General features: G+C 49.9%; 51 protein-coding genes, 2 tRNA genes and 3 other RNA genes (2 of these 56 running past the window's edge). 28 read left to right on the forward strand and 28 right to left on the reverse strand.

Annotated features, from left to right (window positions below; all coding sequences use genetic code 11):
- The 3 genes from oppA to SGBXF1_RS13610 all read right to left on the reverse strand — a co-directional run.
- Window positions 1-370, reverse strand: partial view of an oligopeptide ABC transporter substrate-binding protein OppA gene (gene oppA, locus SGBXF1_RS13600; protein ID WP_037425717.1) — the 5' portion only. 1268 nt of this gene lie to the left of the window's left edge; 370 of the gene's 1638 nt are visible here — the first part of the coding sequence; it begins with the start codon at window positions 368-370; the stop codon falls past the left edge of the window.
- Between the two features lie 150 nt (window positions 371-520).
- A complete protein-coding gene (locus SGBXF1_RS13605) occupies window positions 521-2158 on the reverse strand; it encodes an ABC transporter substrate-binding protein (protein ID WP_130380972.1) in 1638 nt (545 codons plus the stop codon).
- 691 nt (window positions 2159-2849) lie between these two features.
- A complete protein-coding gene (locus tag SGBXF1_RS13610; RefSeq protein ID WP_037425714.1) occupies window positions 2850-3494 on the reverse strand; it encodes a YchE family NAAT transporter in 645 nt (214 codons plus the stop codon).
- 524 nt (window positions 3495-4018) lie between these two features.
- Here SGBXF1_RS13610 and adhE point away from each other — a divergent pair.
- Complete coding sequence (gene adhE / locus SGBXF1_RS13615) at window positions 4019-6691, forward strand: bifunctional acetaldehyde-CoA/alcohol dehydrogenase (protein ID WP_186426993.1); 2673 nt, start codon at window positions 4019-4021, stop codon at window positions 6689-6691.
- Between the two features lie 126 nt (window positions 6692-6817).
- Here adhE and SGBXF1_RS13620 read toward each other — a convergent pair whose 3' ends face one another.
- Entirely contained in the window at window positions 6818-7402 is a 585-nt protein-coding gene (locus SGBXF1_RS13620) for a thymidine kinase (protein WP_061806405.1), read from the reverse strand.
- Window positions 7403-8102: 700 nt separating this feature from the next.
- On the opposite strand from SGBXF1_RS13620, the gene hns reads away from it, so the two are divergent.
- A complete protein-coding gene (hns, locus tag SGBXF1_RS13625; protein WP_006321188.1) occupies window positions 8103-8510 on the forward strand; it encodes a histone-like nucleoid-structuring protein H-NS in 408 nt (135 codons plus the stop codon).
- Window positions 8511-8716: 206 nt separating this feature from the next.
- Here the strand turns inward: hns and SGBXF1_RS13630 are convergent, their stop codons facing one another.
- The 5 genes from SGBXF1_RS13630 to rssA all read right to left on the reverse strand — a co-directional run bounded on the left by SGBXF1_RS13630 (window position 8717) and on the right by rssA (window position 14265).
- Entirely contained in the window at window positions 8717-9727 is a 1011-nt protein-coding gene (locus SGBXF1_RS13630) for an NAD-dependent epimerase (RefSeq protein WP_186426994.1), read from the reverse strand.
- A 9-nt stretch (window positions 9728-9736) separates the two neighbouring features.
- Window positions 9737-11080, reverse strand: coding sequence for a UDP-glucose dehydrogenase family protein (locus tag SGBXF1_RS13635; protein WP_037425699.1), 1344 nt, complete (start codon window positions 11078-11080; stop codon window positions 9737-9739).
- 43 nt (window positions 11081-11123) lie between these two features.
- Window positions 11124-12041 carry a UTP--glucose-1-phosphate uridylyltransferase GalU gene (gene galU, locus SGBXF1_RS13640; protein WP_186426995.1) on the reverse strand — a complete coding sequence of 306 codons (918 nt, stop codon included), beginning with the start codon at window positions 12039-12041 and terminating at the stop codon, window positions 11124-11126.
- Window positions 12042-12240: 199 nt separating this feature from the next.
- Window positions 12241-13254: a two-component system response regulator RssB gene (gene rssB, locus SGBXF1_RS13645; protein ID WP_186426996.1), complete on the reverse strand. Its 1014-nt coding sequence runs from the start codon at window positions 13252-13254 to the stop codon at window positions 12241-12243.
- 105 nt (window positions 13255-13359) lie between these two features.
- Entirely contained in the window at window positions 13360-14265 is a 906-nt protein-coding gene (rssA, locus tag SGBXF1_RS13650; protein ID WP_084797499.1) for a patatin-like phospholipase RssA, read from the reverse strand.
- Between the two features lie 141 nt (window positions 14266-14406).
- Between rssA and SGBXF1_RS13655 the strand changes: the two genes are divergently transcribed.
- From SGBXF1_RS13655 to SGBXF1_RS13700, 10 genes are all read left to right on the forward strand, one after another.
- Window positions 14407-14871 (forward strand): YchJ family protein, encoded by a 465-nt coding sequence (locus tag SGBXF1_RS13655; RefSeq protein ID WP_186426997.1) that lies wholly within the window; start codon window positions 14407-14409, stop codon window positions 14869-14871.
- Between the two features lie 125 nt (window positions 14872-14996).
- Entirely contained in the window at window positions 14997-15845 is an 849-nt protein-coding gene (gene purU / locus SGBXF1_RS13660) for a formyltetrahydrofolate deformylase (protein WP_037425687.1), read from the forward strand.
- A 158-nt stretch (window positions 15846-16003) separates the two neighbouring features.
- A tRNA-Tyr gene (locus SGBXF1_RS13665) sits at window positions 16004-16088 on the forward strand.
- A 96-nt stretch (window positions 16089-16184) separates the two neighbouring features.
- Window positions 16185-16269, forward strand: a tRNA-Tyr gene (locus SGBXF1_RS13670).
- A 47-nt stretch (window positions 16270-16316) separates the two neighbouring features.
- A non-coding RNA gene (locus SGBXF1_RS13675) (RtT sRNA) lies at window positions 16317-16443 on the forward strand.
- A gap of 46 nt (window positions 16444-16489) precedes the next feature.
- A non-coding RNA gene (locus SGBXF1_RS13680) (RtT sRNA) lies at window positions 16490-16618 on the forward strand.
- A 47-nt stretch (window positions 16619-16665) separates the two neighbouring features.
- A non-coding RNA gene (locus SGBXF1_RS13685) (RtT sRNA) lies at window positions 16666-16792 on the forward strand.
- 223 nt (window positions 16793-17015) lie between these two features.
- Complete coding sequence (locus SGBXF1_RS13690) at window positions 17016-17588, forward strand: LOG family protein (RefSeq protein WP_037427044.1); 573 nt, start codon at window positions 17016-17018, stop codon at window positions 17586-17588.
- Window positions 17589-17690: 102 nt separating this feature from the next.
- Complete coding sequence (gene xthA, locus SGBXF1_RS13695) at window positions 17691-18497, forward strand: exodeoxyribonuclease III (RefSeq protein ID WP_186426998.1); 807 nt, start codon at window positions 17691-17693, stop codon at window positions 18495-18497.
- A 45-nt stretch (window positions 18498-18542) separates the two neighbouring features.
- Window positions 18543-18944: a pyrimidine (deoxy)nucleoside triphosphate diphosphatase gene (locus SGBXF1_RS13700; protein ID WP_186426999.1), complete on the forward strand. Its 402-nt coding sequence runs from the start codon at window positions 18543-18545 to the stop codon at window positions 18942-18944.
- Window positions 18945-18961: 17 nt separating this feature from the next.
- Here the strand turns inward: SGBXF1_RS13700 and SGBXF1_RS13705 are convergent, their stop codons facing one another.
- From SGBXF1_RS13705 to SGBXF1_RS13725, 5 genes are all read right to left on the reverse strand, one after another.
- Window positions 18962-19255 (reverse strand): YnjH family protein, encoded by a 294-nt coding sequence (locus SGBXF1_RS13705; RefSeq protein ID WP_061806420.1) that lies wholly within the window; start codon window positions 19253-19255, stop codon window positions 18962-18964.
- Window positions 19252-21177, reverse strand: a complete 1926-nt coding sequence (locus tag SGBXF1_RS13710; RefSeq protein ID WP_186427000.1) for a DNA topoisomerase III — start codon at window positions 21175-21177, stop codon at window positions 19252-19254. Before SGBXF1_RS13710 ends, SGBXF1_RS13705 begins: the two co-directional genes overlap by 4 nt.
- Window positions 21177-22295, reverse strand: coding sequence for a tRNA 2-selenouridine(34) synthase MnmH (gene mnmH, locus SGBXF1_RS13715; RefSeq protein WP_186427001.1), 1119 nt, complete (start codon window positions 22293-22295; stop codon window positions 21177-21179). The genes SGBXF1_RS13710 and mnmH overlap by 1 nt, the downstream gene beginning before the upstream one ends.
- Complete coding sequence (gene selD / locus SGBXF1_RS13720) at window positions 22295-23338, reverse strand: selenide, water dikinase SelD (protein ID WP_037419680.1); 1044 nt, start codon at window positions 23336-23338, stop codon at window positions 22295-22297. The genes mnmH and selD overlap by 1 nt, the downstream gene beginning before the upstream one ends.
- A 156-nt stretch (window positions 23339-23494) precedes the next feature.
- A complete protein-coding gene (locus SGBXF1_RS13725) occupies window positions 23495-24046 on the reverse strand; it encodes an NAD(P)H nitroreductase (protein WP_037419683.1) in 552 nt (183 codons plus the stop codon).
- A gap of 160 nt (window positions 24047-24206) precedes the next feature.
- Here SGBXF1_RS13725 and sppA point away from each other — a divergent pair, with 160 nt between their 5' ends.
- From sppA to chiD, 4 genes are all read left to right on the forward strand, one after another.
- Window positions 24207-26063 (forward strand): signal peptide peptidase SppA, encoded by a 1857-nt coding sequence (gene sppA / locus SGBXF1_RS13730; protein ID WP_037419686.1) that lies wholly within the window; start codon window positions 24207-24209, stop codon window positions 26061-26063.
- Window positions 26064-26156: 93 nt separating this feature from the next.
- Window positions 26157-27173, forward strand: a complete 1017-nt coding sequence (gene ansA / locus SGBXF1_RS13735; protein ID WP_037419689.1) for an asparaginase — start codon at window positions 26157-26159, stop codon at window positions 27171-27173.
- Between the two features lie 23 nt (window positions 27174-27196).
- Window positions 27197-27829, forward strand: coding sequence for a bifunctional nicotinamidase/pyrazinamidase (gene pncA, locus SGBXF1_RS13740; RefSeq protein WP_186427002.1), 633 nt, complete (start codon window positions 27197-27199; stop codon window positions 27827-27829).
- 228 nt (window positions 27830-28057) lie between these two features.
- On the forward strand, window positions 28058-29338 hold the full coding sequence (gene chiD, locus SGBXF1_RS13745; RefSeq protein WP_186427003.1) for a chitinase ChiD: 1281 nt from the start codon (window positions 28058-28060) through the stop codon (window positions 29336-29338).
- A 38-nt stretch (window positions 29339-29376) separates the two neighbouring features.
- On the opposite strand, the gene SGBXF1_RS13750 is transcribed toward chiD, so the two are convergent.
- Window positions 29377-29649: a YeaC family protein gene (locus SGBXF1_RS13750; RefSeq protein WP_186427004.1), complete on the reverse strand. Its 273-nt coding sequence runs from the start codon at window positions 29647-29649 to the stop codon at window positions 29377-29379.
- 63 nt (window positions 29650-29712) lie between these two features.
- Window positions 29713-30126, reverse strand: a complete 414-nt coding sequence (msrB, locus tag SGBXF1_RS13755) for a peptide-methionine (R)-S-oxide reductase MsrB (RefSeq protein WP_037419703.1) — start codon at window positions 30124-30126, stop codon at window positions 29713-29715.
- 348 nt (window positions 30127-30474) lie between these two features.
- On the opposite strand from msrB, the gene gapA reads away from it, so the two are divergent.
- Both gapA and SGBXF1_RS13765 read left to right on the forward strand, forming a co-directional pair.
- The gene (gene gapA, locus SGBXF1_RS13760; RefSeq protein WP_012145453.1) at window positions 30475-31470 is read left to right on the forward strand and encodes a glyceraldehyde-3-phosphate dehydrogenase; all 996 of its coding nucleotides are present in this window, start codon (window positions 30475-30477) and stop codon (window positions 31468-31470) included.
- Between the two features lie 78 nt (window positions 31471-31548).
- A complete protein-coding gene (locus tag SGBXF1_RS13765; RefSeq protein ID WP_186427005.1) occupies window positions 31549-32424 on the forward strand; it encodes a D-hexose-6-phosphate mutarotase in 876 nt (291 codons plus the stop codon).
- 115 nt (window positions 32425-32539) lie between these two features.
- On the opposite strand, the gene SGBXF1_RS13770 is transcribed toward SGBXF1_RS13765, so the two are convergent.
- Entirely contained in the window at window positions 32540-33304 is a 765-nt protein-coding gene (locus SGBXF1_RS13770) for a MipA/OmpV family protein (protein ID WP_272947653.1), read from the reverse strand.
- A 428-nt stretch (window positions 33305-33732) separates the two neighbouring features.
- Between SGBXF1_RS13770 and yeaG the strand changes: the two genes are divergently transcribed.
- The 3 genes from yeaG (at window position 33733) to SGBXF1_RS13785 (ending at window position 38522) form a co-directional block, all read left to right on the forward strand.
- The gene (gene yeaG / locus SGBXF1_RS13775; protein ID WP_186427006.1) at window positions 33733-35667 is read left to right on the forward strand and encodes a protein kinase YeaG; all 1935 of its coding nucleotides are present in this window, start codon (window positions 33733-33735) and stop codon (window positions 35665-35667) included.
- Between the two features lie 179 nt (window positions 35668-35846).
- The gene (locus SGBXF1_RS13780; RefSeq protein WP_037419712.1) at window positions 35847-37115 is read left to right on the forward strand and encodes a YeaH/YhbH family protein; all 1269 of its coding nucleotides are present in this window, start codon (window positions 35847-35849) and stop codon (window positions 37113-37115) included.
- An 831-nt stretch (window positions 37116-37946) separates the two neighbouring features.
- Window positions 37947-38522 carry a type 1 glutamine amidotransferase family protein gene (locus SGBXF1_RS13785; RefSeq protein WP_186427007.1) on the forward strand — a complete coding sequence of 192 codons (576 nt, stop codon included), beginning with the start codon at window positions 37947-37949 and terminating at the stop codon, window positions 38520-38522.
- A gap of 39 nt (window positions 38523-38561) precedes the next feature.
- Here SGBXF1_RS13785 and SGBXF1_RS13790 read toward each other — a convergent pair whose 3' ends face one another.
- The 6 genes from SGBXF1_RS13790 to SGBXF1_RS13815 all read right to left on the reverse strand — a co-directional run bounded on the left by SGBXF1_RS13790 (window position 38562) and on the right by SGBXF1_RS13815 (window position 42466).
- Window positions 38562-39224 carry an anti-sigma factor gene (locus tag SGBXF1_RS13790; protein WP_186427008.1) on the reverse strand — a complete coding sequence of 221 codons (663 nt, stop codon included), beginning with the start codon at window positions 39222-39224 and terminating at the stop codon, window positions 38562-38564.
- On the reverse strand, window positions 39221-39775 hold the full coding sequence (locus SGBXF1_RS13795) for an RNA polymerase sigma factor (protein WP_186427009.1): 555 nt from the start codon (window positions 39773-39775) through the stop codon (window positions 39221-39223). The genes SGBXF1_RS13790 and SGBXF1_RS13795 overlap by 4 nt, the downstream gene beginning before the upstream one ends.
- Window positions 39776-39839: 64 nt before the next feature.
- The gene (locus tag SGBXF1_RS13800) at window positions 39840-40400 is read right to left on the reverse strand and encodes a fasciclin domain-containing protein (RefSeq protein WP_061806432.1); all 561 of its coding nucleotides are present in this window, start codon (window positions 40398-40400) and stop codon (window positions 39840-39842) included.
- Window positions 40401-40558: 158 nt separating this feature from the next.
- A complete protein-coding gene (locus SGBXF1_RS13805; protein WP_186427010.1) occupies window positions 40559-41248 on the reverse strand; it encodes an alpha/beta hydrolase in 690 nt (229 codons plus the stop codon).
- A gap of 157 nt (window positions 41249-41405) precedes the next feature.
- Complete coding sequence (locus SGBXF1_RS13810) at window positions 41406-41957, reverse strand: GNAT family N-acetyltransferase (protein ID WP_186427011.1); 552 nt, start codon at window positions 41955-41957, stop codon at window positions 41406-41408.
- A gap of 350 nt (window positions 41958-42307) precedes the next feature.
- Entirely contained in the window at window positions 42308-42466 is a 159-nt protein-coding gene (locus tag SGBXF1_RS13815; RefSeq protein WP_037419737.1) for a YqaE/Pmp3 family membrane protein, read from the reverse strand.
- A 222-nt stretch (window positions 42467-42688) separates the two neighbouring features.
- On the opposite strand from SGBXF1_RS13815, the gene SGBXF1_RS13820 reads away from it, so the two are divergent.
- Window positions 42689-42865 (forward strand): GhoT/OrtT family toxin, encoded by a 177-nt coding sequence (locus SGBXF1_RS13820; protein ID WP_037419739.1) that lies wholly within the window; start codon window positions 42689-42691, stop codon window positions 42863-42865.
- A 52-nt stretch (window positions 42866-42917) separates the two neighbouring features.
- On the opposite strand, the gene SGBXF1_RS13825 is transcribed toward SGBXF1_RS13820, so the two are convergent.
- Window positions 42918-45035, reverse strand: coding sequence for a TonB-dependent siderophore receptor (locus SGBXF1_RS13825; protein ID WP_186427012.1), 2118 nt, complete (start codon window positions 45033-45035; stop codon window positions 42918-42920).
- 882 nt (window positions 45036-45917) lie between these two features.
- Here SGBXF1_RS13825 and SGBXF1_RS13830 point away from each other — a divergent pair.
- From SGBXF1_RS13830 to SGBXF1_RS13840, 3 genes are all read left to right on the forward strand, one after another.
- Window positions 45918-46400 carry a hypothetical protein gene (locus SGBXF1_RS13830; protein ID WP_186427013.1) on the forward strand — a complete coding sequence of 161 codons (483 nt, stop codon included), beginning with the start codon at window positions 45918-45920 and terminating at the stop codon, window positions 46398-46400.
- A 459-nt stretch (window positions 46401-46859) separates the two neighbouring features.
- Entirely contained in the window at window positions 46860-47420 is a 561-nt protein-coding gene (locus tag SGBXF1_RS13835) for a 3'-5' exonuclease (RefSeq protein WP_037419742.1), read from the forward strand.
- Between the two features lie 108 nt (window positions 47421-47528).
- Window positions 47529-48722 carry a multidrug effflux MFS transporter gene (locus SGBXF1_RS13840; RefSeq protein ID WP_130381004.1) on the forward strand — a complete coding sequence of 398 codons (1194 nt, stop codon included), beginning with the start codon at window positions 47529-47531 and terminating at the stop codon, window positions 48720-48722.
- Between the two features lie 5 nt (window positions 48723-48727).
- On the opposite strand, the gene dadX is transcribed toward SGBXF1_RS13840, so the two are convergent.
- The gene (gene dadX / locus SGBXF1_RS13845; protein ID WP_186427014.1) at window positions 48728-49801 is read right to left on the reverse strand and encodes a catabolic alanine racemase DadX; all 1074 of its coding nucleotides are present in this window, start codon (window positions 49799-49801) and stop codon (window positions 48728-48730) included.
- Window positions 49802-49873: 72 nt separating this feature from the next.
- Window positions 49874-51178 (reverse strand): D-amino acid dehydrogenase, encoded by a 1305-nt coding sequence (locus SGBXF1_RS13850; RefSeq protein WP_186427015.1) that lies wholly within the window; start codon window positions 51176-51178, stop codon window positions 49874-49876.
- A 538-nt stretch (window positions 51179-51716) separates the two neighbouring features.
- On the opposite strand from SGBXF1_RS13850, the gene SGBXF1_RS13855 reads away from it, so the two are divergent.
- Entirely contained in the window at window positions 51717-53252 is a 1536-nt protein-coding gene (locus SGBXF1_RS13855) for a SpoVR family protein (RefSeq protein ID WP_037419977.1), read from the forward strand.
- 61 nt (window positions 53253-53313) lie between these two features.
- Here the strand turns inward: SGBXF1_RS13855 and fadR are convergent, their stop codons facing one another.
- Entirely contained in the window at window positions 53314-54033 is a 720-nt protein-coding gene (fadR, locus tag SGBXF1_RS13860) for a fatty acid metabolism transcriptional regulator FadR (RefSeq protein ID WP_037419750.1), read from the reverse strand.
- A 243-nt stretch (window positions 54034-54276) separates the two neighbouring features.
- Here fadR and nhaB point away from each other — a divergent pair, with 243 nt between their 5' ends.
- Complete coding sequence (nhaB, locus tag SGBXF1_RS13865; protein WP_061806440.1) at window positions 54277-55848, forward strand: sodium/proton antiporter NhaB; 1572 nt, start codon at window positions 54277-54279, stop codon at window positions 55846-55848.
- Between the two features lie 122 nt (window positions 55849-55970).
- Window positions 55971-56501 carry a disulfide bond formation protein DsbB gene (gene dsbB, locus SGBXF1_RS13870; protein WP_037419753.1) on the forward strand — a complete coding sequence of 177 codons (531 nt, stop codon included), beginning with the start codon at window positions 55971-55973 and terminating at the stop codon, window positions 56499-56501.
- 759 nt (window positions 56502-57260) lie between these two features.
- Here the strand turns inward: dsbB and SGBXF1_RS13875 are convergent.
- Window positions 57261-57671 carry the 3' portion of a GNAT family N-acetyltransferase gene (locus tag SGBXF1_RS13875; protein ID WP_186427016.1) on the reverse strand. It continues 105 nt past the right edge of the window, so 411 of the gene's 516 nt are visible here — the last part of the coding sequence; its start codon lies off the right edge, out of view; its stop codon occupies window positions 57261-57263.

Raw genomic sequence — 57671 nt, forward strand, 5'->3', positions numbered from 1 at the left:
TATACACGAAATCTTGTGCCGTTACCGGCTTGCCATTCGACCATTTTGCGTCTTTACGCAGATGGAAGGTCCACACTTTAAAATCTTTGTTATCCCAGCTTTCCGCTACACCAGGAACGATAGAACCATCTGGACCGTTGTTGGCCAAACCTTCCATCAGGTCACGCGTTACGTTGTTTTCTGGTACGCCTTCAATTTTGTGCGGATCCAGGGACTGTACTTCCGAGCCATTGTTTTTAACGATTTCTTGCTTGTCCGCCAGTTGCACGCCCGCTGGCACGACGGCCGCAAAAGCACTTCCGGTTGCTGTGATGCCCAGAGCGGCAATGATGCCGACTGCAAGGATGGTTTTTTTCGTGATGTTGGTCATGTGTATACTCCAGTTTTTATTATCACAGGCTCGTCGTGGAGCCTGCGTTGCCCGTGAGCGGACCTTGTTAAACCGACTGCCGAGGAACGAATACGGCAGTTGGCCTTCCCTGTATTACTCACCCTTGTTAGCGTGACGTAATACCCCTCGTTACTGCTTGATGATGTACAGGTTTTTCACATCGGTGTAATCCAATGGGTCTTTACCGGTAAAGCCTCCCACCGACGGTCTGATCAGGCGCGCACTGACGCGGTAATACACCGGGATCAGCGCCGAGTCTTTATCCAACTGAGCCTCCGCCTGCTGATACAAGGCTGCACGCGCAGCCTCATCCGGCGCTTTTAGCGTGCTGGCCATGATGGCGTCAAACGCTGGGCTCTTGTAGAAAATAGTGTTGATGCTGCTGTTGGAGAGCACCAGATTAAGGAAAGCGCTTGGCTCGTTATAATCACCGCACCAAGTGGCCCGCGCCACGTCATATTGCCCCTGATGGCGGCTTTCAAGAGAAGTTTTCCACTCCTGATTACGCAGCGTGACATCTGCACCTAGGTTTTTCTTCCACATTGACGCCGCAGCGATCGCCTGCTGTTTATTTTGGTCAGAGGTGTTGTACAGCAAGGTGAATTTCAACGGATTTGCCGCGTTGAAGCCTGCCTCGGCTAACAGTTTTTTCGCCTCTGTATTGCGCTGTTCCTGGCTCCAACCTGCCCATTCTGGCGCAGTGAATTTGGCGCCCTCCGTAAAGGTTGGCGTAAAGCTGTAGGCCGGAATCTGACCCTGCCCCATGATTTTGTTAGCGATGATGTCGCGATCCAGCGTCAGTTTCACTGCAGCACGCACCCGCGGATCGGTAAAGGGTGCACGCTGGTTGTTGATCTCGTAATAAAAGGTGCACAGATAAGGGTTAACGTGCAGTTGCTCAGGGATCTCTTTCTTCATCTTCGCGAACAGATTCGGTGGGATGGCGCTGTTGGTGATATCAATTTCACCGCTGCGGAAGCGGTTGACATCACTGACCTCTGAAGTAATTGGCAAGAACGTTGCCTTATCGATGATTGTTTTCTTGTTGTTCCAGTAGCTCGGGCTGCGTTCAAGCACAATTCGCTCATTCACCACCCACTCGTTCAAACGGTAAGCGCCATTACCGACATAGTTCGTAGGCAGCGTCCATTTGTCGCCAAACTTCTCGACGACCGAACGTTTTACTGGTTTCAGCGAAGTATGGCTCAGCATACTAATAAAGTAAGGCACCGGCTCACTCAGGGATACCTGCAACGTTTTATCATCGATAGCTTTAATACCGAGAGTCTGCGGACTTTTTTTCCCGGTCAGGATATCGTCGATATTTTCAATCTTGGCGTACTGCAGATAGCTGGCGTAGGGCGAGCCAGTTTTCGGATCGGCCAGGCGCTGCCAGCTATAGACAAAGTCCTGCGCGGTAACTGGCGAACCATCACTCCATACCGCGTCGGGACGCAGGTGGAAAGTCCAGGTTTTGAAATCCTGGTTTTCCCACTGGGCCGCCGCCGCCGGCACCACGTGCCCATTAGCATCGGTGCTGACCAGCCCTTCCAACAGGTTAAGAATAATATTACTTTCTGGTATTCCCTCGACCTTATGCGGATCCAATGAAGCCACTTCCGTGCCGTTGTTAATTACAATGCTCTGCTGCTCTGCCAATTGCACTCCAGCCGGAACATCGACCGCCTGAGCAGAATAAACGGCGCTGACACTCAGCAAACCGGCAATGAACATAGCCAATGGAGTACGCTTTCGGGTTTGCTGCATGGTCGAGGCTCCTTTTCACCAACAAGCATTGCTTATCGATATTCGTGAAGTATTTATAAGAATTCTAAATAACAGGCACCAGCAAAAATCATTCCCACTTTGACGACGCGATACGGTTAATTACGCGTAGAAAGTTGCTCGGAAATTAGCAGAAGGCAAATTCCATAGCCAATAATTTTTACAGAAATGTTAAGCAATTCTCTTTTATTGCATCAGGCACGATCTTCCCCCCTGACGAGCAAGAGATGAGGCCAAGCAATAACAACATGATTTTTATCACAAAAAATAAGAACAAAACAGTAAAAGCCATGCACAGCAAACCAACGCGCCAAGCAAAGAAACATTCAGTTAACAAAGTCGAACTTCAAAGAACAAACATCTGCTTATGTGCGGTTAATCACTAATAACACCTGGATGAAAGCGAGACAAGCCCTACAGAATGATGTGATTAAATTAACAGCAGATTTTATATTCAGAAGGCAAAAAAGGGCAATAACGGCGGGAGATAAAGGCTGAAAACAGCGCTTAGGGGTTTTATTGAACAACAAATTGAGATTTATGCCACATTGTGGTGCACACTGAATAGAATTCATTCATATTGCGCACTATATTAATGCGAACCAATAATTGATTTTAATTTTTAAAAATAATTTGAGCCACGAATAATACTGTTCGTGGCTCAGCGAGCAGATTACAGCAGTCCAGGGAAAATGGCCTTGATTCCGGTAACGATAAACTCAATCCCCAATGCCATCAGCAGCAACCCCATGATTCGGGTGATCACGTTAATGCCGGTTTGCCCCAATAAACGCACCAATAATGGAGCGGCACGGAACAACAACCAACAACAGAAAGCGAACAACGCAATAGCCAGAGTAAACCCCAACAGGTTTTGCCAGCTGTGGTAGCGAGAACTCCAGACGATCGTAGAGCTGATAGCACCCGGCCCCGCCATCAGTGGCAACGCCAGCGGTACGACACCAATACTTTCACGGATCGCGCTCTCTGACTTCTCTTGTTTATTCTGTTTGTCCTCACCCAGCTTCCCACTGATCATCGACATCGCAATGGTCACCACCAGGATACCGCCGGCAATTCGGAACGAATCAATAGAGATACCGAACATGCGCAAAATCCCTTCCCCCAAAAAGAGAGAGGTCCACAGGATAATGGCGACCGACAAGTTAGCCGTCAGGTTTGTTTTATTGCGCCCTGCCGCCGCTTGGTAGCTGGTCATGCTAATAAACACCGGCAAAATTCCCACCGGGTTCACCAGCGCAAACAGGCCGACAAAAAATTTAATGAAGCCGGAAAAATCCAACAGAGATTGGCCCACAAATGACTCCGCTTTAATAGCTCTAAAAAGTGACACTGCCTACGCGCGCTAATGTAATGGAATTACCACGGGTAATCCATTGGTCGTGAGCGGGATTTTTATCTATTCATATCCGCACTGATAAAATAATTCGCCATTGTTAAAGCAATGTACGGTTTATGATTTTTTATGTTGAAAAAGTGCCTGTCATCGCAGTTATCAAGAATAATTCTCAAAAACCACAGCTGAATGGTGTCAGCTTGCGTTTTTTATGATTTAAATCACAAAATCACTAACCAAGAGTAGTTAAGCTCTTAGTCGTAGTCAGGGAGTAGAACAGGTTAAGGAAAAAGTGGCATCTCTGTTCGGCCCGCTGTCTTCTCCTGCTGAAGCATCGGGTAAAGCTCTTTAAGCAAATCAGCAGCATGCGACACAAAAAGGTGGAAAGCCTTTGTTTTTAAAACAGCATTTTCCATCATTCTGTCTATACTAGTGGCTCGCACGGCTGATTTACTGAAAGAGTTTAACATTATCAGGAGAGCATTATGGCTGTAACAAATGTCGCTGAACTGAACGAGCTAGTTGCACGAGTCAAAAAAGCCCAGCGCGAATATGCCAACTTCACTCAAGAGCAAGTTGATAAGATTTTCCGCGCTGCTGCCCTCGCCGCTGCCGATGCCCGTATTCCTTTGGCCAAATTGGCCGTCGAAGAATCCGGTATGGGTATCGTTGAAGATAAAGTGATCAAGAACCACTTCGCATCAGAATTTATCTACAACGCCTATAAAGATGAAAAAACCTGCGGCATTCTGGCCGAAGACCATACTTTCGGTACCATCACCATTGCAGAGCCTATTGGCCTGATTTGCGGTATCGTGCCAACCACCAACCCAACTTCTACGGCCATTTTCAAAGCGTTAATCAGCCTGAAAACCCGTAACGGCATTATCTTCTCCCCACACCCACGTGCGAAAAACGCGACCAATAAGGCCGCAGATATCGTGCTGCAGGCAGCGATTGCTGCCGGGGCGCCAAAAGACATCGTAGGCTGGATCGACCAACCTACCGTTGAACTGTCCAATCAATTGATGCACCACCCTGACATCAACCTGATCCTCGCAACCGGTGGTCCAGGCATGGTGAAAGCCGCCTACAGCTCCGGCAAACCGGCAATCGGCGTTGGTGCAGGTAACACCCCTGTAGTGGTTGACGAAACTGCAGATATTAAGCGTGTCGTTGCCTCAATTCTGATGTCTAAAACCTTCGACAGCGGTGTTATTTGCGCCTCTGAGCAATCTGTCATTGTGGTTGATTCAATCTATGATGCAGTGCGCGAACGTTTCGCTACCCACGGTGGCTACATGCTACAGGGTAAAGAGCTGAAAGCCGTACAAGACATCATCCTGAAAAACGGTGGCCTGAACGCAGCTATCGTTGGTCAGTCAGCGCCGAAGATCGCTGAGATGGCTGGCATTAAAGTGCCGGCAAGTACCAAGGTTCTGATCGGTGAAGTGAAACTTGTTGATGAAACAGAACCTTTCGCTCACGAAAAACTGTCCCCTACACTGGCCATGTATCGCGCTAAAGACTTTGCTGACGCCGTCAGCAAAGCAGAGAAACTGGTTGCCATGGGCGGTATCGGCCACACCTCTTGTCTGTACACCGACCAGGATAACCAGCCGGAACGCGTTGCCTTCTTCGGCGACAAGATGAAAACCGCGCGAATCCTGATCAACACCCCGGCATCTCAGGGTGGTATCGGTGACCTGTACAACTTTAAACTCGCTCCGTCTCTGACGCTGGGCTGCGGTTCCTGGGGCGGTAACTCCATCTCTGAAAACGTCGGTCCAAAACACCTGATCAACAAGAAAACTGTAGCGAAGCGAGCAGAAAACATGTTGTGGCATAAACTTCCGAAATCAATCTACTTCCGCCGTGGCTCATTGCCTATCGCGCTGGAAGAAGTAGCGACCGACGGGGCAAAACGCGCCTTCATTGTGACCGACCGCTACCTGTTCAATAATGGCTATGCTGACCAGATCACCTCTGTTCTTAAGTCACACGGCATTGAAACAGAAGTGTTCTTTGAAGTTGAAGCAGATCCAACACTGTCCATCGTGCGCAAAGGCGCTGAACAGATGAACTCCTTCAAACCTGATGTGATCATCGCGTTAGGCGGCGGTTCACCGATGGATGCGGCGAAGATCATGTGGGTACTGTACGAACATCCTGAAACCCATTTCGAAGACCTGGCGCTGCGCTTTATGGACATCCGTAAACGTATCTACAAGTTCCCGAAAATGGGCGTCAAAGCGAAAATGATCGCCGTGACCACCACCTCAGGTACCGGTTCAGAAGTAACGCCATTTGCAGTAGTGACCGACGACGTTACTGGCCAGAAATACCCACTGGCTGACTATGCACTGACACCAGACATGGCCATCGTTGACGCTAACCTGGTTATGAATATGCCGAAATCCCTGTGCGCCTTTGGCGGCCTGGATGCGGTGACCCACGCACTGGAAGCGTATGTTTCAGTACTGGCGAACGAATACTCTGATGGCCAAGCGCTGCAAGCGTTGAAATTGCTGAAAGAATACCTGCCAGCCAGCTACAAAGAAGGTGCCAAGAATCCAGTCGCCCGTGAGCGTGTGCACAATGCTGCAACCATTGCCGGCATCGCATTCGCCAACGCCTTCCTCGGGGTTTGCCACTCAATGGCCCACAAACTGGGCTCTGAGTTCCATATCCCACATGGTCTGGCTAACGCCATGCTGATCTCCAACGTTATTCGCTACAACGCGAACGACAATCCAACCAAGCAAACGGCTTTCAGCCAGTACGACCGCCCTCAGGCACGTCGTCGCTACGCAGAAATCGCCGACCATCTCGGCTTGAGTGCACCGGGTGACCGTACCGCACAGAAAATCGAGAAGCTGCTGACCTGGCTGGACGAGATCAAAGCTGAACTGGGTATCCCGGCATCAATCCGCGAAGCCGGTGTGACAGAAGCTGACTTCCTTGCTAAGGTCGACAAACTGTCTGAAGACGCCTTTGACGACCAATGTACCGGTGCCAACCCACGTTACCCGCTGATTGCCGAACTGAAGCAAATCATGCTGGATACCTTCTACGGACGTAAGTTCAGTGAAGCGGTTGATGAAGAAGTTTTGGCGGCACCCGTTGCGGCTAAAGCAGAAAAGAAGACCAAAAAATAACGGTTAATTAAACCAGCAAAAAAACCGCCGAAAGGCGGTTTTTTTTCTCTTACGCTGTACTTCAAACTACCTGGCAATACCGTCGCACTAAAGTGCTGCCAGAAGGCGCTCTACAGCATCCAGATGTTACTCTAATGCCTGTAGCGCTTCCTTGTAATGCTTACGGCAAACGGAGACGTAGCTCTCGTTACCGCCTATCACGACCTGCTCACCGGTATGCATCGCCTGCCCACTTTCATCCAGCCGCAGTACCATGTTCGCCTTACGCCCACAGTGGCAGATGGTTTTCAATTCCACTAGTTTATCCGCCCAGGCCAGCAAGTATTGACTGCCGATGAACAACTCACCCAAAAAGTCGGTACGCAAGCCATAACACAGAACCGGAATATCCAGTTGGTCCACAACATCGCACAGTTGCTCGACCTGTTCCTTCGTCAAGAACTGGCTTTCATCCAACAAGACGCAGTGTACGGGCTGCTGTTGATGTTCCTGCGCGATCATCGCATACAGCATCGACTCATTATTATAGAGCTGTGCCTGCGATGACAGACCGATCCGCGAGCTAACCTTGCCGACACCGAAACGGTGGTCTATTTCGGCAGTAAACACCAGTGTACGCATACCACGTTCTTGATAATTATATGAAGATTGTAACAACGCAGTAGATTTCCCTGCGTTCATAGCAGAGTAATAAAAATAAAGTTGAGCCATGGGCCCGCGACTCCAATGGTATAAGAAATATTCAGACACTGATTCAGCAGCCAAGTGTACCATAACCTGCCACCCTGCTCACCCCTTCGGTTTAATCAATATCCCAGTCAAACGAATACCAAACTTTCAAATGAAACATTCCATTCTGCACCACTGCGCTTTTACATCTATTTACAGGACGATCCCTGTCTGTCATCACATTTAATTACTGCTAATGATTAGCATCAGGCATTAATCGTCAATCAGAAAAGAGAAACCACCAGCATGACTCCTGGTTGGTAAAGGATTAAATCTATTAACGCCTGCTGACAGTACCCCAGCGTATTTAATGGCATAAAAAAGCTAACAACACAGTTCTTGACGTTATCTTTACTCGTATACCCCCATTGTTTACAGTGTTTGCATACTAAAGCGCGTGATTTAACCCACAAAACTCATCGTAATATTGATATAAAACACAATTATAACTTAGCCATGAATGCCCTTCTGGCGCGGTAATCATACCGGCACTGTTGAAAATTTGACTTAAAAATTGAGCTTGTAATACTTATGTCTCCTCCTTATATTTGCCAGAGAGTTCTGATTACACCTTTTTAAAAGATGAATTTGAGCGTTCCTTTCAATTTGTCTATTGCAGAAAAGAAAAGAGCACTCTATTATTATCCAGACGCCCCCACCAATATAATTTGAGACTAGGACAATGAGCGAAGCATTAAAGATTTTGAACAACATCCGTACTCTACGCGCACAGGCAAGAGAATGCAGCCTGGAAACGCTGGAAGAGATGCTTGAAAAACTGGAAGTTGTTGTGAACGAACGTCGCGAAGAAGACAGCCAGGCTCAAGCAGAAGTTGAAGAACGCACCCGCAAACTGCAGCAATATCGTGAAATGCTGATTGCTGACGGTATTGATCCAAATGAACTGCTGCAAACTATGGCTGCAACTAAAGCAGCAGGTAAAGCTAAACGTGCAGCACGTCCGGCCAAATACCAATATAAAGACGAAAACGGTGAACTGAAAACCTGGACCGGCCAGGGCCGTACCCCAGCAGTGATTAAGAAAGCTATCGAAGAGCAAGGTAAATCCCTGGACGATTTCCTGCTGTAATAGCATTTCGCTGCATGTTAAAAAGGCTCCTCAGGGAGCCTTTTTGTTATGTCTAATTCCCGGAAAGCTAGATTATACAAACTCGGTTTTACACAATAATCTGAAGTAGACCGTCTCTTTCATTCACTTCCCAGACTGCCACCCTGCCTTTCCTGAAGCATAAAAAAGGGGCCAAAGCCCCTTATAGCATTTTACGCACAGCTCAATTACTGAGCGTTATAAAATGACTTATACCATTCAACAAAGCGTTTCACGCCTTCTTCAACACTGGTTTCCGGCTTAAACCCTATCACACGATAGAGCTCCGCAGTATCAGCACTGGTATCTAGCACATCGCCAGGTTGCATTGGCAACATATTCTTGCGTGCTTCGATCCCTAATGCCTGCTCCAGTGCCTTGATATATTCCATCAGCTTCACGGGCGTGCTATTGCCGATATTATAGACATGATACGGCGCGGAACTGGTTGCCGGTGAGCCCTGTTCAACTGTCCAGGCTGGATTTGGCTGAGGAATAACAGCCTGCAACCGAACAATAGCCTCTGAGATATCGTCGATGTAGGTAAAGTCACGGTGCATCTCCCCGTGGTTATATACATCGATACTTTCACCAGCCAATATGGCTTTAGTAAATTTAAACAGCGCCATATCTGGGCGCCCCCACGGACCATATACGGTAAAGAAACGCAAGCCAGTGGTAGGCAGACCATATAAGTGGGAGTAGCTGTGTGACATCAGCTCATTGGCTTTTTTAGTTGCCGCGTACAATGAGATCGGATGATCGACAGAATCTTCGGTTGCAAATGGTAGCTTACGATTGAGGCCATATACCGAACTGGAAGAAGCATATAACAAATGCTCGACTTTATTGTGGCGACACCCTTCCAACACATTTACATGCCCGATAAGATTCGCGTCCGCGTACGCCAACGGATTTTCCAGCGAATAACGCACCCCGGCTTGCGCACCCAGATGAATCACTCGCTGAAATTTATGCTCGGCAAACAACTTTGCCATACCTTCACGATCGGCCAAATCCAGTTTAATAAACTGAAAAGCAGGCTTATTCGCAAGCAGGTCAAGGCGGGCCATTTTCAGACCCACATCGTAATAATCATTCAGGTTGTCGATGCCGACAACCTGATGCCCAGCGGCCAACAGACGCTCAGCAGCGTGATAACCAATAAATCCTGCCGCACCTGTAACCAGGAATTTCATATATATACCTTAAATAACCGGCTGAATGGATGCACCGCGACCGATCGCATAATAAGTAAAGCCACGGTTTTCCAAACGCTCTGGATCAAACAGATTGCGACCATCAAAGATCACCGGTTGCTTTAGCGCGCTTTTAATTATGTCGAAATCAGGTGCACGGAAGTTTTGCCATTCAGTGCAAATAACCAGCGCGTCAGCACCATGTAGCGCCGCTTCTTTGGTGCCTACCAGCTTCAGGTCATCACGCTGACCATAAATGCGCTGCACTTCGTTCATCGCTTCAGGATCGTAGGCCTGGACGGTGGCACCGGCTTCCCACAGTTGCTCCATCAGAACACGGCTGGAGGCTTCACGCATATCGTCAGTATTTGGCTTGAATGCCAAACCCCATAGTGCAAAAGTTTTGCCTTTTAAGTCTTCACCAAAGTGATGCTTAATAAACTTGGTCAGCTTATATTTCTGTTGGTAGTTAACCTGCTCAACAGCCTGCAACAGTTTTGGTTGGTAACCGATATGCTCCGCAGTGCGGATCAGTGCCTGGACGTCTTTCGGGAAGCAAGAACCGCCGTAGCCGCATCCTGGGTAGATAAAGTGGTAGCCAATGCGGGAATCAGAACCGATACCCTGGCGCACTTTCTCAATATCCGCACCCAACATTTCGGCCAGGTTAGACATTTCGTTCATAAAGCTGATTTTGGTTGCCAACATGCAGTTGGCCGCGTACTTGGTCAGCTCAGCACTGCGAATATCCATCATAATCATGCGATCATGATTACGGTTAAACGGCTCATACAGCTCACGAATAGGTTCGATCACATCCATGTTATCGGTACCAATAACGATACGTTCCGGACGCATGCAGTCCGCGACTGCCGCACCTTCTTTCAAAAACTCCGGATTGGAAACCACGTCGAAAGGTACAGAGCTACCGCGTTTCTGCAACGTTTCTTGCATAACCTGGCGGACTTTATCTGCAGTACCTACCGGCACGGTAGATTTGTCGATCACCACTTTGTGCTCGGTCATGTGTTCCGCAATGGTACGTGCTACAGCCGTCACATATTTCAAATCGGCAGAACCGTCTTCGTCCGGTGGCGTACCTACAGCAATGAACTGAATGCTACCATGCGCAACACCTGCTTTCGCATCGGTGGTGAACTGCAGACGGCCAGCTTCATAGTTTTGTTGCACCAACGGCGTCAGGCCGGGTTCAAAAATAGGGATGTTCCCTTTCTTCAGGTTTTCGACTTTACGTTCGTCAATATCAATACACATAACGTCATGGCCAACCTCAGCCAGCACCGCTGCCTGTACCAGACCAACATAGCCAATACCAAAAACTGTTACTTTCATGGGAAAATCCTAGTTTTTCAAATTAAGATGAAAGATAAATAAATTATTTCTTATCAGCGGCCAACAATTGGCTCAACCACTGCGAAAACTCTTGTCCCAGCCCGGCATGGCGCATGCCATATTCGACAAATGCCTTCATATAATCCAGCTTGTTACCACAATCATGGCTAATCCCTTTTAGGTGATAAGCCTCTACCGTTTCTTGCTGCATCAGCATTTCAATACTGTCGGTCAGCTGGATTTCACCGCCAGCGCCCGGAGGTGTTTTTGACAGTAACGGCCAAATACCTGCAGAAAGCACATAGCGACCAACGATGGCTAAGTTAGATGGGGCTTCATCCGGCGAGGGTTTTTCGACTACGCTGACCATCGGGGTGCTTTCACCTGGCTGCAGTTCATACCCTTTACAATCAGCTACGCCGTAATTACCCACATCTTTATGAGGTACGGGTTCGACCATAATTTGGCTGACACCGGTTTTTTCAAACCGCTCTAACATTTCGTGCAAATTATCTTTTTTCAGATCGGCGCTGTACTCATCGAGGATCACATCCGGCAAAATCACGGCTACCGGCTCGTCACCAACCAGTGGATAAGCGCACATAATAGCGTGCCCCAGCCCTTTGGCTACCCCTTGACGTACCTGCATAACAGTTACACCTTTCGGGCAAATAGACTGCACTTCGTCCAGCAGCTGACGTTTAACGCGTTTTTCCAGCATCGCTTCAAGTTCGAAACTGGTGTCAAAATGGTTTTCGATCGAATTCTTGGAGGAATGGGTAACCAACACAATCTCGTTAATCCCAGCCGCAATACATTCATTGACAACGTATTGGATCAAGGGTTTGTCAACCAGCGGCAGCATTTCTTTTGGAATGGCTTTTGTCGCTGGCAACATCCGTGTTCCCAAGCCTGCAACCGGGATCACAGCCTTTCTGACTTTACGATTTACAGCAGGCATTATTTCCTCTCTTAATATTGCTCATTTTGTGAGCTTTTTCGCCATATGAAAAACCTTCGGAGTATACCAGCTTATGAGTGTCTGGCATTAACCGCAGCACAAATAGAAAAAATTTAAGACAATTACCCAACCAATGGCCTGAGGAAGAAATAAGCACATCGAATATTTGTATTTCAAATAATGTTTTTAGAGGATCACGTTATTCGGTACTGAGCATCAACCGCAGTCTGCCTCCAGATCCCCAAACCTGACACTGCCAGGCTGCACAATGCTGGCTGATTTGATTCATGTAGGTCGCACCCAGCGTGCCAAGCGGCACCCCATTGTTCAGTTGAATTTGGCTATCACCGGTATTAACACTGGCATGAAGACCCGCTGAGACTAAAATCAGGTTTTTATATTCGGTGTGATAATAACCGACCAACAATGGGAATTGTCCTTCCAGTTTGCCTTGACGTAATAATTGATTAACTTGCTTTAACAATGCGGTCATTTGCGGCAACCGATGACGCTGATTAGCTAAATGATCCTGTAACAAGCCATTAAATAAAGCGCGTAACAGCAACGCCGCCAATACACCGTTATCTCCTGCGCGAGTTACATCCAAACAATAGAACGCCAGATCCTTATCCGACAGCGCTGCAATATCCAACACCAATCCAGGGTTCTCGCCCGTCGTTAATTGTCGATAATTAATGCGGCAATGAGCAATGGTCTGTTGTACCGGAGGCTGTAACTGCTTGAGCAACTTTACGGCTTCAGAAGGATTTTTACTCAATGCATCCCAATCCTGAAGCAGCTCTGCTTCCTCAATCGCCTGGGAGGTAAACATATTGGGGTAGAGACAACCTAACACAGCTTCACGCAGGCGGTTAAGATCGGTAACGGGCTTTAACAATACATCCTGTACACCCAAACGCAGTACCTTGGCGATATCCGCCATTTTATCGGTGGCTGATATCACCAGCACCGGAATTTGCACACCTTGTAGACGAAGATGCTCAACAAACTCTATCCCGTCCATTTCCGGCATCGCCAGATCGCACAAGATTAAGTCGGGCTTCACGTCGTCCACAGCACTCAGCGCTTGCAAACCATTGGTCGCCTCACTGGTTTCCGCACCCAACGATTTCAAATAGCCAACAAGCACAGAACGAAAAACCAGTTCGTCCTCAACGATCAAAATGCGCTTGTGAGTCAATGGTAATGCCATCAGCCGAGCCTCTTCCCTTTCAATAGTGTAATAGTGGCTCAAAAAGGCCATTTCTGCTTGTCGGAAATGGGCCTTATCTCAGGCCACCTCCGCAACATCTGATAATTATTTGTTTTTTATCAACGGTAAAAGCATATCAATCTGTTTTTCAACGGCCAGTTTACCCGCTGCAATCGCTTCATCGGCACGGTGGAAATCCAACGTCGAAATTTGCGGACAATAGGGTTGGAGCAAGACATCTGGCGGGTCACCTGCCATACGATTACGTTTCAGTCTATTTTCCAATACCTGGATCGACGTTCCCATAATTTCCATCGCTGTTGGCGTAAAATTAGGCTTTCTGTTCGTCATTTTGCTGATACGGTCTCTTAACCGTCCTCGCCAATTATCCGTGGGGATATCGCCTGAAGTTTCTGAGTCATGCTGGCGTACAGAGAACAAATCCTGCTGCATCAAATGCGCATCATGTTGCAAGTCAACGGCAATAACGAGATCGGCTCCCAATGCACGAGTTAACGAAATGGGGACAGGGTTCACTACCGCACCATCCACCAGCCAATAACCATCAAACCACACCGGTGCCAACAAGCCGGGCATGCTGCACGACGCACGCACTGCTTGATGAATATCCCCTTCGGTCAACCACAATTCTCGTCCGGTACTTAGGTTCGTCGCCACTGCACCAAACTTTAGCGAACACTCGGCGATATCGTTGATTTCTAATAATTGCCCCACCGCATTGAACACCCGCTCACCACGCAACAGACCGCCACGCTGCCAAGAAAGATCCATCAAGCGGATCACATCCCAATAGCTAAATGAACGAACCCAAGTCTCCATGGCTGGCAAACGGTGGCTGGCAAAAGCAGCACCGACCAGTGCCCCCACTGAGCAACCGGCTACTATATCGACTTCAACACCCAATTTCTTTAGGGCGTTGATCACGCCGATATGCGCCCACCCTTTAGCGGAACCCGCGCCCAATGCCAGTCCAATCTTAATTTTTCGCATCATTCCGCCTCTTCCCGGTGAATTGTATCAACTCTGCTGCCAGCGTAGATTGTCACGATCGAATAATGTTAGGTAACATATGCGCTAAATCCCTTTCAGCATCGGCCCGTTCTTTTTGTTCCGGCCATTTTAGGAGTCAACTTGCCAGAATTATGCCCCTGCGGCGGCGGACTGGAGTATAGCGTATGCTGCGAACCCTACATCAATGGCACCAAAACGCCACTGACCCCCGGTAAGTTGATGCGTTCACGCTTTAGCGCTTATGTGAATCACAACGTCGATTACTTAATTGCGACCTGGCATCCCGATTGTCATGCCGATGAGTGGCGTAATGCGATCGTTGATAGCTTCAAGAACACCGAATGGCTCGGCCTGACGGTGGTAGAAGAAAAACAGGGCCATGAGAACGACGAAGGTTTTGTCGAGTTTATTGCCCGTTTCATCGACAGCAGCACAGGCGAACACAAAGCAATGCACGAACGTTCGCGCTTTCTTCAGCTTGAACAACGCTGGTACTATATTGATGGTACCAAACCCCAGCCTGGCAGAAATGCGATTTGCCCCTGTGGTTCAGGTAAAAAATATAAAAAGTGCTGCGGCCGTTAACTGGCAGCCACTGCGACTCATCGATTTTAGACCGCTGCCATTTCGGCAGTCGTTTGAAAGTGAAGACTATAAAATGCTCGCCTGCGCAGACAGGACGTTCAGTATCAGACAGGATCCTCATCGCCATGCCACATCAAAATGTCCAAAGAAAAGTTTTGCGTACCATTTGTCCGGATGCCAAAGGCCTGATCGCCAAGATCACCAACATCTGTTACAAGCATGAACTCAACATTATTCAGAACAATGAGTTTGTTGATCACCGCACCGGTCGTTTCTTTATGCGTACCGAGCTGGAAGGTATTTTCAACGATACGACTCTGTTGGCAGATCTCGACGGTGCATTGCCGGCAGGTTCCGTTCGTGAACTGCATAATTCCGGGCGCCGCCGCATCGTAGTTCTGGTAACCAAAGAGGCGCATTGCTTGGGCGATCTGCTGATGAAAAGCGCCTACGGCGGCCTGGATGTCGAGATCGCCGCGGTTATCGGCAACCATGATACATTGCAAACGCTGGTAGAGCGTTTCGATATTCCGTTCCATCTGGTCAGCCATGAAGGCCTGACACGCGATCAGCACGACCAAAAAATGATGGCTCAGATCGACCAATATCAGCCGGACTATGTGGTGCTGGCCAAATATATGCGCGTATTAACCCCTGCATTCGTTCAACATTACCCGAATCAGGTGATCAATATTCATCATTCATTCCTGCCAGCCTTTATCGGGGCACGGCCTTATCATCAGGCTTATGAGCGTGGAGTGAAAATTATCGGAGCCACCGCACACTACGTTAATGATAACCTGGACGAAGGCCCAATCATCATGCAGGACGTGATTCATGTCGATCATACCTATTCTGCAGACGATATGATGCGTGCTGGACGTGATGTAGAGAAAAATGCGCTCAGCCGCGCGCTGTATCACGTGCTGGCCCAGCGCGTATTTGTCTACGGTAACCGGACTGTCATTTTGTAATTGCTCAATAAAGCGGTGCCTTTCGTTCAGGGATGCACCGCCACGGGTAAAAAATCGGCAAACGATTCATTTTCTGCATTTCAATACTTTACACGCGCTCTTCATTTGATATGATGCGCCCCGCTTACCGAGACAGATGTTTCGCAAGCAAGGCCAGTGGTGGGGTTCCCGAGCGGCCAAAGGGAGCAGACTGTAAATCTGCCGTCACAGACTTCGAAGGTTCGAATCCTTCCCCCACCACCATCTTCTCTCTGTTTAGAGTGAAGGCGCAGTAAAGAAACCGGCCAGGTTTCTTCCGGATGATACCGGAACTACAATTTGTAAAATCATGAATACCATGGTGGGGTTCCCGAGCGGCCAAAGGGAGCAGACTGTAAATCTGCCGTCACAGACTTCGAAGGTTCGAATCCTTCCCCCACCACCATCCTTTTTATATACCCCCCAGAATCAAATCAAACCTGACAGCATCCATATCCCCCCTTACCGGGAAGGATGAGAAGCTTCGACAAGGTTCGAGTCTCATGCAATGAGACAACGCGCTTCAGCGCGGCCCGCAGGGCGAGGGGTGCAACGACGAGTAATCCTTCCCCCACCACCATCCTTTTATATACCCCAAAAAATCAAATCAAACCTGACAGCATCCATATCACCCCTTACCGGGAAGGATATGAGAAGCTTCGACAAGGTTCGAGTCTCATGCAATGAGACAACGCGCTTCAGCGCGGCCCACAGGGCGAGGAGTGCAACGACGAGTAATCCTTCCCCCACCACCATCCTTTTTATATATCCCCCAAAATCAAATCAAACCTGACAGCATCCATATCACCCCTTACCGAGAAGGATGAGAAGCTTCGACAAGGTTCGAGTCTCATGCAATGAGACAACGCGCTTCAGCGCGGCCCACAGGGTGAGGAGTGCAACGACGAATAATCCTTCCCCCACCACCATCCTTGTATTCCCCCCCAGATTTAAATCAAATTTGAATGCTCCATATAACTCCCAAACGGGAAGGATGCGAAACGTCCAGTATTACACTGTAAATATTTCCCTTCAGCCTCTCAGATTTATCATTTATCAATTCCCTTAACCATTCAGCAGATCCTCAACTTGAACTCCGGCTAACAATTCGCTATACCACTGACTTCTTTAATGCAGTAAGGAAAGAAGTGCATGCGTAACAATATCTGCGTTTTTTGTGGCGCCAGTGAAGGCGTTAACCCTGCTTATGCCGATAACGCACGGCAGTTGGGCCAAATACTTGCCGCTCAGGGCCGACGTTTAATCTATGGCGGCGGTAAGAAAGGATTAATGGGCATTGTGGCTGATGCCGTGCTGGCCGCAGGTGGCGAGGCCATTGGCATCATTCCTGAACGATTGGTAGAAGCAGAAACTGCACACCGTGGCCTGACTGAACTGGAAGTCGTACCCGACATGCACACGCGTAAAGCCCGCATGGCAGCCCTGGCAGATGGTTTTATCGCATTGCCCGGTGGCATAGGCACGCTGGAGGAGTTGTTCGAAATCTGGACCTGGGGACAGATCGGTTACCACAGCAAACCGGTCGGCCTGCTGGATGTAAACGGTTTTTATCGCCCGTTAAACGGTTTCTTGCAGCATGTGGCCGATCAAGGCTTTATGCGTCATGACTACCTCAACACCCTGCACATCAGTGACTCTGCGCAGACCTTGCTGCAGCAGTTCGACGATTACCAACCAAAGACTTACGATCGCTGGGCGAAATAGCACAGCACGCCGCTGGCGGCCATTGCCGCTGGCCTGCGTTACATTTCTGGCCAAACTCTGCTACTATCTCAACACATTTTTCTCGTAAAAACGGCATCGCTCATGAAGTTTGTCTCTTTTAATATCAATGGACTGCGTGCGCGTCCGCACCAACTGGCCGCCATCATCGAACAGCACCAGCCTGACGTGATTGGTCTGCAAGAAACAAAAGTTCACGATGACATGTTCCCTCTGGAAGAGGTCAGCCAGTATGGTTATCACGTGTTCTATCACGGCCAAAAAGGCCACTACGGTGTAGCGCTGTTGACTAAAGAAAAACCGCTCGCCGTACGTCGTGGTTTCCCGACCGACGAAGAGGACGCACAGCGCCGTATCATTATGGCCGATCTGGCGACGCCTCAAGGCACACTGACGGTGATCAATGGTTATTTCCCTCAGGGTGAAAGCCGCGACCATCCCATCAAGTTCCCCGCCAAAACACGCTTCTATCAGGACTTGCAGAACTACCTGGAACAGCAAATGTCGGTAGACTCCCCCGTCCTGGTGATGGGTGATGTGAATATCAGCCCAAGTGATTATGATATCGGCATCGGCGAAGAAAGCCGCAAGCGTTGGCTGCGGACCGGTAAGTGTTCGTTCTTGCCGGAAGAGCGTGAATGGATGGACCGCCTGATGAACTGGGGTCTGGTTGATACCTACAGACATGCAAACCCAGAACGTAACGATGAATTTTCATGGTTCGACTACCGTTCACGCGGTTTCGATGAAAACCGAGGTCTGCGTATCGATCTACTGTTGGCCAGCACGCCACTGGCTGCACGTTGCACCGCAACCGGGATCGATTATCAGATCCGCGGAATGGAGAAACCCTCGGATCATGCCCCGGTCTGGGCGGAATTCTCGCTGTAATTAACCCAACCCCGGCCATTGCCGGGGTTTCGCTATGTGGTACAGATGAAAATAATCGATGTCGTCGCTGCCATCATTGAAAAGAATGGCAAAATTCTCTTGGCGCAACGCGATGCCAGTAGCGATCAAGTTGGTCTGTGGGAATTTCCCGGTGGGAAGGTCGAAGCGGGTGAAAGCCAGCCACAAGCACTGGCACGTGAACTGGATGAAGAATTGGGGATTATCGCCAGCGTCGGCAACTACGTTGCCAGCAACCAGTGGCAGCAAAACGAACGCATTATCCGTCTGCATGCCTGGCGTATTGAAGCGTACAGCGGTGAATTACAAAATCGCTGTCATTCCGACTTTGTGTGGGTAACGCCGGAGCAGGCGTTTGACTATCCTCTGGCCCCGGCTGATGTACCGTTATTAGGCGCCTATATCACTGCGCGGCAGACAGAAACTTAACCATAAGCGTTACGATGTCACTTCTTTAATCGCACCCAGACCAAGGGATTGGTCCCAATCACATTGGGATCACGTACGCACTGCAGCGTTTCCCCTTCTACCTTGAGCACTGCACCTTCAGAATAGTTTTGATTCTGATAAATACAACAGCGGCTGCAAGGTTGTACCGCAGGCTGGGCGGCAGCACTTTTCGCCGTGCCCCAAATTTCCGGAGATACCGGCACAACGACATCCACGTCGCCACGATGGGCCGTTGCTGCAGCGGAAAATAGCAGTGTGCCAGTCGCCAGCATCAGTAACCTGTGATTCATTCACTCTTCTCCCGCGCCTTACCGGCGCTTTTTTTACGTTTCTTCGCCCCGGAGGAAGGTGACGGCGGCAACCCGCGAAACGCCATACTCGCCCGGCTCTGCTTGGCCTGATAAATTAGCTCCTGCAAAGTACCTAACAGAGGTTGCATAAAGTCCTGGTAGCGACAGGATTTTTCACTGATTTGCGTCAGTGTAGCTTCCCAGTTAGCCGTCATATCAGGACGGGCAGCAATATCCGGCAACGAATGGATCAATGCACGACCCGTTTCGCTAGAGTGAATATAACGTCCCTTTTTATACAAAAATGCCCGCTTGAACAGTAATTCAATGATCCCCGCGCGCGTGGCCTCGGTTCCTAAACCATCGGTCGCTCGCAGGATTTTCTTTAGCGCTTTATCCTGAACGAAACGCGCAATACCTGTCATGGCGGAAAGCAGACTGGCGTCGGTGAACGGCCTTGGGGGTTGGGTCTGACGCTCAACCACCTCACCGCGCTCACACAACAGTTCGTCATCTTTTGCCACCACCGGCAACGGTGCGCCTTCGTTTTCTTCATCACGCTCTTTACTGCCCAATAACGTCCGCCACCCTGCCTCTGCCAAAAAACGTGCCTTGGCAGTAAACTTGCCACCAGCAATATCCAGCTCAATCACACACTTGCGGAACATAGCGTCCGGGCAAAATTGCATCAAATATTGACGCGCAACTAACCCGTAAACATTCAATTCGTCCTGGCTGAGGTTCACCTTACTGGCACGGGCGGTAGGAATAATGGCGTGGTGAGCATCCACCTTCTTGTCGTCCCAACAACGATTACGACGATCGCTATCGATCACCGGCTGTGGGTAAAGATCTGGTTGATGAACACTGATGGCGTTTAAGACCGAATGACGTCCGGCGAAATGTTCTTCCGGGAGGTACCGACAATCGGAACGTGGGTAGGTGATCAACTTATGGGTTTCATACAACCGCTGACATACATCCAGCACCTGTTGCGCGCTCAGGTTAAAGCGTTTAGACGCTTCAATCTGTAAGGTCGACAGAGAAAACGGCAACGGTGCAGTATCTGATTCCCGTTTATCATTATAAGATGTCACCAGCGCCGGCTGGCCTTCGATACGCTTGAGCACATGCTCTGCCAATGGCCGATGCAGCAAGCGCCCCTCTTCGTCCTGATAAGGCTCACAGGACTCGCTGGGTTGCCAGAGAGCGACAAAATGCTCCTCTTTTGGCGTCACAATGTGTGCTTTCACTTCGAAGAAGTCTTTCGACACAAAGTTTTCAATCTCTTCATCACGCCGAACCACTAGCCCCAATACCGGCGTTTGCACCCGTCCAACAGACAGCACGCCATCATAACCAGCATTGCGCCCCAAAATAGTGTAGGCGCGGGTCATATTGATGCCATACAGCCAATCAGCACGTGAACGAGCCAATGCGGAAACGCACAGTGGGATAAAGTCGCGGTTATCACGTAACCGTTCAATAGCGCGTTCTACCGCTTGCGGGTTGAGATCGTTAATCAGGCAACGGCGAACACTTTGACGTTTTTCCGGCGTCAGTGCCAAATAGTCCAGCACTTCGTCCACCAGCAACTGGCCCTCGCGATCGGGGTCACCAGCATGCACAACTTCGTCGGCGTCCTGTAACAGCTTTTTAATGGCATTCAGCTGTTTGCTCACCGAAGGTCGTGGCTGCAATTGCCACTTCTCAGGAATAATTGGCAGGTCAGCCAGCGACCAACGCGCATAACGGCTGTCATAGGCATCGGGTTGCGCTTGCTCTAATAAATGGCCCACACACCAGGTGACCACATCATTGTTACCACAAGCGATAAACCCGTCGCCGCGGCGATGCGGTTTGGGAAGTACGTCGGCAATGGCGCGCGCCAAACTCGGTTTTTCGGCAATAAACAGTCGCATTATTCACCGTTATTCTGGCTGTACGTCATCAGGAAATCTCTTACTTCAGCATAATTCCCGCGGAATACAATTCGCTGGGATTTCTTTTCCAATTGATAGTGATACATCGGATCGTAGTAATGCTGCAACAGCGACACCAGCCACTCCTGATGTCCATCACTATTACCGCTGGCATATTGGCTCTGTAATGCCCATTCCAGGCGCTGCGTCAGTTGTTGGAAACGTTCCATCCCCAAGCGACGGCGAATGGCAAACAGGCCGTGATGCAGATACTCACCGTATTTCTGCCAGCCCAACTCTGCCCCATAAACCTGTTCAAATTCGAGCCGCATGCGGTCAATGTATTCGTGCTGCAACCGTGCCAATCGCACCTCAAAGGGGTCGTCTATCACCGCCACAGGTGCTTGCTGCATACGGTTGAAGATGGGTAATGGCAGATTATTGCTGCCGATAATACGCCCTTCATCTTCCAGTACCCAGCGGCGGCAGCCACCATGCTGTTTTTTCAGCAATAACACAGCCAGACGATTCTCAAAATCAATCTGAGTGCTTTGTTCCACGAGCGTTCGGCCAAAAGATGAACCGCGATGGTGTGCGGCACCTTCCAGATCGACCCCATCGGCCAGTTCATTGATTAACAGCGTTTTACCGCTCCCGGTATTGCCACCGATCAACACCATTGGCAATTCGGCGCTCTGCTCCAGCGTAGTGAGCAAGAAATTGCGCAGCGCCTTATAGCCGCCTGTAATACGTGGGTAGGAAACACCGGCTTCACGCAGCCACTGCTGTACCAATTGTGAACGCAGACCACCACGGAAACAGTAAATATACCCTTCTGGCCATTGAGCGCATTGCGCCAGCCATGCCGCTGTTCGTTCTTCACGTAGTCTGCCCGTCACCAGGCTGTGACCCAATGCAATTGCAGCCTGCTGCCCCTGCTGCTTGTAACAGGTGCCGACCGCTTGCCGTTCTTCATCATTCATTAACGGCAAATTCATTGCATTGGCGAACGCGCCCTGCTGAAACTCAACAGGGGCGCGCACATCTATCAGCGGAATCTCTTGCAAAAAAATACGGCGATAGTCTTGGGTATCCACCCGCTCTAGCGTTACGGACACTACACAACCTCTATCAATGGCTTAGCCGGCACTGGCGCATGGAGTTCACCAATAGCCTGGAGTTGAATACCATGACGTTCGGCAATGGCCAACACCTGCGGTTCCGCCGCCGGCAACACAGCCAATAACAAGCCACCAGAAGTTTGCGGATCGCAAAGCAGTTGACGCTGTAAATCGGTCATTTCACCGACCAAATGGCCATAGCTGTCAAAGTTACGCCCCGTGCCACCCGGCACGCACCCTTCAGCGATATAACGTTCGATATCCGGCAGCTTCGGCACCTGATCAAACCATACCGTTGCCTGTAGGCCTGAGCCCTGGCAAACCTCACTCAGATGTCCCAGCAGACCGAAGCCGGTGACATCGGTCATCGCCGTCACGCCCTCGACGTCGGCAAAATCCGCGCCAGGTTTGTTCAGTTGGCACATGACTTCGGTTGCCAGTCCTTCATGTTCAGGACGTAGTTTGCTCTTCTTCTCGGCAGTGGTCAGAACACCAATACCCAACGGCTTGGTCAGGTACAGTTTGGCTCCAGCCTGAGCGGCACTGTTTTTCTTCACCCGTTCAGTATTAACAATACCGGTGACCGCCAGACCAAAAATAGGCTCAGGCGCATCAATAGAATGGCCGCCAGCCAGAGCAATACCCGCCTGTTGGCAAGCATAGCGCCCACCGTCGATCACCTGTTGTGCCACTTCCGGCGGCAGCGTGGCAATCGGCCAGCCAAGAATAGCAATCGCCATGATCGGCTTTCCACCCATGGCATAGACATCGCTGATCGCATTCGTCGCGGCAATGCGGCCAAAATCAAACGGATTATCGACGATCGGCATAAAAAAGTCGGTGGTGCTGATAATGCCAACACCGTTACCAATGTCATACACCGCCGCATCGTCACGAGTTTCATTGCCAACCAACAAACTCGGATCGACAAATTTCTCCCGCTCACTGTGCAGAATAGTTTCGAGAACTTTCGGTGAGATTTTACAACCACAGCCAGCGCCATGGCTGTACTGGGTTAAACGGATCGCTGGCGATGACATATACCACTCCCTTCGGTTAACGGCATTCAAGATATCATAGGGTAGCGCTTGCCGACGGGATTGGTAAGAGCAGGTTGTCGATAACCGAACAGCCTGCTCAGAAACAACACAGAATGGCGGGATTTAGTGCATTTTTTCCGCAACCCGCGCCGGGGATCAGAAATAGCTGACGAATGGAGTGCTGTCTGGAGCGATCACTTTGGTAGACGCTTTTAGCTGAGGTGTGCCCAAATACAGGAAACCGACAATTTCATCCTGTTCGCGGCAACCAAAAGCGTCACGAACCAAAGGATGTTCGGTCCAGGCACCCGTGCGCCAGATACCGTTAAACCCCTGAGCCAATGCGGCCATCTGCATTGCCTGCACCGCACAACCGGCGGATACAACCTGCTCCCAACGCGGTACCTTCGTTTCTTCGGTGCAATGCGCCACCACAGTGATAATCAATGGAGCACGAAATGGTGCCTTAGTCGCTTTTTCTATCGCGGCATCATCCATTTCGTCTTGTTTTGCAGCAGCTTGTAACAATTGGCTAAAACGCTCCAGCCCCTGATCTTCGATCATCACGAAACGCCATGGTTGCAAAGCACCGTGGTCTGGCGCCCGCAGACCTGCGTTAATGATATTCTGACGAACCTCACCTGTAGGCGCAGGGGCCGCGAGGCGCGACGCAGAACGGCGATTCAGTAAAAGATCCAGTGCATCCATCGTAAACTCCTGATAACAATTTTCATTACGATCACGTTAACATAGCTAAACGGCGAGTGACAGTCTCGGCATTACCCTCTGTGACCCACGATTTAAAGCTGACATTTCCTCGCCCGCTCATTAGGATAGCGGAACATTCTCGACTCTTGTTGGAGAGCACATGCGCACATTGTGGCAAATCATTGCCGGCGTTTTTAGGTGGACATGGCGTCTGCTGAACTTTATCAGGGAACTTATCCTCAATCTGTTCCTGGTGTTACTGATCTTGGTTGGGGTGGGCATTTATCTGTCGTTCCAGAGCTCAACCACCCCAGCCGTCCCTACTCGCGGGGCATTACTGGTGGATCTGAGCGGCGTGGTCGTTGACCAGCCTTCAATGAACAACAAAGTGCGCCAATGGGGCCGCGAACTGCTGGGTGCTTCAAGCAATCGTCTGCAGGAAAACTCCCTGTTTGACGTCGTTGACAGTATCCGCAAGGCAAAAGACGATAAAAACATTACCGGCATGGTATTGCAGTTAAATGACTTTGCCGGAGCCGATCAGCCTTCGCTGCAGTATATCGGCAAAGCGCTGCGTGAATTCCGTGACAGCGGTAAACCGATCTTTGCCATCGGTGACAGCTATAACCAGACACAATATTATCTGGCCAGCTACGCCAACAAAGTTTACCTGTCACCGCAAGGTGCGGTCGATCTGCACGGGTTTGCTACCAACAACCTTTACTACAAGTCGTTGCTGGAAAAACTCAAGGTCACGACCAACATCTTCCGCGTTGGGACCTATAAGTCCGCCGTTGAACCGTTGATCCGTGATGATATGTCACCAGCAGCTCGAGAAGCTGACAGTCGCTGGATTGGTGGTCTATGGCAGAACTATCTGGAGACAGTAGCAGCTAACCGTCAGATCACGGCGCAACAGCTGTTCCCTGGGGCCGCAGGCGTGCTGAGCGGTATGCAGGCTGCCGGTGGTGATACGGCCAAGTATGCACTGGACAACAAGCTGGTCGATGAACTGGCGTCACGAACCGTCATCGAGAATCAACTGATCAAGACCTTCGGTTGGGACAAACAGGCGAATGATTTCAACGCCACCAGCATCTATGACTATCAGCCGAAACCTACACCAGATCAAGGCGGAAAAATCGCTGTGATCTTTGCCAATGGCGCAATCATGGATGGTCCGCAAACGCCGGGCGCCGTGGGTGGTGATACCACTGCATCAGAATTGCGTCAGGCACGACTGGACCCAGCTATCAAAGCCGTTATTTTCCGCGTTAATAGCCCAGGCGGCAGTGTCAGTGCGTCTGAAGTTATTCGCTCCGAATTGGCTGCTGTGCGTGCCGCTGGTAAGCCTGTAGTGGTCTCAATGGGCGGTATGGCTGCCTCAGGCGGTTATTGGGTCTCTACACCGGCGGACTACATCATCGCCAGCCCGAGTACCCTTACCGGCTCTATCGGCATCTTTGGGGTGATCAACACCTACGAGCAGACGCTGGACAGCATTGGCGTTCATACAGACGGCGTAGCAACCTCACCGTTGGCAGATTTGGCCGTCACCAAGGCGTTGCCACCAGAGTTCTCGCAGATGATGCAACTGAACATCGAAAAAGGTTATCAAAACTTTATCGATCTGGTCGCCAAATCCCGCAAAATGACACCGCAGCAGGTTGATCAGATTGCTCAGGGTCACGTGTGGCTGGGCAGCGATGCCAAGACCAATGGTCTGGTCGATCAACTGGGTGACTTCGACGACGCGGTGAAGAAAGCCGCCGAGCTGGCACAATTGAAACAGTGGCAGCTTAACTGGTTTGTTGATACCCCAAGCCTGACCGATATGGTCCTCAGTCAGTTTGGTGTGTCTATTCACGCTATGCTGCCGGCGGCTATCCAGTCAATGCTACCTGCCCCGTTGGCGTCAGTAGCCATGGCGGTCAAAGAGCAACCAGGTTTGTTCAATAATCTCAACGATCCACAAAACCGCTATGCCATCTGTTTGACCTGTGGAGAAGTCCGCTAACAAATTAATCCTCAGCCCGGCACCCGCCGGGCTTTTTTTCTGCGCTTATCCCCCTATAATTCAGCCCATCTAATTTCTGTTAAAACAATTACTATGCAAAAGAAATCGATTTACGTCGCCTACACCGGTGGCACCATCGGCATGCAGCGTTCTGAGCACGGCTACATCCCGGTTTCCGGCCATCTGCAACGTCAACTGGCCTTAATGCCAGAGTTCCACCGGCCGGAAATGCCAGACTTCACCATTCATGAATACGCGCCGCTGATAGACTCCTCAGACATGACGCCAGAAGACTGGCAACATATTGCCGATGACATCAAACTGAATTACGACCGTTATGATGGCTTTGTGATCCTGCACGGTACCGACACCATGGCCTTCACCGCATCTGCGCTGTCGTTCATGCTGGAAAACCTGGCCAAGCCGGTGATTGTGACCGGCTCCCAAATCCCATTGGCGGAACTCCGTTCCGATGGCCAGACCAACCTATTGAATGCGCTTTATCTGGCTGCTAACCATCCAGTGAATGAAGTCAGCCTGTTCTTCAACAACAAATTGTTCCGAGGCAACCGCACCACTAAGGCGCATGCTGACGGTTTCGACGCCTTTGCTTCACCCAACCTGCCGCCACTGTTGGAAGCCGGTATTCATATCCGTCGCCAAAACGGCATCGATAGTCCGGCCTGCAACGGCGAACTCAAGGTTCATGACATCACGCCACAGCCGATCGGCGTAGTGACAATTTACCCAGGGATTTCCGGCGCTGTAGTGCGCAACTTCCTGCTGCAACCAGTGAAAGCATTGATACTTCGCTCTTACGGAGTGGGTAACGCACCACAAAAAGCAGAGTTGGTCGATGAATTGCGTGATGCTTCTGAACGCGGCATTGTGGTGGTAAACCTGACACAGTGCATCTCCGGAAGGGTAAACATGGAAGGTTATGCCACCGGTAATGCCTTGGCCCATGCCGGCGTCATCAGCGGATTCGACATGACCGTTGAGGCCGCCTTGACCAAGCTGCATTATCTTCTGAGCCAACCGCTAACACCGGAACAAATCCGCAGCCAAATGCAGCAGGATCTGCGTGGTGAGCTGAGCATTAGCGGTTAACGATTCCACACCACGGAGTAAAAATGAAAACAGCCTTGTTGCTTATCGATTTGCAAAACGACTTTTGTCCCGGTGGCGCGCTGGCGGTGGCGGAAGGCGATGCCGTGATCGCCGTAGCCAATAAGGCCATAGCGGCCTATAGCGCTCGCGGTGAGCCGGTGGTCGCTAGCCAGGATTGGCACCCCGCCAATCACCGCAGCTTTGCCGTCAATGCCAATGCACAGGTTGGAACCCTGGGTGAACTCGAAGGTTTACCTCAGGTCTGGTGGCCAGTGCATTGCGTGCAGGAAAGTCAGGGTGCCGAGTTTCATCCACAACTAGAGCAACAACGTATTAATGCCGTGTTCCGTAAAGGCCAAAATACAGATATCGACAGCTACAGCGCTTTTTTCGATAACGGGCACCGTTCACACACTGAACTGAACGCGTGGTTGAAAGCGCAGAACGTCACTCACCTTGCCATCATGGGACTAGCGACTGACTACTGTGTGAAATTTAGCGTGCTGGATGCACTGGCGTTGGGGTATCAGACGTCGGTGATTATCGATGGTTGCCGCGGTGTTAATTTACAGCCAGACGACAGCCAGAAAGCCTTTCAGGCCATGCAAGAGGCCGGAGCGCAACTTGTGACATTGTCACAAATTCTCACGCAATGATGCAAACGGGCGTGAAGCACGCCCGTATCCTCTCCGTTTGAAACCTCGACATCGCTCACATTCCGACCATTCTCCTGTGATTACATCTTGTTCGCATGCAGTGCTTTTGCTGTTATGAACAGTGATGCATTGCATCAATGAGTTATACGCATCCGGGGCCCATTGAGCCCGGCTTTATGTTACCGCCTTAGGCGGTTTCGGTCGGCCTTGCCGACCAAAGGAGATGACATGGCATTAACCCGTAAGCTGCTGCCTTTACTGGTAGCGGTACAGCTTGGTATGGCTGGAACCAGTATGGCTCACGCTGCTTCTTATCTGTCCGTTGGTTATTTCAACGGTGGGGGTGACGTTACTGCAGGCCCCGGTGGCGATATCAATAAGCTGGACGTCACACAAATCACCCACCTCAATTACTCATTCGGCCTGATCTACAACGACGAGAAGCAGGAAACCAATCCGGCACTCAAAGATCCCGCTCGTCTGCACCAAATTTATCTGTCACCCAAAGTGATGGCCGATCTGCACTTGCTGCCCGTTCTTCGTAAGCAAAACCCTGAACTGAAAGTGTTGCTGTCCGTTGGTGGCTGGGGTGCTCGCGGGTTCTCCGGTGCTGCTGCGACACCTGAAAGCCGTGCCGTTTTTATTCGTTCGGTACAGCAGGTCATTAAGCAATATCACCTGGACGGAATCGACCTCGATTGGGAGTACCCGGTGAACGGTGCCTGGGGCTTGGTCGAAAGTCAGCCGGCGGATCGCGCTAACTTCACCTTCTTGCTGGGGGAACTGCATAAGGCTCTGGACAAAGGCAAATTGCTGACCATCGCCGTCGGCGCCAACGTGAAAAGTCCGCAGGAATGGGTGGATGTCAAGGGCATTGCGCCCTACCTCGACTACATCAACCTGATGACCTATGACATGGCGTACGGCACCCAATACTTCAACTCTAATCTGTATGACTCCAAACAGTGGCCGACTGTCGCTGCCGCCGATCGTTACAGCGCCAATTTTGTCGTGGATAACTATTTGGCCGCAGGGTTAAAGCCCGCGCAATTGAACCTGGGTATCGGTTTCTATGGCCGGGTACCAAAACGGGCGACAGAACCGGGTATAGATTGGGACAAGCCAGACGCGGCTAAAAACCCAGTCACCCAACCCTATTTCACTGCCCGTGAAATTGCCGTGTTCAAGTCCATGGGCTTGGATCTGACCAAGGACAGCTATTTCAAATACAACGATATCGTCAGCAAACTGTTAAACGATCCGCAGCGGCGCTTCACCGCACATTGGGACAGCGATGCTCAGGTCCCTTATCTGACGATGAAATCTGCCGAAGGCAAGCCGCTATTTGCTATTTCGTACGAAAACCCGCGCTCGGTTGAGCTCAAAGCGGACTACATCAAAAGCAAAGGGCTGGGGGGCGCGATGTTCTGGGAATATGGTGCAGATGACAATAACCGGTTGGCACATCAACTGGCGGAATCACTGGGAATTAATAACGTGAAACGTTAAATCAACGGGGCGATGGCAGCATCGCCCCGCTGTCAGATTTACTGCGGCTTTAACTTGACCAGCGGTTCTGCAATGAACTGCTGTTTCAGTTCTTGCTTACTCTTCATCACTATCTGGCCGTCAGTGTCGATGCTCATATGCTGCGGATCAGTATTGTGCAATGACTGCCACAGCATCACCGCCTGCAGGCTATTTTCTTTCTGTTCCGGGGTCAACGCGACACCATCCGGCCATTTACCCAATTCAACCGCCAATACCAGGCGTTGATAGATTTCCGGCGTCATGGCGGCAATCAGATCTTTCACGTCCATCAGAGCCCTTCCTCACTCGTGGAAGAATAATTAGCTGAATCGATTTTTCTAACTGAATAATCGTTAGCCTGCCGTTTTTTCACCGTTCTCGCCGTCGGTAAAGCTCAGCGACGCGGAATTAACACAAAAACGTTCGCCGGTCGGTTGCGGGCCATCCGGGAAAACATGCCCCAAATGCGCATCACAATGACCACAGCGAATTTCAACGCGATGCATATTGTGCGTATTATCATCAAGATAACGAATAGCATCGTCAGATACCGGCTCATAGAAGCTTGGCCAGCCACAACCGGAGTCATACTTGCTGTCGGAGTAGAACAGCGGCTGGTTACAGCACAGACAATGGTACACGCCCTCGCGTTTGTTGTGCAGTAATTTACCGGAATACGGAGCCTCAGTACCACGCTCTTGGGTCACATAACGTTGGATTTCATTCAGTTCCGTGCCCGGATGGTCAGGGGTTGTCTCTTTAGCCATTTGTGCGATTCTCTGAATGTGGATAATGTCAACGAAAACAATGAGTAATAATAACAAAAAATTAACAACACTGCAGCGGTTTTTGGCCTAAACTGTAGCCCATAAAGGTCACGCCATAACGATATGTGATACCGATCACATATATTAAACAGGCTGACTTTATACTTAGCGGTTTGACCCCATATAACGGATGAGGCCGAACGCAAACGGAATGTGCAATAAGCACTCAAACCAGCGTCCCAGGTTTGATTTGCAGCAAGAATTGACACGATTCCGCTTGACGCTTGGTAAGGTTTTTGTAATTTTACAAGCAACCTTTTATTCACTAACAAATAGCTGGTGGAATATATGACTATCAAAGTAGGTATCAACGGTTTTGGCCGTATCGGTCGCATTGTTTTTCGTGCTGCTCAAGAACGTTCTGACATCGAAATCGTTGCAATCAACGACCTGTTAGACGCAGAGTACATGGCTTACATGCTGAAATATGACTCTACTCACGGCCGCTTCAACGGCACTGTAGAAGTTAAAGACGGCCACCTGGTTGTTAACGGCAAAACCATCCGTTGTACCTCAGAAAGAGATCCGGCTAACCTGAAGTGGAACGAAGTCAACGTTGACGTCGTTGCTGAAGCAACAGGCCTGTTCCTGACTGACGAAACTGCGCGTAAACACATCGCTGCAGGCGCTAAGAAAGTTGTTCTGACTGGCCCATCCAAAGACGACACTCCAATGTTCGTTATGGGTGTGAACCACAAATCCTACGCAGGTCAGGAAATCGTTTCTAACGCTTCTTGCACCACCAACTGCCTGGCACCACTGGCTAAAGTTATCAACGACAAGTTCGGTATCGTTGAAGCGCTGATGACCACTGTGCATGCAACTACCGCAACTCAGAAAACTGTTGATGGCCCGTCTCACAAAGACTGGCGCGGCGGCCGCGGCGCATCCCAAAACATCATCCCTTCTTCTACCGGTGCAGCTAAAGCTGTAGGTAAAGTTATCCCAGAACTGAACGGCAAACTGACCGGTATGGCGTTCCGCGTTCCAACTCCGAACGTGTCTGTGGTTGACCTGACTGCTCGTCTGGCTAAACCAGCTTCTTACAAAGAAATCTGTGCTGCTATTAAAGCCGCTTCTGAAGGCGAGCTGAAAGGCGTGCTGGGCTACACCGAAGACGAAGTAGTTTCTACCGATTTCAACGGTGAAACTCTGACTTCTGTATTCGATGCTAAAGCCGGTATTGCACTGAGCGACACCTTCGTGAAACTGGTTTCTTGGTACGACAACGAAACTGGCTATTCCAACAAGGTTCTGGATCTGATCGCTCACATCTCCAAATAATGGATTGATGTTAAGTGATGATGAGGGCGACATTTGTGTCGCCCTTTTTTGTTTCTACGGCGAACAAAAGGCAATCTGATGAACGAAAAGATTTTCACCCTACCCGTTACCGAACAAATTTCACCTTACATCAGCCAGCGTCAGCTCGACGAACTGCCTGTGGTGGTGGTTTCCCACCCCAAAGTACGCGCAGCAATCTCATTGCAAGGTGCGCATCTGTTGGCCTGGCAACCTAGTGGTGCAAAACCCGCTATTTGGCTGAGCAACAACACGCCGTTTAAAAAAGGAAATGCCATCCGTGGTGGCGTACCTATTTGCTGGCCCTGGTTTGGTCCGGTGGCAAAACCCTCGCACGGTTTCGCCCGCAATCAGCCATGGGGCCTAACGGCGCATGACGAAGACGAGAACGGTGTCATCCTGACATTCACACTGAAAGATAATGAGCAAACTCGCAGCTTATGGCCACACGCTTTTACACTGATTGCCCGCTTCAAATTGGGTGAAGAGTGTGAAATCGAACTGGAATCCCATGGCGACTATCAGGCAACCGCTGCACTGCACACGTATTTCCAGATCGGTGATATTGAACAGGTTAAAGTCGCCGGTCTCGGTGAGCCGTATATCGATAAGGTAGCTGGCGGCTCAGAAGCGCGTCAGGTGGGCGATGTGACCTTCGTTGGGCAAACTGACCGGGTTTATACCAAACCAGATGCATTCAGCCTGATCAAGGACGCATCGCTACAACGCACCATTGAAGTTCATCACCACCATATGAGTGATGTGATTGCCTGGAACCCAGGTGTGGAGCTTTCTTGCAGTATGGCAGATATGCCGAATGACGGTTATAAAACCATGGTTTGTGTGGAAACCGGTCGCGTCAGTAAACCCCTGGTTGCCGCAGGTGAGCAACCGGCTCGGTTGGCAGTGACCTTCCGCATCCGTCACACCCTGTAGTCTCTGTAAGCACGGTCATTACAACCTTTTTGAACCGCTGCACTACAGATGTGCAAAAGGGGCGTTAACGCCCCTTTATGATGCATACGATGCACAAATATTGTGCAGCGCCTGATTAGAAGCTGTATTTCACGCCCGTCATCAACACGCCGGTGTAAGATTTATCCACCATTGGGCTGTCTTTTACTTCACTAGCCAGACGGATGTACCGCCCCATAAAGAAAGCATCCCAGTCTTTGTTGATTTGATAGTTGGCGCTCAGCTCAACATACGGCGCCCAGCTATCGCTTGGGGTGTAGCTATCCAGACCACTACGACGAGATTCGTTTTCACTGACGCCATAGTAATATTTGTTCTGGTTTTTGCTGCTCCACGACACACCGGCACCCGGTACCAGCGTGAAATCGCCCAGATCAAATTTATACAGATAGGCAAAATCACCCACCATACCGTTGCTGTAATTCAGCGTGTCGCCAGTAAAGGTGGTGCGCAGAATGCCCCACTCCGCGAAATGCGAATAAGCCAAACCAGCCATCAGCGTGCCGCGACGCTTGTCCAACTGCTTCATGCGATCGTCATCACTGTCGCCTGGGCGATAGCCCAACGGTGAGAAGTAGCCCATCAGACTCAGTTGATTTTCCTGATCTTTCCACAGGTAATAACCGGCGGTCAGCGTACGGAAGTAGAAGTCGTCACCTTCATAATTAATAACGGGTACCGGATACACGCGGTCCTGATAACCACGATACGGGTCCGGACTAACCAGTGCGGAAGCACCGAGTGACCAAGTTCCAGCCTGAGCACTTTGCGCACAAACCATTGCGGAAGCGATAATTGCTAGCGTTTTGAGTTGAAAAATCTTCACTGGTTCTTTTTCCATAAATAACAGAGTTAATAGCAGGCTTAGTTTATGTGAAAACTTCGTTACGCGCTGAATCTTTACAATGGAAAACGACTAAGATCGAATAACTTAGAACAGAAATATGAATTAATCATGGCAGAACAGTGACGTTTTTTGCCGCAGGCCGCGCCAGACAAGGCATTTGATACGCCTGTAATAACTGAGTCATTGATATGACTTAAAAAAAGCTTTTTATGACGCAGGAAATTTTCTGGTATGCAAACTAAGCTTAAATCAGAAGGTGAATGAATCCTGAGCCAGTGGCAATACAGCGCAACTCGCGATTATAAGCGCACCAAGTTGGCATACGGGTTGCTGTACTCAGGGATAACTTCTTCTTTCGGGGGCCAAAAGACTATCACTAGCTCCCTTTAACCTGTGCTAATAACGAAAGGACGGGCATCGCCATGAACATATTTGACCACTATCGCCAGCGCTACGAAGCTGCCAAGGACGAAGAGTTCACACTGCAGGACTTTCTTAGCATTTGCCGGCAAGATCGCAGTGCATATGCCAATGCGGCCGAACGTCTGCTGATGGCTATCGGTGAACCAGTTATGGTCGACACCGCGCTTGAGTCGCGCATGTCTCGCCTGTTCTCCAACCGCGTGATCGCACGCTATCCAGCATTCGAAGAGTTCTACGGCATGGAAGAAGCTATCGAACAGATAGTCTCTTATCTGAAACATGCCGCGCAGGGGCTCGAAGAGAAAAAACAAATTCTTTACCTGTTGGGCCCTGTGGGCGGCGGGAAATCATCGTTGGCGGAACGCCTGAAAGCGCTGATGCAGCTCGTACCGATTTACACACTGAGTGCCAACGGTGAACGCAGCCCGGTCAACGATCATCCGCTGTGCCTGTTTAACCCGCAGGAAGATGCCAATATTCTGGAAAAAGAATATAACATCCCGAATCGTTATCTCGGCACCATCATGTCCCCGTGGGCGGCAAAACGCCTGCATGAATTTGGCGGCGATATCACCAAATTCAAAGTGGTGAAAGTACGCCCTTCCATCCTGGAGCAGATCGCCATCGCCAAAACGGAACCGGGTGATGAGAACAACCAAGATATCTCTGCGCTGGTCGGTAAAGTGGATATCCGCAAGCTGGAAAACCACGCTCAGAACGATCCTGATGCTTATGGCTATTCCGGCGCCCTTTGCCGTGCTAACCAAGGGATCATGGAGTTCGTAGAGATGTTCAAAGCACCGATCAAGGTGCTGCACCCTCTGTTGACTGCCACTCAGGAAGGTAACTACAACGGTACCGAGGGGATTTCTGCCCTGCCGTTCAACGGCATTATTCTGGCCCACTCCAACGAATCCGAATGGGTGACCTTCCGTAACAACAAAAATAACGAGGCCTTCCTGGACCGTGTTTATATCGTCAAGGTCCCGTACTGCCTGCGCGTGTCGGAAGAGATAAAAATCTACGACAAACTGCTGGATCACAGCGAACTGACCCATGCCCCATGCGCCCCTGGCACACTGGAAACACTGGCACGCTTTACCGTACTTTCACGCATGAAAGAGCCTGAAAACTCGAGCATTTATTCTAAGATGCGCGTCTATGATGGCGAAAGCCTCAAGGATACCGATCCGAAAGCCAAGTCGTATCAGGAGTACCGCGATTATGCGGGGGTTGATGAAGGCATGAACGGCCTGTCCACCCGTTTTGCATTTAAAATCCTCTCAAGGGTATTCAACTTTGATCACGCGGAGGTCGCCGCTAACCCGGTACACCTGTTCTACGTACTGGAGCAACAAATCGAACGTGAGCAGTTCCCGCAGGATTTGTCAGAGAAATACCTGGAACATCTGAAAGGCTATCTGATCCCGAAATACGCCGAATTTATCGGTAAAGAGATCCAGACAGCTTATCTGGAATCCTACTCGGAATACGGCCAGAACATTTTTGACCGCTACGTGACTTATGCAGATTTCTGGATCCAGGATCAAGAGTACCGTGATCCAGATACTGGACAGCTGTTCGATCGCGAGTCCTTGAATGCTGAACTGGAGAAAATCGAAAAACCAGCTGGCATCAGTAACCCGAAAGACTTCCGTAACGAAATAGTCAACTTCGTGCTGCGTGCCCGGGCTAATAATAGTGGTCGTAACCCTAACTGGACCAGCTATGAGAAGCTGCGTACCGTGATAGAGAAGAAAATGTTCTCGAACACCGAAGAGTTACTGCCGGTTATTTCGTTTAACGCTAAAACCTCAACGGATGAGCAGAAGAAACACGACGACTTCGTCGACCGTATGATGGAAAAAGGCTACACCCGCAAGCAAGTGCGTCTGTTGTGTGAATGGTATCTGCGGGTCAGGAAGTCTTCATAACGTCTATGTCCAAGATAATTGGAGTTGTATCGGCGGCAACCGAGCCCATCCCCAGGAGCGTACAAAAAGTACGTGACCTGGGGAAACCACCAAAGATACAGCCTCAAATATGACGGATATAATGAGAATTAGCGTCATGGAGATGGCATAGAAAGTTGGCAACGTCGTTTGGGGGATGTATGGCGTATTTTATTGACCGACGGCTTAATGGCAAAAACAAGAGCATGGTTAACCGCCAGCGTTTCTTGCGCCGTTACAAGTCGCAAATCAAACAGTCGATTGCCGAAGCCATCAACAAGCGTTCGGTCACCGACGTAAACAGCGGGGAATCCATCTCGATCCCCACTGGTGATATCAACGAACCGATGTTTCATCAGGGTCGCGGTGGCACACGCCACCGTGTTCATCCTGGTAACGACCACTTTGTACAGAATGATCGCGTCGAACGCCCTCAGGGCGGTGGAGGCGGTGGCAGCGGTCAGGGCAATGCCAGCCAAGACGGTGAAGGCGAGGACGAATTCGTCTTCCAAATCTCCAAGGACGAATATCTTGACCTGTTATTTGAAGATCTGGCCCTGCCGAACCTGAAAAAGAATCAGTATAAGCAGCTCACCGAGTACAAAACCCATCGGGCCGGTTATACGGCCAACGGCGTGCCAGCCAATATTAGCGTAGTGCGTTCGCTACAAAATTCACTGGCACGACGCACTGCGATGACCGCCGGCAAACGACGCGCGTTACATGCGTTGGAGGACGAACTCACTCAGATGGAAAACACCGAGCCGGTGCAACTGTTGGAAGAGGAACGACTCCGCAAAGAAATTGCTGAATTGCGCAAAAAAATCGAAAGCGTGCCCTTTATCGATACGTTTGATTTGCGTTACAAAAACTATGAGCGCCGACCCGAACCTTCTAGCCAGGCGGTTATGTTCTGCCTGATGGATGTTTCCGGCTCCATGGACCAGGCCACCAAGGACATGGCGAAGCGTTTCTATATCCTGCTCTATTTGTTCCTGAGCAGAACCTATAAAAACGTTGATGTGGTGTATATCCGCCACCATACGCAAGCGAAAGAAGTGGATGAACAGGAGTTCTTCTATTCACAAGAGACCGGTGGGACCATTGTTTCCAGTGCGTTGAAACTGATGAATGAAGTCGTTGAAGAGCGTTATGACCCGGCGCAATGGAACATCTATGCTGCACAGGCGTCAGATGGTGACAACTGGGCAGATGACTCACCGTTGTGCCATGAACTGCTGGCAAAAAAACTACTGCCAATGGTGCGTTATTACAGCTACATCGAAATCACCCGCCGCGCCCACCAGACGCTGTGGCGTGAGTACGAAGACTTGCAGGCTAAATTCGAAAACTTTGCCATGCAGCATATCCGCGAACCGGATGATATCTACCCCGTATTTCGTGAGCTTTTTCACAAGCAGACTGCATGACTAACAATAGGAATAACAGCCGGTTAATCTCATTGGCCGGCTGTTTTTTAGCAAAATAAAATTGCTTAACGATATTCATACTCACTATCTCGATTGAACCCGTCCCCAACCCCGCCTCTTCGCAAATCAAAACAACAAGATAAAGACCATAGACTGAGTTACTTCACTTTGAAGGTAAAGCGCAGGCACGCTCGCTAAGGTAAATCCTAATTATCTCTTCTTTATCCAATGCTCATTGCGCAAGTTAGGAATAATCCTATTTAATGAATGGCCAAATTGCCATCTTAGGTGAGTGCTATGGAGTTCCTTCCAATTGCAATCATCGTCGTTTTGATCGCAGTTGTTGTATTTTCCTTTGTGATGTATTTGAAGCAAAGAAAGGTAAGTACTTTCAACACCAAGCGGAAACGACGATAGGACGCCTCTCCACAAGGAAGTGGTCCACCCTTAACGCTGATCCTACTGCCCCACCATTTTCTTCTCTACAACACATGCCATGATTTCGTTGGGATGAATACTGTGGAATTTTGTTGAGGATATTCTGATACCTGCACCATTTCGTCTTTTCCCCTTGTCGCTGAAATTTAGCTGCGCTACTGTCGCCATCTGGACACACACCACACCAAAATCAGAATAGAATCCAGTTTGTCGCTATCATCCCTTAATCCCGCCGCTGTGCGGGATTTTTTTGGTATCAACCTACACGAGTCAACGAGATAGCACGTCACTCACCCTACTGACAGAAATTGACAGCGGCAGTCTTTATGCTTGGTACTTCTGCGAGGGATTCGGCCTCGCTCTACACCAACAAATGCAGGGAGTTACACCCCAATGAAGCGCGCCATCACCGTTATTACTGACAATTTTTCCGATTGGGAAACAGCGTTAATCAACTCAACTTGCCGGGGTTATTATGGTTTCGATGTCCGCTTTGCGGCCCCGCAAGGTGCCCCGGTCATTTCTTCCAGCGGAATGCTTGTGACACCGCAATTGCCAATCGAGGCCATCCTGCTGGACGAAATTGATTTATTAATCATTTGCGGTGGTACGGCATGGCAGACAGAACACGCACCAAATATCAGCGGTCTGGTGGCTGATGCACACCGTAAAAATATCGTTGTCGCAGGTATTTGCGATGGTACTCGCGTGTTGGCACAAGCGGGTGTGCTTGATAACTGTCGTCATACCTCTAATTCGGCGGAAAATCTGTCGTCAGTATCAGGCTACCGGGGAGCAGCGTGCTATCAAGATGTACCTTATGCCGTGGCCGATCAGCGCGTTGTGACAGCACCGGGGAGCGCCCCCGTCAGCTTTATGACAGAAATTTTAGCGATGTTGGGGATCAGAGACAGTAACATTCAGGCTTATCAGGCAATGCATGCGGCCGAGCACAGTAAGCCGGCTTAACCCGTTGGCGCGATGATCACCGAAAAAGTCCGTAAGCCACTAAAGTGAAACTAGCTGCCCAGCGTACAGAACTGGCCCTGTAGGCTGGCCAGTTGGCGAACCACCGGCTGGCTCCAGGCTGATGGCGATGGTCATTCCCCTGGCTAACTGAATCTGATCCAGTGGCAGTCTGGTCACGTCTTTTGCCGCAACCAAACCCAAAGACACTGGTTTTTCCCCGGCAGGTATCGCCCACAGTTGCAGACTGTTTGTCGCAGCAATTTGTTGCGGATTAATGGGGGTGAGTTGCAGATGCTTCACCGCTTTGTCCAGGCTCAAAATCCACTGCTCGCTACCAGTTTGCCCGCTACTCAGCACCAACGCAGGGGTAAACTCGGGTGTTTGTTCGATAAAACGCGGCACCAACACCACTGCGGCCAAACCGGCTGCGAGTGCCCAAGCAAGATAATCCCAGCGCCACCGGCGTTGGCGTGCTAAGGGTGGCAGGCTAAGCTGGATTTTCTTCCATACCCGTTCAGGCGGCGTGATCGGTATCAAGGCGTGATCGAGAGGAGCTAGCAACCGCTGCCAACGCGCCACCAATACGGCCAGCTCTGGCTCGTGGCGAATTCGCTGTTCCAGTTTGAATCTTGCCGGACCGCGCAGCGTGCCTAACGCATACTCCGCAGCCAGGGCTGAGTCGTACTCCCCCCGGTTTTTCATAATCCCACGCAGTCTTTTAGATGGTCGAGAGCTCGGCGGATCCAGCTTTTAACCGTGCCAAGCGGTTGTTGAAGATAAACGGAGACTTCACCGTGCGACATCCCCTGATAATAGGCAAGTACGATGCTTTGTCGCTGGTCGATGGGTAAATGCTCCAGACACGCCGAGAGCTTTTGTCCCTCTTGCGAACGCTGTAACGCCTCGGCGGGCTCAGCGAAACTGCCAACCTCAACATCAACAAACTCATCCTCACGTTCTGCCGCCTTCCCACCCGCACTGCGTAACCAGTCAATGGCACGGTTGCGTACAATGTGTGTCAGCCAGGTCAGTGGAGAACTGAGCTGCGGATCGTAACTGGCAGCCCGATTCCATACGCTGATGAAACTTTCATGTAACACTTCTTCTGCCCAGGATTGTCGCCTGAGAATACGCAAGGCAATGGCATACAAACGCGGCGATGTTTGGCGGTAGAGTTGCTCAAAAGCCTGACGATCGCCACGACCAATGGCTTTCATCATCGCCACATCATATTCTGGTAAGGGTTCAGTCATGTCCCATCCTGATTAAGGTGCGGGGGCTGTCGCTCAGGCCACCCGCACCAAGTATAGACCCAATTTATTTAGGCATCAGGACGGTATCAATAACATCAATCACCCCATTTTTCTGGTACACATCATAGGTGCTGATATTCGCTATATTGCCCTTTCCATCTTTAAGCTGAATATTGTGTGGCCCATTGTTCATGATCCACAAAGGTTGCCCATTCACCGTTTTCAATTCAGCTGATCCTTTACCGTCATGGATTTTCTTCTCCAGTTGCTTCATGTCATACCTGCCTGCCACGACGTGATAGGTCAGCACACTGGTCAGCAACGCCTTGTTTTCCGGCTTCAGTAAATTATCAACGGTACCCGCAGGTAATTTGGCAAAAGCAGCATTGGTAGGTGCGAAAACAGTAAATGGCCCTTGCCCCTGCAGGGTATCTACCAGCCCTGCCGCTTTAACCGCAGCCACCAGTGTTGAATGGTCTTTGGAATTAATCGCATTTTCGATAATGTTTTTACTCGGATACATGGCGGCACCACCGACCATAACCTGATCAGACATCATGGCAGCAGCAGACACGCCGCTGAACAGGACAGATGCACATAAAACGCCAGTAATAAGCTTTTTCATGACCATTTCCTCGAAGGTAAGGGAGGTAAAGTTTTGCCTCACATCCGGATATACGTACGAGGAGATGCTTTTGGATGCAGCTGATGAAAAATTATTTAAGCAGTTAAGATCTGTAAATGAAAAACCCCACAGCCGTGGGGTCTTGGAATGCACAACCTTTACGACGCGTTGGCTGCATCATCAATTAAAGCCGCTATTTCCTGAGGGTGTGAAGCGAGAGAGGCATGACTGGCATTCAACGTAATGACTTTTTTCGCTTTTAACCGTGTTGACATACGTTGTTGATTCTCTGGCGCAATCATCCGGTCGCCACTGGAGATTTGATACCATGATGGTTTGTGCTTCCACGCAGGCTCAGTAATAGCGTTACCGAAGGTACTGGCCAACGGCGCCTTTTGCGTCACTGCCATCACCAGAGCTTCATCAGCAGAAAGATCCTGGCAGAAGCTTTCATGAAATTTATTTGCTTTAATCCATAAATAACCGTCACTGTCCGGCACCAGATTCGCCGCCGCAACGGGAGGATGTTCTTGCGTAATTCCACCAGGGCTTTCACCAGCATCCGGGGCAAACGCGGCGATATACACCAATCCGACGACATTCGGTAGATTACCCATTTCACTAATAACCGCACCGCCATAAGAATGACCGACCAAGAGCACCGGGCCGTCCTGCTGCGCCACCATCTTACGCGTGCGTTCAGCATCATCAGCCAGCGATGTCAGTGGCACCTCAACAGCGTGAATGGAGTGATAACCCTTACGTGACAATTCGGTAATGACTTTGCTCCAGTGCGCTGCACCGCCCCAAAATCCATGCACCAGGACTACTGTAGGTTTTGCATTCATTACTGATTCCCTCTTTAACGTGGAGGCGCTACGCCAGACCTGTGCATTGAGTGCTGTGATCCTTCCAACATCCTCTGCCCTGAATCAAAACGCCTTATATGCCCTGTTGTATATAGTTCACATCCGTCGCTTTCAGCAATAGCTACGAATAGTTAACTCAGGGTCCATCCACCCGCGCATTCCATTGAGCCCGTGTTATTTCCCAGATTTCCGTAAGCATACGACCGCCGACATAGTCATTTTCTTTCGTTGCGACCACACGCATACCGCTATGCTTAGATATACGTCGTGACGCCAGGTTATTTTTTGCCTTGGGTACCCTCAATACAGCTTGCCCCAGCACATTGAACCAGTAATCTGTCACAATCTGACTGGCTTCCGTCATCAATCCCTGACGTTGCCATTCCTGAGCAAGCCAAAAACCACGGTTGCTGCCATCGCCAAGACTCAGGTTAATCACGCCGATCAAATGCCGCTCATCCTCTTGCCGTCGGATAGACCAAAACCAGCCAGTACCCGCAGCCATCGCCGGTAATGCAACATGATTGATAAACTCAAGCGCGGCCCCCTCAGGGTATGGCCAAGGTATTTGGCTGGTCATGTGGCGTACGATTTCCCATCGTGGAAACAAATGCTGAATATCTCCAGCATCTGCGCGTTCCAATGGCCGTAATACCAATCTAGCGCTGACTAATACGGGAATATTCATGGGACAGTCTCCAATACTTATGGTTGGTCTTGGCAGCAAAACACTCACTCGATGACATTAAAACTAGGATTTATACCTATTACGATCTAAAATCCCATGTAAAAACAATAAGAAGTAATTTCACCAAAACCGAAAGGGAAGTTTTACATGAAGGAAATGATCTCTATTCTTTTTATCGCAGGCCTGTTGGCGATGCTGTTTTCATGGTTGTTTGTCTATGGCCTCAACATCCATTAGGGGCCCATAAAGATAAAAACCCCGGCATCTACATACGCCAGGGTCAGTCGTGCTACACGACATTCATGGATGCATTTCCACTGAAAATGCCGGGGATTAGACAGCCTTAGCGACTATTGTTTCGTCTGGATCCAGAAAGCGTGAATCAACCCAGGGAAGTAGCCCAGTAAGGTTAAGATGATATTCAGGATAAACGCCCCGCCGATGCCTTTATCAAGCAATACACCCAGTGGTGGCAGGATGATGGTAAATACGATTCTCCAAAAGCCCATAATTGCACCTCATGTTGTTCTATCAGCCTCCAACATATTACATCTGCTTAACATTTTCAAATCACCTCATTACTGAATAACCTTATAATCCTGCAGCAGGCACAAGTATCCACACATAAAGTGGTTATATATCGCAAATTGAACAAACAATTAATAAGCATTGATTATGTGGAATTAAGCTCCTAGAATTTACGGCTTAAAAATACAACTGGGATTGGTTTCATGTCGTCGCTGTGGGTTGCAACACAATACTTTTATTTAATTGGCCTGTTCGTTTCTATGATTTTTACCTACTTGGTCAGCCGGGATACCATTAAGATTCGTTTTATCAGTGCATTAACGATTGGTTTGACCTGGCCTCTGAGCTTGCCTGTAGTGTTGATGTTCTCCTTGTTCTAGCGCTATAGAAACCGCCCCGCCAAATACCGACGGGGCGATACTGACCCTTTCCTCAGAAGTCGTATCCTACCGTTGCCACCACGGTACGTTCCGCTCCCCAGTAGCAATAACCAGTGCCGTAACACGCAGCAACGTACTCTCTGTCCGTCAGGTTATTCACGTTCAATTGCACATAGGCGCCTTTCAACGACGGATTAACACGGTCCAAATTCATTCGCACCGAGGCATCCAGCAACGTCACAGAAGGAATACGCAGCGTATTTTCATTATCCGCCCACTGTTTACCGATATAACGCACCCCAGTACCAAGTTCCACACCGTAAGCAGCCGCGTATTTTCCCCATAATGATGCCATTTGTTCTGGCACCAAATACGGCGTATTGCCGTCGTTGCCATCAATCGCATCTTTGAACTTCACTTTGTTATAGGTATAGCCAGCAATCAAATCGAGACGATCGGTGATCTTGCTACGAGCCTCGAGTTCAACGCCCTGAGAATGCACCTTACCGGCAGGCAAATAATAACTTTGCTGTACAACACGGTTGGCCACATCCTTCTGCGTCAAATCATAAAGCGCCACGCTGTAGATTGATGAACTGCCTGGTGGCTGATATTTCAAGCCCACCTCATACTGTTCGCTGGTACTCGGTTTCAGCATATGCCCATTCTGATCGGGCAGCGCCTCTGGTGTCACTGCCGTGCTATAGCTGGCATAAGGTGAGAAACCGCTATCAAAGTGATAAAGCAACGACGCGCGCCCGCTGAAGTTATCATCATTACGCGCATCGCTGGTGCCCGTGTTGAGCACCGTATTTTTTGATTCTATGCGGTCAAAACGACCGGACAGATTCAGATACCAGTTCTGCAGGCTGATTTCGTCCTGTAGATAAAGTCCTGTCTGCTCATAGTGGCGTCTGGAATCGGTATGTGTCAGGTTGGTTAACCCTGCGCCACCGGACACGCCGGTATAGGGATTCAACTTAGAAGCCCCTGCTGACTCGTCCCACAGGTTGTTACGAAAACGCTGGTAATCCAGGCCCAGCATCACTTTGTGCTCCAGCAACCCGGTAGCAAAATCAGCTTCAAGTTGGTTATCGACAGCAAACGCATCTAACGACGTAGCCGAACCACTGTAATATCGGTTCAGTAATTGGTGTTCTGGATCCCAACCAATCTGGTATACCTGCTGTAATTCAACATTAGAATGGGTATAACTGGCATTTTGCCGGAATGACCAAACATCGTTAAAACTGTGTGAGAAAGCATAGCTGTAGATTTGCTCCCAACGTTTGAACACATTACGGCTGCTTTCACCATCAAAGAACCCTCGGCCCAGTTTGTCTCCGGAGCTTGAGTAGAGACTGCCATCTGCCGGCACCGCGCTGTGATAGCCGCCAGAGGGATCCTTTTGCAAATAAGCTTTCAACAGCAGCGAGGTATTTTCATCGGGCTGCCACAGCAATGATGGTGAAACAGCATAGCGTTCTTCGCGCTGGTGGTCATACATGGTTCCACTGCTGCGCGTCATTCCTGTCAATCGATAAGCCCACTGATCCGACAATGGACCTGTCACATCAAAAGCGCCACCTTTGGTGCTGTTATTACCGGCACTGAGGTTAACATGCCCCTGCGTGTCGAATTGCGGCCGCTTGGACGTCAATGCAACCAACCCGCCCGGAATACTCTGCCCATACATCACCGAAGAAGGCCCTTTGATAATATCGATACGTTCCAGGAACCAGGGATCAACCTGCAAAGCATTGTAGGTGCCACCGTCACTCAGTAAACGTAAACCATCAAGGAAAGTATTATTAACGTCACCGCCATGGAAACCACGCAACGCAATGGTGTCATAGCGCGTCGCACCGCCGGAAAAATTGGTAAAAACACCGGGCGCATATTTCAAAGCATCATTAACCGTTTGGCTATTCTGATCGGTCATCTGCTGGCGTGTAACCACCGAGACAGACTGCGCAGTCAGGACCAATGGCTTGTCGGTTTTAGTGGCCCCTTGGCTCGTCGTGGTCTGGTAACCTTGTGTTTGTGCTTCTGCCGTATCGGCGGGTTTTGCCGTGACGACAAGTGTATCTTCAGCTAACGACGTCAATGGCAAGAAGATCGCGAGTGTACATAAAACACGCGACCGTTTGACAGGAAAAATCATCGGCATGCCTGTAATCCCTAGTAAGTATCATTAAATCGCACTCTATAAGCGGGCCAGCCAGTCACACTGAGTAATGCCGTCCATAGAGGTTTCTTCGGTGTATTTATTGAAATACAAATAATAATGATAATCACTATCTTTATCTATAATGATTTACAATATGAGTTGGCTTTTTATGAGCGATCGAAGCGAGTCACCCCACAAACGGCCTTATAGTCAAAGTGGGCATAGCTTATTGAAAAGAAAAAAATGCCAGCACAAGGCTGGCTAGAAAGTTAGAGTAAATGGAACAGGAACGTGCCGGAAATGGGTGGCGCATAAGGAGACACTCCTTCTCACCCTTACCAGCCAAAAATGATAACGATTATCATTATATTTTGAAAAGTGCTTACTATCTACCTCTTTCATAACCTCTGGGAGGTCGGCCTTAACGAGGTCTGGTGAACCGGGCATACAAACGCCCTATCGTAAACAGTGTGCCCCAAACCAGGATATTCAACACACTCCATACGATGAAGACATATATAAAGGTTTGATAAATGGGAATCCCTCGATCGGCGGAGAAAGGATTAAAATGCCAAAATCGAATAATGACGAAAGGGTTCAAGTTAAGCCACTTAAAAAAGAAAGCGACCAGCATTGGCGGAAGGAAAAAATAAAGCCCCAGCGTAAAGACCAGCAAATACGCTGCGAAGCGGCTGTTTTTATAATCTGTCATATCAATGAATTACCATTAAAATTCAACTAAAAACACCACAAATTGTACTGTTCGAACAGACCTGACATGCGCTGATTAGTTCCCATTCGGGGGCAAAATAAAGCCTGTTTGGCGTTTCAAATTCATTTAGTTTTTGGGTGCTATAACGCTTGTCAGCTCAGGAGGCTTCAATGATACCGGACTATTGCCCTACACAGCCAACCCCAAAAAAACTCAAAGTCATCTATGGCTGGTATATATATACCGTTTACGCACAGTTGATCTTTAATATTTACCTGGCGGTATATAACGGCTGCGTCAGGCGCCCGATTGAAGCACCATTGATCTCCGTGTGCCACAGCCTGTTCATAGCATTTATACTCTATCACGTGTTGAAAAAACGTACGCATTTCGCGTGGATTATGCTGGCCTATTACATTCTGATGCGGCTGTATTACGCCAATGTGCTACATATCGAATTCAATGTATGGAGCCGTGGGCTGGTATTCATTTTTCTGACCCTGCTACTTACTGGTACAGTCGCCGTAGGGCAACTGGCAACACCACCGCTGCGTCAGGATTGGTTGGCACGCCTGGGCTGGCGGCAATGGATAACACTGGCTGGTGTGGCGGGTGTATTAACACCGCTGATAACGATCGATTATTTAGGCTGAACGCCGGTCATTATCTTGGGATATGGGGCTCGGAGATATCCACCAGACGGCACACCTTGGTGTAGTTATTAGACTTTTCACATATTTTATCAGTGACAAAAACGCCAAGGTAGCTCAATACCAGCAGATAACCGACCATGCATAAAATGAAAATAAACGTTCTCACCGATAGGACCAACCCGACAACAAAACCCTGAGCATCATACCTTGGTTACCCTGCCTTAGACTATTTCAAAGTATTTTATAAATCCGCTGGTCTTTACATATCGGCAAATCAGATGTCACTACAGGCCAAAATGAGCACTCATGTTCATTTTGTATGGCTGTGAACATGGATGCCTGCTTGATGCATCTGGGTTACGCCAATGACGCCCCCGCGTTTGGCCGCCAGAGCTGACGGCGCATCCTCACCCGGTTTGTAGTAATATTATGCACGACCTCACTCAGCCGGGAGACCCAATGCACCATCTCATGTTAGACATTGAAACGCTGGACATAAAGCCGAGCGCAGTGATTTTGGTCGTTGCCGCTGTCTTTTTTGATCCCCAAACCGGTCAACTCGGCGCTGAATTTGAAAACGCCGTCAATAGCCAAAAAGATCAACCCGGCAGAACCATTAGCCTGGACACCGTCGCCTGGTGGGCGAAGCAATCAGATGACGCTCGTAAGCTGGCTTTCGGCGGCACGGAGAGTCTTAAGCGTACACTGACCAACCTGAGTCGGTTTATCCATATGAACAGCACCGATCAGGTAAAAGTCTGGGGCAACGGCAAGGAATTCGACTGCACCATCCTCGAGCATGCCTTTCAGCAGCTTGAGATGCCGTGCCCGTGGAAGTTTTGGGATACGCAAGATGTCCGTACTGTGATCACACTGGCCGAACTGTTGGGTTTCAATCCCAAGAAAGAACGGGCATTTGAGGGCACACCTCATCGCGCATTGGATGACGCCAAACATCAGGCGCGCTACGTAGCAGATACGATCTCGGCACTCTACTATCGCAAAAGCTCTGCACTGTAAGTGGAGCAGACAGACGAAGCGATGGCCGGCTGATGTTTTGCCCCTTTCTATTTAACGCCAGAGTCTCTACTCTAGCCCTCTTTGTCACTCGGATGTGCTGTTTTTGTTATGCAAAAATTTCTGTTTCTGCTTCTTAGCCTGGTGCTACTCGGTCCGCTGGGCATCGATCTCTATTTACCGACTATCCCCGCGATCGCTCTCGGCCTTAACAGCAGCGAAGCGCTGATTCAGTCCACTATTTCTCTGTTCATCCTGGTGTTAGGCCTTGGACAGATTATCGCCGGCCCGTTAGTGGATAACTACGGTCGTAAACCGGTAGCACTGGCAGGCATCGTGATTTACATGCTTGGTGCTGCCATGGCTGCGCTGGCAACCACACCAACGGTGTTTGTTGCTTCGCGCCTGCTGCAAGGTGTAGCGGTTTGTTGTACAGCGGTAGTGGCATTCAGTGGCGTACGTGACCGAATGAACGGTGACGATGCTGCACGCGCCTTTGGTTTTCTCAACGGCACGCTGAATATCATTCCTGCACTGGCGCCGCTGCTTGGTGGTCTGCTAGCCGAAGCCTTTGGCTGGCGCGCACCATTCTGGTTCCTGGTGTGTTACGCCTTGGCCGTGTTAGTGCTGATCGCCCTGCGGCTGCCAGAAACTCGCCCGGCAGATACCGTGCGTGTCAAAGGATTACCGGTGCGGCAATATGCCCGCATTCTCAGCGACCGCCGCTTTCTGTCCTTCGCAGTCGTTAACTCTGGCGCCATGGGGATGGCGCTGACTTATGTCTCACTGGCACCTAACGTGTTGATGGGAACTGCCGGCCTAACACCGTTGCAATTCTCTCTGGTGTTTGGCGCTAACGGCTTTTGGATCATGCTGGTGAGTTTTTTCGCAAACCGGATTATTCACAAAGTCGGACGACCAATATGTCTTGCGACCGGCGGAATGTTGATGGGCATCGGCTGTATTGGATTACTACTTGGCGTGTTTTTACTGCCAGGGTCAGCACAAACTCATTGGCTTGCCTATATGTTACCGGTCGCTTTCGCCTGCGCGGGGCTTGCCTTTGTTATGGGGCCGGCAACCAGTTACGCGCTGGAGCCGTATTCTAACGAGGCTGGTGTTGCTTCAGCATTAGTGGGCTTTGTACAGATGGCCGGTGGTGCGGGACTAGGCTTGCTGGCAATGGCACTGCCGTTACAACCCAAGTTGTCATTGGCACTGGTGATGCTGGTGGGTTGCCTGCTGGCGCTACACGCACGGCAGCGCAGCAAGCAAATTAAAGGCCAATTGAAGAAAGTAGCCTGAGGCTTTTAAGCCTCAGTGGTCACTGGCACTCTGGCGGCCAACGCCGTCAGTAATTCGTAACCCAACGTGCCTGCCGCGGCGGCAACATCGTCAACCGGCAGGCGCTGCCCCCAAAGCTCAACTTCCGCCCCGATACCTGCATCGGGGCAAGGCGTCAGATCAACCACCAGCATATCCATCGAAACCGTGCCTAGCGTTCTCGTCAGCACACCGTCTACCCAGACAGGTGTCCCGGTCTGCGCATGGCGCGGGTAACCGTCCGCATAACCACAAGCAACTACGCCGATACGTTGCGCGCCCTCGGCACGGTATCGCCACCCATAGCCAACCTGATCACCACGCTTCAGCGTTTGAATACCAATAATTTCGCTGCTCAGCGTCATGGTGGGCTGTAAACCGCTATCAGCAATGTCACGCCATTGCCCGCTGGGCGAAGCCCCATAGAGCACAATGCCTGGCCGCACCCAGCTACCGTGGGTTTCTGGGTGCCACAGCGTGGCAGCAGAGTTAGCCAAACAACGCGGCAACGGAATAAGCGACGCCGCATCTTCAACGGTCGCCATTTGCTCTACTACACCCTGAGGGCCGTCAGCGGTGGCAAAATGGCTCATTACCGTCATATTCGCAATATTGCCTATCTCCCGCGCTTTTAACCAAACGGAGTGCAAACGTTCCGGTACAAATCCCAAGCGATTCATACCGCTGTTCACTTTTAGGTAAACATCTAGCGGCGCCGACAGTTTAGCCTCCGCTATCGCCGACAATTGCCAATCACTGTGCACCGACGTCGTCAAACGGTAGTGATCGATCAAGGCCAAATCTTGCGACTTGAAGAAACCTTCCAGCAGAAGAATCGGCCCCTGCCAGCCCGACTCTCTCAATGTAATGGCTTCGGCGAGATCCAACAGAGCAAAACCGTCGGTCTGTGCCAAACTGCGCCAAATGTGTTTAATACCGTGCCCATAGGCATTGGCCTTTACCACCGACCAGACTTTAGCACTAGGTGCAAAACGACGAACAACCTGCAAGTTATTTTCAAATGCGCCAAGGTGCAGCGTGGCGGAAATCGGGCGAGGCATGGGCACTCCTACGGGCCTGCGAATGCAGTCACGGGCCAACGCCCGTGACAATCACATCAATAAATTAGGTTTTTAACGCGCGGGATGCACATCATTTAAAGGACCGGCATAGAGGTTACGAAATCCAGCGCTGTAGCGCGCCACCCCCAAGTCGTCTGAAGGAATAGCCGGCGTGATACCAGAGATGAGATCAGAAAGTAGCTGGCCAGAACCGCAGGCCATTGTCCAACCCAAGGTGCCGTGCCCGGTGTTGAGGAACAGGTTTTTCAGCGACGTTTTACCGACAATCGGTGTGCCGTCCGGCGTCATCGGGCGCAGACCGGTCCAGAAGGTCGCTTCTTCAACTCGCCCACCATTAGGGTAAAGATCACGCACAACCATCTCAAGTGTCTCCCGCCGCTTTTGCTCAAGCTGCGTATTAAAACCAACAATCTCCGCCATGCCGCCGACACGTATACGCTGGTCAAAACGAGTAATGGCGATTTTGTAGGTTTCATCCAGAACCGTCGAGAATGGGGCCGCAGCCTCATCCGTAATCGGGATGGTCAGTGAATAGCCCTTCAGCGGATATACAGGGATCGACACCAGGTCGCGCAGCAGCGCAGTAGAATAGGAGCCGAAAGCCACTACATAGCTGTCAGCCTTGAAGATTTCACCACCGCATTGCACACCACTGATTTTGTCGCCTTCCATCAGCAAGCGATCAACGCTGCGGTTATACAAAAAGGTAACTCCTGCTTGCTGCGCCAGTTTAGCCAGTTGCTGGGTAAACAGTTGGCAATCACCGGTTTCGTCGTTTGGCAGTTGAAGACCCCCGGTCAGCTTATGGGCTACCTGTGCCAATGCAGGCTCAACGCTAGCCAGTTGGTTGGCTTCCAACAGCTTGTAAGGCACGCCAGCATCTTCCAGTACAGCAATGTCCTTTGCCGCACTTTCAAACTGTTGCTGGGTTCGGAACAATTGCAACGTACCGCCTTGGCGGCCTTCGTACTGGATGCCGGTTTCCTGGCGCAGTGCCTTGATACAGTCACGACTGTATTCCGCCAACCGCACCATCCGCCCTTTATTGGTCATATAGTGTTCAGTGTTGCAGTTTTTTAGCATCTGCCACATCCAGCTCAGCTGGAAACTGCTGCCATCAAGACGAACAGCCAACGGTGCGTGGCGCTGGAACATCCACTTAATCGCCTTCAGTGGCACACCCGGCGCAGCCCACGGAGCTGCATAACCCGGTGAGATTTGCCCGGCATTTGCCGCGCTGGTTTCCATCGCCGGGCCAGGCTGACGATCAATAACCGTGACCTCATGCCCTGCCTTCGCCAAATACCAGGCACTCGCAACACCAACAACTCCACTACCTAAAATTACCACTCGCATCGCTGACTCCAGCTCAAGGCATCACAAAGCATAATCTTCTGCTCACAGGAAATTAACTCAGTGGAAAAATCCGTCCAACATCTTAGTTATCAAACGTGACAACATTCACAATTAATTTATCGTTCATGGCCGGTTCTTTTGCAATAGCTACCTATAAATAGCGATAAGATGTTGTGAAAGCCCGATTTAAGAGCGAAACAATGACCAATATGCTAGCAATGACATCATTGACAGCACAGAAAAAAACCATGGCATGCAACATGGATTTAACAGAATATAAAAATGAAACAACGGCGTCACGGCAGGATAAAAAACCATAAAAACAGGATTAAACTGCCACAACCTTTTGCAGGCCTTCCAGCCCTCCTCAGCAGAAAAAACTCACAAGAAAATCCCTCTGGCACGTCCTCATTGGGAATCGATGAGTCAGATCGTTGAATTTTTAAGCTTTATATCATTATTCCCTCTGCCCAGATTGAGCTACGATTGATCTAGGGTCTGCCGTTTGAGCAAGGTCCGTAATAACGAGGGTGCGCTGATGACTACTTCAACACATGACAAGGTCAAGGAAGATAAACGTCTGAGTGATGGACCGGACTGGTCGTTCGAACTGCTGCAGGTGTACCTGGAGCACATCGATCGCGTGGCCAAACATTACAAGCTCGACACCTACCCTCATCAGATCGAGGTCATCACCTCAGAACAGATGATGGACGCTTATTCGAGCGTCGGCATGCCGATTAACTATACCCATTGGTCATTCGGTAAAAAATTCATTGAGACCGAGCAGCGTTATAAACATGGGCAGCAAGGCTTGGCCTATGAAATCGTGATCAACTCTAATCCCTGCATTGCGTATCTGATGGAAGAAAATACCATCACCATGCAGGCGTTGGTGATGGCGCATGCCTGCTACGGGCACAACTCCTTTTTCAAGAATAACTATCTGTTCCGCAGTTGGACTGATGCCAGTTCTATCGTCGATTATCTGCTGTTCGCCCGTCACTACATCAGTCAGTGCGAAGAACGCTATGGCGTTGAAGAGGTGGAGAAGCTTCTCGACTCCTGCCACGCCTTGATGAACTACGGTGTTGATCGTTACAAACGACCTCAGAAGATCTCATTGGTCGAAGAAAAAGCCCGACAAAAAAGCCGCGAAGAGTACCTGCAGAGCCAGGTAAATACGCTATGGAAAACCCTGCCGCGTGTCGAACGTGAAGAGGCACCAGAGCAGGCTCGCCGCTATCCAAGTGAACCTCAGGAAAATATCCTCTACTTCATGGAGAAAAATGCTCCGCTGCTGGAACCGTGGCAACGTGAGGTTCTGCGCATTGTGCGTAAAGTGAGCCAGTATTTTTATCCGCAAAAGCAAACGCAGGTGATGAACGAAGGTTGGGCGACATTCTGGCACTACACCATCCTTAATCATCTGTACGATGAAGGTCGGGTAACCGAACGTTTTATGCTGGAGTTTTTGCACAGCCATACTAACGTGGTGTATCAACCGCCTTACAATAGCCCTTATTACAACGGTATTAACCCGTATGCACTGGGCTTTGCCATGTTCCAGGATATCAAACGCATTTGCCAATCGCCGACAGAGGAAGACCGTTATTGGTTCCCGGACATTGCCGGTAAAGACTGGTTGGAAACACTGCACTTCGCCATGCGTGACTTTAAGGATGAAAGTTTCATCAGCCAGTTCCTGTCACCGAAAATCATGCGTGACTTCCGGCTGTTCACCGTGCTGGATGACGACCGTAATAACTATCTGGAAATTGCGGCGATCCACAATGAAGCTGGCTACCGGGCAATCCGCGAAGAGCTTTCGGCGCAATATAACCTGAGTGATCATGAACCTAACATTCAGATCTGGAATGTGGATTTACGTGGTGATCGCTCGTTAACGCTGCGTTATATCCCGCAGGACCGTGCGCCACTGGACAAAAGTCGGCGTGAGGTAATGAAACACCTGCACCGTCTGTGGGGGTTCGACATTATTTTGGAACAGCAAAACGAAGATGGCAGCGTCGAGCTATTGGAACGGTGCCCACCACGACCGACACCGTTATAACCTTGCAACCATAACAAAAGGGGCGCCACTGGCGCCCCTTTTACATCATACGGGAAGACTTCTAACGACGGGCTTCGGTCAGATCACTTGGCATAGTGCCTTGCATGCTTTGCCAAATGGCGCCGCTATCTTTACCGTAGTTACGCACGCAGTCCATGACCTGATCATATGACTTCTCATGACACAGCGTCGACAGCTTGCTATAGAAAGTCAGCGCCAGCTTGCGAGACTCCGGGTTTGAGAAGTAGTAACGGCCAACACGGGTGTACAAGCCTTTCAGACCGTTGAAGATCAGACCGTAAATCGGGTTGCCTGAGGCAAACGCCAAACCACGGAAAATTTCGTAGTCCAACAGATTGAATGCATCCGCCTGATCTTCCACTTGGGTGGCTTTCGCCAGCACTTCCTGAGCGGCCTCTGGATGATTACGCACCGCTGCGCGAATAAAGATCGCCGCAATATTGGTGCGAACAGACAGCAGGTTGTCGATCAATTGTGGGACACTTTGGTGATCAAGACGTGCCACTGTCTCAAGAATATTGAGGCCAGATGTTTCCCAGAAATTATTTACTTTGGTCGGTTTGCCATGTTGAATGGTCAGCCAGCCATCACGGGCCAGGCGTTGTAAAACTTCGCGTAACGTGGTGCGTGTAACACCAATCAACTCTGAAAGCTCACGCTCCGCGGGCAAAATAGAGCCAGGGGGGAAGCGATTATTCCAGATACTCTCGATAATGTATTCTTCCGCGAAACCGGCAGGACTCTGCGCCTTTATGACCATGTGTTTGACGTTCCGTAGCGACGATAATCAGTAATAGTAGTCGGCTGATCATACCAGATCGCCAAAGCATGACATAGCGTGAGCGAAAAACATTAAACGAAACTGTGCATAAAGTGGCAAAAATTGTGCAAAAACACCGCGTCAGAGAAATTTCACGTCGTAAAGCAAGCCCATGTTGCATCTGCCCCGGCAGCATTGTTAGGGTAATATGCGATAACTTATTTTCAGGACGTGTAACGCATAATGGAAACAACCTTACGCAGTGCCCTGGTGAAAAACTTCCTTGGGCAATCACCTGACTGGTACAAACTGGCCATTCTCATTTTCTTGGTGGTCAATCCGCTGGTTTTCTTTTTCGTCGATCCTTTCATTGCAGGTTGGCTCTTTGTCGTTGAATTTATTTTCACTCTGGCAATGGCGCTAAAGTGCTACCCGCTGCTACCGGGCGGTCTGCTGGCAATTGAGGCCGTGCTGATCGGTATGACCAGCCCCGACCGTGTGAGCGAAGAAATTGCTCATAATCTGGATGTCCTGCTGTTGCTGGTATTTATGGTGGCAGGTATTTACTTCATGAAGCAGCTGCTGCTGTTCGTCTTCACCAAGCTACTGCTAAATATTCGCTCTAAGATGCTACTTTCTTTGGCATTCTGTTTTGCGGCAGCGCTATTGTCAGCCTTCCTCGATGCACTGACGGTAGTCGCAGTGGTTATCAGCGTCGCGACCGGGTTTTATTCGATTTACCACAATGTGGTGTCGAACCGAACTGACAGTAATGCCGATGTTGGTGACGACAGCACACTGGTAAGTGAGGATAACAAACAGACACTCGAGCAATTCCGTGCGTTCCTGCGTAGCCTGCTGATGCACGCAGGCGTCGGGACCGCGTTAGGGGGGGTGATGACCATGGTTGGCGAACCGCAAAACCTGATCATCGCCAAAAGTGCAGACTGGGGATTTGTCGACTTTTTCCTGCGCATGGCACCAGTGACGCTGCCGGTGTTGGTCTGTGGTCTGCTGGTCTGTCTGCTGGTCGAGCGTTTCTGCGTCTTCGGGTACGGTGCAAAACTGCCGGACCGCGTGCGCGAAGTGCTGACAGAGTTTGATCGTCAGGCTACCGCCGGACGCAGTAAACAAGAACAGATTAGGCTTGTGGTTCAGGCGCTGATTGGCGTTTGGCTGGTTGTCGCGTTGGCCTTTCACCTTGCGGAAGTTGGCCTGATTGGCCTGTCGGTGATTATCCTCGCAACCTCTCTGTGCGGCGTCACAGATGAACACGCCATTGGCAAAGCCTTCCAGGAGGCACTGCCTTTTACCGCCCTGCTGACGGTATTTTTCACCGTGGTGGCGGTGATCATTGAACAACATCTGTTCACTCCGATCATCCAATTTGTATTGCAGGCTGACCCTTCATCTCAACTGTCGCTGTTTTATCTATTTAACGGCTTACTGTCTTCCGTTTCTGATAACGTGTTCGTCGGCACGGTGTATATCAATGAGGCACGCACGGCATTTGCAAACGGTGCTATTTCGCTCAAACAGTTCGAAATGCTGGCGGTTGCCATTAACACCGGAACCAATTTACCGTCGGTCGCCACACCGAATGGCCAAGCGGCATTCTTGTTCCTGCTCACCTCAGCGCTGGCTCCCTTGGTACGCTTGTCCTACGGGCGTATGGTATGGATGGCTTTACCCTATACTGTGGTCTTAACCCTTGTCGGCTTGCTGTGCGTGCAATTCACTCTGGCCCCAATGACTGACCTGTTAACCCAGTGGCACTGGTTGACGCTACCGTCGATTGACGCTGCTGCACATTGATCGTGTTACCTCCCCGCTGTCAGCGACTATTTTTGTGCTGAATACGCTCCAGGTGGCTGGCAGCGGGGTTGAATTGGTTTACACTGCCGGTTCAATTGCTTACTGCATGGAAGAATAAATATATGTTGCAATTCTTTAACCGTTGCTCGCAGGGGCGCGGTGCTTGGCTATTGATGGCCCTGACTGCATTGGTACTGGAATTAGTTGCACTCTACTTTCAGCACGTAATGCTGCTGCAACCCTGTGTGATGTGCATTTACGAACGCTGCGCGTTGTTTGGTATTCTGGGTGCCTCACTGCTTGGTGCCATTGCGCCAAAAACGCCACTGCGCTATGTCGCTATTCTGCTGTGGATTTACAGTGCCTGGGAAGGCCTGCAACTGGCGTGGAAACACACCATGATCCAGCTGCATCCTTCGCCGTTTAATACCTGTGATTTCTTCGTCAGCTTCCCTTCCTGGCTGCCGCTGGATAAATGGCTGCCAGCCGTGTTCCATGCGTCAGGTGATTGCTCTGTGCGCCAATGGGAGTTCCTGACACTGGAAATGCCACAGTGGCTGGTCGGCATCTTCACTGCGTATCTGCTGTTCGCCATTATCGTGCTGCTCGCGCAATTTGTCCGCCCGCGACGTCGCGACCTGTTTGGCCGCTAAGCGCGAAAGAATAAAAAACGGCGCCCCAGGGCGCCGTTTTTTATCGAGTTACTGATGATCTTCAGAGGTAAGTCGGTATTAAGTATGTGTAAGGTAATAAACAACCACAATCAGCGCACCAGCCACGGCAAACAGACGTATCATTTTCATTATTTTACTCTCGGAACTTAGCGTGAGAGCGGTCAAACTACCTAACCTTATGTATAAAAAGAAGCATCCGAACAGGTTTCAGTACGTAATTTACATAACATTAAGTTAGTAGCGTGAAAAGTCGCATGTGGGGGCTAATAAATTACGCGTTCGGGATGAACGACGTGAGAGGCTGAGACATTGAGTGTTCAAACTCATCTGATTTGTACAAAAAAATTCATCATGGTGATGCATTATTGCATCAATATTTTGATGAAGTTTTGCCAAAAAATCCTTATAGTATCTGCAAGTTAGTATCACCGATTTCCCTGGTGTTGTTGTGTGTCTTGCCCCTCATCTTTGCAGGGGCTTTTTTCTTTGTCTGTCTCACCAAATTGGTTTAGACACGCCCGCCTCTTAAGCTCCCGACAACGGTCGTCTACCACGCCAGATAACGATCCTACGCGAATGGTACCTATGATCTTTTCAGCATTTTCATGATATCCATAAAGATAATCGCCAATGCCGCACAACTTGTTCTGGATTAAAGTCACTCACCAACGACTAATTTGGCCATAAAAAACGCTGAGTACACCAAGGTTTTGGTTTCGGCTGAATCCCAGGGTCTTATCAGTTGCTTTCTGCTATCGCATTCATCAACGTTGTGAAAGCTGTAATGTTAAAATCGTTAGAGCTACAAAGGACATCATAATAATGATCATTCAGCAGCTGCTTATGGCCAGTAGTGAAAAATCCATTTCTTAAATAAAAGTTTTTTCGGCGAACCCTCTCCAAATTATTAGTGGAGTTTTCATCAATCGGCTCAATGCAAACTGTCAGAGGCCTGCTTTTATCATCCTGACAGATCAGTCGGATAGCCTCACTTCCATAACCTCTGGAACGATATGCTTGATCTATGGCTAAAAATGAAAGAAAACGAACTTCTTCGTCTGGGATCAATACATAAAATCCAACAACATCATCCCCCTCAAGCAAGCCTTTAAGTTCAACCAGCCCCTCTACAACCAGCGGGAAATACTC

The organism is Serratia grimesii (assembly GCF_900186025.1).
Classification (GTDB): Bacteria; Pseudomonadota; Gammaproteobacteria; order Enterobacterales; family Enterobacteriaceae; genus Serratia; species Serratia grimesii.

Bases quoted from the DNA above. Each gene is read 5' to 3' on its own strand.
- SGBXF1_RS13605 (WP_130380972.1), bottom strand. From the start codon at position 2,158: ATGCAGCAAACCCGAAAGCGTACTCCATTGGCTATGTTCATTGCCGGT.
- adhE (WP_186426993.1), top strand. From the start codon at position 4,019: ATGGCTGTAACAAATGTCGCTGAACTGAACGAGCTAGTTGCACGAGTC.
- SGBXF1_RS13620 (WP_061806405.1), bottom strand. From the start codon at position 7,402: ATGGCTCAACTTTATTTTTATTACTCTGCTATGAACGCAGGGAAATCT.
- hns (WP_006321188.1), top strand. From the start codon at position 8,103: ATGAGCGAAGCATTAAAGATTTTGAACAACATCCGTACTCTACGCGCA.
- SGBXF1_RS13630 (WP_186426994.1), bottom strand. From the start codon at position 9,727: ATGAAATTCCTGGTTACAGGTGCGGCAGGATTTATTGGTTATCACGCT.
- SGBXF1_RS13635 (WP_037425699.1), bottom strand. From the start codon at position 11,080: ATGAAAGTAACAGTTTTTGGTATTGGCTATGTTGGTCTGGTACAGGCA.
- galU (WP_186426995.1), bottom strand. From the start codon at position 12,041: ATGCCTGCTGTAAATCGTAAAGTCAGAAAGGCTGTGATCCCGGTTGCA.
- rssB (WP_186426996.1), bottom strand. From the start codon at position 13,254: ATGGCATTACCATTGACTCACAAGCGCATTTTGATCGTTGAGGACGAA.
- rssA (WP_084797499.1), bottom strand. From the start codon at position 14,265: ATGCGAAAAATTAAGATTGGACTGGCATTGGGCGCGGGTTCCGCTAAA.
- purU (WP_037425687.1), top strand. From the start codon at position 14,997: ATGCCACATCAAAATGTCCAAAGAAAAGTTTTGCGTACCATTTGTCCG.
- SGBXF1_RS13690 (WP_037427044.1), top strand. From the start codon at position 17,016: ATGCGTAACAATATCTGCGTTTTTTGTGGCGCCAGTGAAGGCGTTAAC.
- xthA (WP_186426998.1), top strand. From the start codon at position 17,691: ATGAAGTTTGTCTCTTTTAATATCAATGGACTGCGTGCGCGTCCGCAC.
- SGBXF1_RS13700 (WP_186426999.1), top strand. From the start codon at position 18,543: ATGAAAATAATCGATGTCGTCGCTGCCATCATTGAAAAGAATGGCAAA.
- SGBXF1_RS13705 (WP_061806420.1), bottom strand. From the start codon at position 19,255: ATGAATCACAGGTTACTGATGCTGGCGACTGGCACACTGCTATTTTCC.
- SGBXF1_RS13710 (WP_186427000.1), bottom strand. From the start codon at position 21,177: ATGCGACTGTTTATTGCCGAAAAACCGAGTTTGGCGCGCGCCATTGCC.
- selD (WP_037419680.1), bottom strand. From the start codon at position 23,338: ATGTCATCGCCAGCGATCCGTTTAACCCAGTACAGCCATGGCGCTGGC.
- SGBXF1_RS13725 (WP_037419683.1), bottom strand. From the start codon at position 24,046: ATGGATGCACTGGATCTTTTACTGAATCGCCGTTCTGCGTCGCGCCTC.
- sppA (WP_037419686.1), top strand. From the start codon at position 24,207: ATGCGCACATTGTGGCAAATCATTGCCGGCGTTTTTAGGTGGACATGG.
- ansA (WP_037419689.1), top strand. From the start codon at position 26,157: ATGCAAAAGAAATCGATTTACGTCGCCTACACCGGTGGCACCATCGGC.
- pncA (WP_186427002.1), top strand. From the start codon at position 27,197: ATGAAAACAGCCTTGTTGCTTATCGATTTGCAAAACGACTTTTGTCCC.
- chiD (WP_186427003.1), top strand. From the start codon at position 28,058: ATGGCATTAACCCGTAAGCTGCTGCCTTTACTGGTAGCGGTACAGCTT.
- SGBXF1_RS13750 (WP_186427004.1), bottom strand. From the start codon at position 29,649: ATGGACGTGAAAGATCTGATTGCCGCCATGACGCCGGAAATCTATCAA.
- msrB (WP_037419703.1), bottom strand. From the start codon at position 30,126: ATGGCTAAAGAGACAACCCCTGACCATCCGGGCACGGAACTGAATGAA.
- gapA (WP_012145453.1), top strand. From the start codon at position 30,475: ATGACTATCAAAGTAGGTATCAACGGTTTTGGCCGTATCGGTCGCATT.
- SGBXF1_RS13765 (WP_186427005.1), top strand. From the start codon at position 31,549: ATGAACGAAAAGATTTTCACCCTACCCGTTACCGAACAAATTTCACCT.
- SGBXF1_RS13770 (WP_272947653.1), bottom strand. From the start codon at position 33,304: ATGGAAAAAGAACCAGTGAAGATTTTTCAACTCAAAACGCTAGCAATT.
- yeaG (WP_186427006.1), top strand. From the start codon at position 33,733: ATGAACATATTTGACCACTATCGCCAGCGCTACGAAGCTGCCAAGGAC.
- SGBXF1_RS13780 (WP_037419712.1), top strand. From the start codon at position 35,847: ATGGCGTATTTTATTGACCGACGGCTTAATGGCAAAAACAAGAGCATG.
- SGBXF1_RS13785 (WP_186427007.1), top strand. From the start codon at position 37,947: ATGAAGCGCGCCATCACCGTTATTACTGACAATTTTTCCGATTGGGAA.
- SGBXF1_RS13790 (WP_186427008.1), bottom strand. From the start codon at position 39,224: ATGAAAAACCGGGGGGAGTACGACTCAGCCCTGGCTGCGGAGTATGCG.
- SGBXF1_RS13795 (WP_186427009.1), bottom strand. From the start codon at position 39,775: ATGACTGAACCCTTACCAGAATATGATGTGGCGATGATGAAAGCCATT.
- SGBXF1_RS13800 (WP_061806432.1), bottom strand. From the start codon at position 40,400: ATGAAAAAGCTTATTACTGGCGTTTTATGTGCATCTGTCCTGTTCAGC.
- SGBXF1_RS13805 (WP_186427010.1), bottom strand. From the start codon at position 41,248: ATGAATGCAAAACCTACAGTAGTCCTGGTGCATGGATTTTGGGGCGGT.
- SGBXF1_RS13810 (WP_186427011.1), bottom strand. From the start codon at position 41,957: ATGAATATTCCCGTATTAGTCAGCGCTAGATTGGTATTACGGCCATTG.
- SGBXF1_RS13815 (WP_037419737.1), bottom strand. From the start codon at position 42,466: ATGGGCTTTTGGAGAATCGTATTTACCATCATCCTGCCACCACTGGGT.
- SGBXF1_RS13820 (WP_037419739.1), top strand. From the start codon at position 42,689: ATGTCGTCGCTGTGGGTTGCAACACAATACTTTTATTTAATTGGCCTG.
- SGBXF1_RS13825 (WP_186427012.1), bottom strand. From the start codon at position 45,035: ATGCCGATGATTTTTCCTGTCAAACGGTCGCGTGTTTTATGTACACTC.
- SGBXF1_RS13830 (WP_186427013.1), top strand. From the start codon at position 45,918: ATGATACCGGACTATTGCCCTACACAGCCAACCCCAAAAAAACTCAAA.
- SGBXF1_RS13835 (WP_037419742.1), top strand. From the start codon at position 46,860: ATGCACCATCTCATGTTAGACATTGAAACGCTGGACATAAAGCCGAGC.
- SGBXF1_RS13840 (WP_130381004.1), top strand. From the start codon at position 47,529: ATGCAAAAATTTCTGTTTCTGCTTCTTAGCCTGGTGCTACTCGGTCCG.
- dadX (WP_186427014.1), bottom strand. From the start codon at position 49,801: ATGCCTCGCCCGATTTCCGCCACGCTGCACCTTGGCGCATTTGAAAAT.
- SGBXF1_RS13850 (WP_186427015.1), bottom strand. From the start codon at position 51,178: ATGCGAGTGGTAATTTTAGGTAGTGGAGTTGTTGGTGTTGCGAGTGCC.
- SGBXF1_RS13855 (WP_037419977.1), top strand. From the start codon at position 51,717: ATGACTACTTCAACACATGACAAGGTCAAGGAAGATAAACGTCTGAGT.
- fadR (WP_037419750.1), bottom strand. From the start codon at position 54,033: ATGGTCATAAAGGCGCAGAGTCCTGCCGGTTTCGCGGAAGAATACATT.
- nhaB (WP_061806440.1), top strand. From the start codon at position 54,277: ATGGAAACAACCTTACGCAGTGCCCTGGTGAAAAACTTCCTTGGGCAA.
- dsbB (WP_037419753.1), top strand. From the start codon at position 55,971: ATGTTGCAATTCTTTAACCGTTGCTCGCAGGGGCGCGGTGCTTGGCTA.